Below are 46,588 nucleotides of genomic sequence, written 5' to 3'. Positions count from 1 at the left end.
TGCCGCGCCGGGGCCGCCCCCCCCCCGCCCCGCGACGCGTTCCCGGCGGCGGCTGTCCCGCCGGAGCGGGACGGAAGGCGCCCGGGGGCGCCGTCGAACGCCGGGGCAGCGCCCCGGGGGCGATAGGCTCGGCGAATGTGAGTAGCGCATCCCCGGAGGGCGGCCGGATCCCGATCACGGTCCACCGCCTCGACCCCGGCCTTCCCCTGCCCGAGTACGCGCATCCCCAGGATGCGGGAGCCGACCTGTACACGGCCGTGGACGTCGTCCTCGCGCCCGGGGAGCGGGCCACCGTCCCCACCGGCCTGGCCATCGCCCTGCCGGACGGGTACGCGGCCTTCGTGCACCCCCGGTCGGGCCTGGCGGCGCGCTGCGGGCTCACGATCGTCAACGCCCCGGGCACCGTGGACGCCGGATACCGGGGCGAGATCAAGGTGACCCTGCTCAACACCGACTCCGCGGACCCCGTGAAACTCACCCGGGGCGACCGGATCGCGCAGTTGGTGGTCCAGCGCGTGGAGCGGGCCGTGTTCGTCGAGGCGGACACGCTGCCCGGATCGGCGCGCGGAGCGGGCGGTTTCGGTTCGACCGGGGGCAGCGCCGCACTGCGGTGACGTACGTCCCCGACCCGGTGCGACCCCGGGACCAACGGAGAACGAAGAGGTGAGGGCGTGTTTGGACGCCGCCGCAAGAAGCGGAAAGAAGAGGACGGCAGAGCCGGTGCTCCCCGTCAGGGCGCGGCCGGTGCCGTCTCCTTCGACAACGAGGTGCACCCCGGGGCCGCGGCCGATCCCGGCGGCGAACCCGTCAAGGAGGCCGACCGGTACCGGTCCAACGGGCCGTGGGACGCCGCCGAGGAGGCGCCCGAGCTGAAGCGCATGGACCTGGGCGGGATCCGGGTGCCCCAGGAGCAGGGCACCGAGATCCAGGTCAACGTGGCCCAGGACGCCCAGGGCAAGCAGAAGGCCATCGGCGTGACCCTGGTGCGCGGCAAGAGCGCCGTCCAGGTGCAGGCCTTCGCGGCCCCCAAGTCGTCGGGCCTGTGGGACGAGATGCGCGAGGAGCTGCGCGAACAGGTCCAGAAGCAGGGCGGCAAGGTCGAGGACCACGACGGCACCTTCGGCCCCGAGCTCAAGGCCCTGGTCCCGGTGCCCGGCCGGACCACCGAGGACGGCCGCCAGCTGGCCCAGCGGGTCCGGTTCATCGGCGTGGACGGGCCGCGCTGGGTGCTGCGCGGTGTGATCCGCGGTGAGGGCGCCGCCAAGCCGGAGGTGATGGCGGAGGTGGAGAAGCTGTTCTCCGACGTCGTCGTGGTGCGCGGCGACCAGCCCGTCCCGCCCGGAGAGCTGCTGCCGATCACCGTGCCCAAGCAGGTCCAGGAGCAGATGGCCAAGGTCGCCCAGGCGCGCGCCGCCCAGCAGGCCCAGGCCCGCCGGGCCGCCGGGCAGGGGACGCCGGGGACCACGCCCAACGGGACGCGGCCCGACGCCCCGGGCGCCTCGCCCAACGGCTCCGGGCAGGCCTGACGGGCACCACGGAACCGCCCCGGAGCCCCGGCTCCGGGGCGTTCCCGTGTCCGGGGCCGCGCCGCCGTAGGGTGGGGTCATGACGAACGACAGCGCACCCGTGCCCCTGCCGGAGGACTGGACCCGGGCCCTGGCCGTGGTCGCCCACCCCGACGACCTGGAATTCGGCTGCTCCTCGGCGATCGCCCGCTGGACCCGCCAGGGCAAGGAGGTCACCGAACTCATGGTCACCCGCGGGGAGGCGGGCATCGACAGCCTGGCGCCCCGGGAGTGCGCCCCGCTGAGGATGGCCGAGCAGCGCGCCTCGGCGGCCGTGGTGGGGGCCGAGGTGGAGTTCCTCGACTTCCCCGACGGCCTGCTGGAGTACGGGCTCCCGCTGCGCCGCGCCCTGGCCGAGGCGATCCGCAGGCACCGGCCCGAGGTGATCGTCTCGATCAACTTCCGCGAGCACTTCGCCGGGGGGAGCGGCTTCAACCACGCCGACCACCGGGTGCTGGGCCCCGCCCTGCTCGACGCCGTCCGCGACGCCGCCAACCGGTGGGTCTTCACCGAGCAGCTCACCGACGGGCTGGAGCCCTGGTCCGGGGTGCGGTTCGTCGCCTTCGGCGCCTCGCCGCGGGCCGGGCACTTCGTCGAACTGAGCGAGGACGACCTGGCGGCCGGGGTGGCCTCCCTGGACGCCCACGAGGTCTACCTCGCCAACCTGGACGGCTTCGACCAGAAGTCGTTCCTGCCGCAGGCCGCCGCGATGGCGGGGGAGTGGGCGGGTGTGCCGCTCGCCACCGGGTTCGAGGTGTTCGAGGCCTGAGGCGGGTCCGGCCCGCGCCGTGCGGGCCGGACCGCGTTCACAGGGAGGGGTCCGGCGTCCGCGCCGGCCCGGGGTCCTCGGGGTCGGTGATCCGGCCCAGGAAGAGCGCGGCGGATCCGCGGCGCAGGACGAACGCGAACGGCCGGTCCACGTGGAACTCCCGGGGCCGCTGCGGCATCGCCCCCAGGACCATCATCACGGCGGTCGCCGCGGCGCCCTCCGCGCCGACCTCGTCCACGTTGAGCACCGCCCGGTGGATGATCGCGTCCACCTGGAGCGGGTCGCCGGTGATCCCGCTCAGATCGCCGCCGGGGCCGCCCGCGACGGCCGCCAGACCGGGCAGTAGCGGCAGCAGCTCGAAACCGCTCTCCACCCGGAAGCGCGGCAGGGTGACCTCCACCCGTTCGGGGCGCCGTGCCTCCAGCAGCGCCCGGTACGTTCCGGCGGTCAGCACCGGGGCCGCGACGGCGCCGTCACCGGACAGGACGATGTCCAGGTGCAGGCCGTGGTGCCCGGACAGGGTGAGCATGCGCAGCCCCGCGGCCTCCGCCACCGGGAAGTGCTCCGTCTGCCGCATGGTGGGCACCCGCCGGTCGCCGCCGGGGGTGTGGAACACCCGCTCCGCGGTGTTCTCCGGGTCGAACGGGGAGATCCACACCAGCCGCGCCCACAGGGCGTTGAGCAGCACGGACCGGGTTCCCGCGGTGACGGACCCGGCCGGGAGCAGGTCGGGGATCATCCCCCGGGTGATCTCGGCGACGGAGGCGTTGATCTCCTGGCGCACCTTCTCCGGCGCGCCGGCGAAGTCCGCGTGGCGCACCGCCGAGGAGGGGCGCTCGGCCAGCGCCGCGGCGAACCCGGGCAGGACGGTCTGCCCGGCCCGCACGTACAGGTCGTTCACCGACACCAGCTCCAGCGGCGGGACCTCCTGCCCGGGAGGGGTCCACCCGTCCGGCGGACCCTCGCCGGCGGCCTCGGCCGACACCGCCGCGTCCAGGGCGGCGGTGTGCGTTCCCAGGGAGCCGCCGGCCCCCGCCAGCAGGCGGGTCAGTGCCGCGAGCACCTCCCCGGAGGCCCCGGCGGCGAGCAGGGAGAGCGCCGTGGCCGCCGAGTGCGGGGACCACACGTGCGAGGCGGCCGGTTCGGCCAGGGAGTCCTCCAGGGACAGCGCGAAACGGAGGTGGTCGGGGTCGAGCTCCGGTGTCATGGCGGGCCTTCTCGTGGGGAGGGACGGGGTCGGGCGGCGGGCGGGGTCAGGCGGCGGGTCCGGGGTCGACGGGGTCGGTGACCCGGCCCATGAAGAGGATCGAGGCGCCGCGGCGCAGGGCGAACACGAAGGGCCGATCCACGGTGAACTCCACCGGCCGGGAGGGCAGGCCCGCGCGCATCATGATCACGCCGGTGGCGGCGGCCCCCTCGGCGCCCTTCTCGTCCACGCGCAGCACGGCCTGGTGCAGGATCTCGCTCACCGCCAGCGGCTCGGGGCTGATGGCGTCGAACCGTGCCCGGCCGCCGACCATCTCCTCCAGGCCCAGCCGCGTCAGGGGGCCCAGCAGGGACACGCTGGTGCGCACGGTGAACCGGGGCAGGGCCAGCTTCGTCATCGTCGGGGCCTGGGCCCGGTACAGGGCGGACAGCAGCTCCGGGGCCAGCGGCGGCGGTGTGGGGGCGGCGGTGTCGGGCAGCAGCACGTCCAGGTACAGGCCGTGCCCCCCGGCGAGGCTGACCAGGCTCCACCCGTGCGCGCGGGCCAGCGGCAGCCTGGCGGTGCGGTGCATGGTGGCCACCGGTCTGCTCCCGCCCGGCGCCCGGAACGGCACGGGCTTGGTACGGGAGGGCTTGAACGACTCCTGCCAGACCATCTTCACCCACAGGGCGTTGACCAGCAGCAGGCGGACGTCGGGGGGCGGCAGTCCCGGCGGCAGCAGCTGGTCTATGAGGCCGCGGGTCACCTGGGCGACCCGGCCGTTGATGTACCGGCGCACCCCCTCGGTGTCGCCCCGGAAGTCGACGTTGGCGATCTCCGCGCCGCCCCGGGCGCGCACGTGGTCCACGAACGTCCGGCGCAGCGGTAAGTCCCGGGGGACGTACAGGCCGTTGAGCACGGCCAGGTCCAGGCCCGACTCGGGGGCCACCGAGGAGTCCAGGTCGAGCAGCTGCCCGGCGAAGTCGCGGCCGATCAGGGAGACGATCTGGGCCAGGGTCCGGTGGGACGAACCCGAGGCCAGCAGGGCCAACACGGTGCCGACCGAGTGGGGCGACCACACGTGGGAGGTGCCGGGATGGATCAGTTCCCGGTCCATGGCGGCGGCGAACTCCAGGTGGTCCCTCCGGGGGAGGGGGATGGGCGACATCGGGCTCCTCGGATCGGTGGTTCTCCGGGGCCAGCGTACGGAGTACCGACGCCGCAGGCCAGGGTCGCCCGTCCGGGCCGGGCGGAGGGGCCGCCCCCGGCCGGTGAGAAATCGGTGAGAAGCCCCGCGGACCAAACGCCGCTCACACGGACGAACCGGCCGATAGCCGCCCCGCCGGGGCCGGGGGAGCGGACGGGCGTCGCGTAGTCTGGGGCATCATGACCGTGCGTCCCCCGCCCGGGGGCGGCACCGACGACGCGGAGCGGACCGGGAGCAGATGACTGAGCAGCAGCGCGCCGATGGGGACACCGGACGGGAGCCCGAGGAGCAGCGGCCCCCGGCGGTGACCGAGGAGACGGTCGAGGCGCTGGTCCGCTCCCAGCTGGCCAAGGCGCTGGGCGGCAAGCGGGGGATGGTCGAGGCGGCCGTCCCGACCCTGACCTTCACCGTCTCCTACATCATCGGCTCGGACCTGCGCCTCTCGATCGGCCTGGGGGTGGTCGCGGCCCTGCTGCTGGGCGTGCTGCGGCTGGTCCAGCGCTCCTCGGTGCAGTACGTCGTCACCAGCCTGTTCGGCATCGGCATCGCCGCGGTCTTCGCGATGCGCAGCGGCAACGCCGCCGACGCCTTCCTGCCCGGCATCATCTACAACGCCGTCTACGCGCTGGTGCTGAGCCTGTCGGTACTGGTGCGCTGGCCCGCCATCGGCCTGATGATCGGCCCGTTCATCGGGCACAAGGAGGACTTCACCTCCTGGCGGGAGAACCCCGCGGTGGTCTCACTGGCCTCCAAGCTCACCTGGCTCCTGGTCCTGCCCTGCGTCCTGCGCGTGGCCGTGCAGTACCCCCTGTGGGCGGCCGCCACCTACGGCGGGGCGAACACCTTCGCGGCGCTGGGCCTGTCCAAGGTCGCCATGGGCTGGCCGCTCCAGGTCGCGGCGTTCGCCGCGATGGTGTGGGTGCTCGCCCGCGGCCGCACCCCGCTGTCCGGGCGGCCCGCCGACCGGGACTGACCGGGCCGGGCCGACACGGGCCCAGGTCGGCGCGGGCACAGGGGCGCGCCCGCCGGGCGCGCCCCGGCTCAGGTCCCGGACCCCTCGCCCGCCGGGTCCAGGAGCTCCTCCAGCGGTCCCAGCGCGTCGGGCTCGGCCAGGAACACCACGGTGTCGCCCACCGACAGCACCCGCTCGGGCTCGGGCGCGCGCACCCCGCCCGGACCCACCACCGCGACCAGCGCCACGCCCTCGGGCAGCACCGCGGCCAGCTCGCTCTCGGACCGGCCCGCGAACGGGCTGCGCGCGTGCAGCACCGACTCGGCGATCTCCGCGCCCGGCAGCGGCGGCAGGGCGTCCTCGTCGAAGGACTCCTCCTGCGGGTCGTCCTCGACCAGGTCCGCGATCAGCCGCGGCGGCGACACCGCCAGGTCCACCCCCCACGAGTCGTTGAACAGCCACTCGTTGACGGGGTCGTTGATCCGGGCGATCACCCGGCCCACCCCGAACTCGGTCTTGGCCAGCAGGGACACGACCAGGTTCACCTTGTCGTCGCTGCTGGCCGCGACCACCACGTCGAAGTCGCCCAGCCGGGCGTCCTCCAGCGTGGACAGCTCACAGGCGTCCGCCAGCAGCCACTCCACCTGCGGCAGGTCGTCCACCCCGATCGCCCGGGTGTCCCGGTCGATGAGCAGGACGTCGTGCCCGTTGCCCGCCAGCTCCGTGGCGATGGAGCGCCCCACGCTCCCGGCACCCGCGATCGCGACGCGCATCGCTACACCTCCCCGTCGCCGTGCAGCCGCGCTGCCAGGCCGTCCAGATCCCGGGTGTCGGCCACGGCGTGCAGCACGTCGCCCTCCTCCAGGACCACCTCCGCGCCGGCCAGTACGATCCGTCCGCTGCGGGCCAGGTACACCACCCGCAGCGGCGCCCTCCGCTCCACCTCGGCGACCGGCCGCCCCGCCCACCCGTCGGGCAGGGCGACCTCGGTCATCGCCAGCGTCCCCGAGGCGTCCTGCCACTCCGGGCCCGCGGTCAGGCGGTCGTCCCCCGGCACCATCCGGCGCAGGATCGCGTCCGCCGTCCACCGCACCGTCGCCACGGTGGGGATGCCCAGCCGCTGGTACACCTCCGCGCGGCGCGGGTCGTAGATCCGCGCCACCACGTGCTCCACCCCGAACGTCTCGCGCGCCACCCGGGCCGCGATGATGTTGGAGTTGTCCCCGTTGCTCACCGCGGCGAACGCCCGGGCCCGGTCGATACCGGCGGCCAACAGCACCTCCCGGTCGTGCCCGAGCCCCCGGACCGCGTGCTTGGCGGTGTCCCCGCGCAGTCTCCGGAACGCCTCGGGGTCCTGGTCGATCACCGCCACCGTGTGCCCCAGGTCCACCAGTGTGTGCGCCAGCGTGGACCCCACGCGGCCGCACCCCATGATCACGATGTGCACCTCGCCCGCACTCCCGTCGAAACAGCGCCGCCCGGGCCCGGGGGTCGCCCGTGCCCTCTCAGTGACACCTTGGCACATCGGGCCACCGTCCCGTGCGCTCGGGCCGACACCGGCGGGGCCGGCCGGGCCCCCGCGCGCCCGGCGTGACCGGATCCGGCCCGCGGTGGCGGTAGATTGGGGCGGTCGGTGGCCGTGCGCGCAGGTCACCCGCGGGACGTGCGCCGACGCGCACCCCGGGGCGCCCCGCAGCGCCCCGCCTCAGCCTCCTCCCGCGACGGGCGACGCCCCGTGGACGCAGCCGCACCACATCCGCGATCCCCGGAGGAACTCCGCCATGACCCGTGCCGGTACCGAGTTCGAGCTGACCGTCGACGACGTCGCCCACGGCGGGTGGTGCGTGGGCCGGCACAACGGGCAGGTGGTGTTCGTCCGCCACGCCCTGCCCGGCGAGCGGGTGCGGGTGCGCGTCACCGAACGCACCAGCAACCTGCTGCGCGCCGAGGCGGTCGAGGTCCTCACCGCCTCCCCCGACCGCGTCGAGGCCCCCTGCCGGTTCGCCGGCCCGGGCGCCTGCGGCGGCTGCGACTGGCAGCACGCCACCCCCGAGGCCCAGCGGCTGCTCAAGGCCCGGGTGGTCGCCGACCAGCTGCGCCGGATCGCCGGGATCGACCGCGAGGTCGTCGTCGAGGAGCTGCCCGGCACCCCCGACAACCTGGGCTGGCGCACCCGGGTGCGGTTCGCGGTGGACGCCGACGGCGTCCCCGGCCTGCGCCGCCACCGCTCCCACGACATCGAGCCGGTGGACCGCTGCCTCATCGCCCACCCCGGCGTCACCGAGCTGGGCGTCACCGAGCTGCCCTGGCCGGGTGTGCGCGAGGTCGAGGCCGTGGCCGCCGCCGAGCGCGCCGACCGGGCGGTCGTGGTCACCCCCACCGGGGCCAAGCTGGGCACCCTGCCCGAGCTGAAGGCGTCCAGCGCCGTGCTGCGCCGCTTCAAGGGCGGACGCGTCCAGCAGGTGCGCGGCCGCCGCGGGGTGCGCGAGATCGTCGGCGAACGCGAGTTCCGGGTGGGCGCGGGCGGCTTCTGGCAGGTCCACCCGGCCGCCGCCCGGGTGTTCACCGAGGCGATCCTGGCCGCGCTGGCCCCCAAGCCGGGGGAGACCGCGCTGGACCTGTACTGCGGCGCCGGACTGTTCACCGCCGCCCTGGCCGAGGCCGTCGGCCCCGAGGGGCGCGCCCTGGGCGTGGAGAGCGGCGCCGAGTCGGTGCGCGACGCCCGGTACAACCTGCGCGACCTGGAGCAGGCGCGCATCGAGCAGCACGACGTGGCCGCGCAGATGCGCGAGTGGGCCGACGTGCGCGCCGACGTGGTCGCCCTGGACCCGCCCCGCGCGGGGGCCGGCGCCGAGGTGGTCCGCTCCATCGCCGGGACCCGGCCGCGGGCGGTGGCCTACCTGTCGTGCGACCCGGCCACCCTGGCCCGCGACCTCGCCGAGTTCGACCGGTCCGGGTACCGGCTGGTCGACCTGCGGGCCTTCGACGCCTTCCCGATGACCCACCACGTCGAGTGCCTGGCGGTGCTGGAGCCGGTCAACCCGGCCCGCCGCCACCGCGAGGCCCGCGAGCAGTGACCGCGGCCGGGGGCGGGACCGCGCGGTCCCGCCCCCGGCCGTTCCGGCGCGGGCGCCGGAGGACGGGTGTCACAGGTCGGCGCACTGCCCCGAGGCGGAGCCGGCGACCGTGTTGTCCGCCCCGAAGTCCCCGACCGCCGGGGTGTTCCCCGAGCAGGACAGGGAGCCGCGGACCTCGTTGCCCGCCAGGACCGGGCCGTAGCCCTCCGCGCCGCCGGTCCAGGTGTCGGACGGGACCTGGGTGTTGCCGGTGAGCGACACCGAGCCCGTCAGCACGGAGCCCAGGACGGCCACCTCGTTCGAGGTCCGTGTGACGGACACCGAACCGCGCACCTCCGTGCCGGTGAGCCGCACGGTGTGCGCCCCCGAGGAGGCCAGCCCGCCGCGCAGGGTGCCGCCGGAGACCACCAGGGAGGCGCCCGAGGCGACGGTGACCCGGCCCCGCACGTCGGCGCCGTCGAGGCAGACCACGCCCTCCTCGACCCGCAGGCCGCCGGTGACGGTGCCGGTCACCGTCTCGGTGCACTCCAGGTCGGCGCCGGGCACGACGGTGGCCCGGAAGGACTCGGGCTCGCCGATGTTCCCGGCCGCGTCGATCGCCCGGTGCTCCACCTCGTGCGTGCCCCAGCCGGGCTCGTGGCCGTCCACCTCGAACACCGCCATGGACAGGCCGCCGCTGCCCAGGCTGCCGTAGACCAGGTCGTCGACGTTGGTGCCGTCGGGGGTGAACAGGAACGGCGCCCGCGAGTCCGAGGGCCAGCCGTAGTAGTGGTGCCAGCCGTCGCCGTCCACGCGGAACTCGCCGACCACGTGCCCCTCGCCGTCGTCCTGGGGGGACAGGCGCATGGAGAACTCGTTGAAGTACAGGTGGTGCTCCTGACCCGGAACCCGGGCCGCGGGGGCGGACAGCTCGCGCGGCGCGGTCGGGTCGGCGGCGTCCACCGTCCAGGTGAGGGTCTCGGAGTCCCCGCCGGGGTCGGCCGGGTCGGTGACCGTCGCCGACAGCACACGGGTCCCCGGCGCCGGGTCGAGCGCGCCCAGGTCCAGGGTGCGCCCGTCGGCCGAGGTGGACACGGGCTCGCCGTCCAGCGTCCAGGACACCTGCGGCACCCGGTCGGTGGGGTGGGTGGTCTCCACGTACACGACCTCGTCGGCGCCGACGGCGCGTCCGGTGTCGCGGAACCGGGTGAAGCCGGCGCCGGGGTCGTCGGGCTCCAGGGCCTCGCCGACGGTCCACTCCAGGGTCCGCGTCATCGCGGAGGAGGCGCGGATCTCGGGGTCGCGCACGAACTCCGTGGGGTCCTGGATCCGCAGGCCGACCTCGGTCCCGGCGGGCAGGTCGAGCCCGGCCAGCTCCAGGGCGCGCGCCCCGGCGGCCTCCTCCAGCTCCTCGCCGTCGACCGACCAGGTGTACTCCAGCTCGTGGTACGCGGGGTGCGGGCCCTCGGCCCACAGCACGTCCCGCGGGCCGACCTCGCCCTCGGGGGTGGACGTCACCGGCAGGGTCCGCTGGTCGCGCAGCCCGGAGATGCGGTGCGTCATCACCTCCCGGCCGACCTGGTCGAAGTAGTAGCCCAGGGTCTTGAGCATCGAATGGCGGCTGGGCCGCCACACGCCCTCGGAGTAGTACAGGCCGCCCTCGTTGCCGCCGGGGTCGGCGGCGCCGATCACGCCCCCGGACTCGCTCTCCTCGCCGAGCCAGCGCCACCACTTGGCCTCGGCCGCGGTCATCTCCTCGGCGGTCATCAGCGTGTGGTGCACCGAGGAGGGCTCGCGGCCGGGGTAGCGGCCCAGGCTGGTGTCGCGGAAGTAGTACGGGTACTCGTCCTGGAGCTGCCCCAGCGAATGCGCCAGCTCGTGCGGGCTGATCAGCGCCGAGAGCGCGTTGCCCGAGGACGCGGTGGCGGTGCGCCCGCCGCGCCCGCCGTAGGTGGTGCTGTTGGCCAGCGCCAGGATCTGCCGGTTGTCCGCGGTGACCCCGGGCACGAGGTCGGCGGCGGTGTTCGCCGCGGCCTCGTCCACGGTGAGCAGGCGCTCCAGCGAGGTGTCGTCGCAGCCGTTGAAGAAGCCCATGCCCAGGGCGGTGTCGCGGGTCCCGCCGTCCAGTGCGGGGTCGCAGTCGACGCCGGACTCGGCCGAGGGCGTCTCCACGGCGTAGACGTTGAAGTAGTTGCGGTAGGAGCGGAACGGCTCGATGCTCCACTGGACGTTCAGGTGCGCGGCCAGCTGCTCGCGGAACAGGGGCATCTCCTCCGCGGTGTAGCCGTCGCCGAGGATGACGAGGTTGAACCGTTCGGAGGGGTCGCCGGTCACCTGGATCGGGACGACGGTGCCGTCCTCGGCGAGCGGGGAGGCCTGGGCGGGGGCGGGGACCGCGATCGCCGCGGCCAGCAGGGGGAGTACGGCGAGTCGGGCGGCTCGGGCCGCCGGGGTACTGCGCAAGGGGAGGGCCCTTCCGGGTCGGGGGAGCGGGGGTGCCCGGCAGCGTACTGACGTCCGCACCGGACGATCCAGAGGTAGGACCATAGGTGGTTCGATAACCCCGCAGTCCGCCGGGGCCGCGGGGTAGTCTCGGCGGCGAGAGGGAGGACGCACATGACCGGACGGATGCGGGTCCCCGGACCCGACCACCCCATCACCATCGAGCCCACCGGCGCGCGCGTGGTCGCGCGGGTCGGCGGCCGGGTCGTCGCCGACACCGCGGCCGCGCTGACGCTCAGGGAGGCCTCCTACCCGCCGGTGCAGTACATCCCGCTGGCCGACGTGGACCCCGCGCTGCTGAGCCCCACCCCGACCACCACCTACTGCCCCTACAAGGGCACCGCCACCTACCGCGCCCTCACGGTCGACGGGGTGGAGCTGGCCGACGCCCTGTGGGTCTACGAGGAGCCCTACCCGGCGGTCGCGCGGATCGCCGGCCACGCCGCCTTCTACCCGGACAAGGTCGACGTCACCGTCGGGGACCGATCCGGCGAGGACTGACGCGGGCACCCGGACGGCGGGCCGCCCCGCCGTCCGGGTGCCGCGGGTGCGCCGGGCGTCAGGGACGGCGCGGGGAGGGGGCGCGCAGCACCGCCAGGCCCAGCACCAGGACGGCCAGGCCGGTCCAGGAGGCCGGGGCCAGGCGCTCGTGCAGCACCAGGACGCCCAGCAGGGCCGCCACCGCCGGTTCGGCCAGGGTCAAGGTGGTGGCCACCACCGCCGGGGTGTGCCGCAGTCCCTGCCCGAACAGCCGGTAGGCGAGGAACACGGTGAACACCGCCAGGTACAGGGCGACCGCCGCGCCGCTCCCGGTGGCCAGCCAGCCCGCGCCCAGGGCGGCGACCACCGGCAGCGCCAGCAGCCCGCCGCCCAGGAACAGGGCGCCCATCACCGCGGACGACCCGTGGCCGCGCCGGATGAGGCGTTCGGCGATGAGGGCGTACGCGGAGTAGGAGAACCCGGCCGCCAGCGCGGCGAGCACGCCCAGCGGGCGCACCGGGTCGGTGCCCCCGTCCTCAGAACCCAGGACCAGCACCGCGCAGCCGGCCACGGCCGCGGCGGTGGCGACGGTCCAGCGCGGGTCGGGCCGCCGCCGGTCGGCCCACCAGGCGAGCAGCCCGGAGAACACCGGCGAGGAGCCCAGGGTGATCACGGTGGCGACCGCCACCCCGGCCTCGGACACGGCCGGGTAGAACGTCAGCGGGTATCCGGCCACCGCCACCGCGCCCAGGGCCAGCGTGCGGCGGGTGGACCGGTCCCCGCGGGCGAGGAGCGCCCAGGCGCCCCGGCCGGTCAGGAACAGCAGGAACCCGCCCAGGACGAGCCCGGCGGAGCCCACCGCGGCGGCGGGCGCGTGGGAGGCGCCCAGGGTGGCGGCGGTGCCGGTGGTGCCCCACAGGACGGCCGCCGCCAGGATCGGCAGCGGGCCCCGGAGCAGGGTGAGGGCGGGGGTCGGTGAAGAAAGGTCGTGCGACACGGTCGTGTTTCTCTCCGTCATCGTGCGTCTGGGGACGTCCGGTGCGGGCGCACGACGGCGGCCGACCGCGGTGCGGTCGGGACTCGCTCAGCTCGGGAGTGCGGTGCGCCCGGTCAGGCGCACGGGGGTGGCAGCACGACGTGCCAGTGCGTGTTCTTCACGGGGGCAGCCTAGTACACCTCCGGTCATCGGACTCTTTCCGGGGCGGCGGACGGGACGCTAGTCTCACCGGATGACCACCACCTGGAACCCCGGAGCCGCGGGCGTTCTGCGCCTGCCCTCGGGCCGCCTGGTCCGGGGCCGCCCGCTCGCCCGTCCCCTGCCGGAGGGCCCCGTGCCCGACCTGGGCGTGTACCTCTTCCACAAGGCCCCGCCGCCGGTCCCCTGGGAGTCCCGCTGGGTGCGCTGGCCCGACTTCCGGCTGCCCGCCGACCCCGAGGCCCTGACCCGGGAGCTGGCCGGGGCCCTGGAGCGCGCCGCCGACGAGCGGGTGGAGTTCGCCTGCCTGGGCGGCCGCGGCCGCACCGGGACCGCCCTGGCCTGCCTGGCCGTCCTCGACGGGGTCCCGGCCGCCGACGCCGTCGCCTACGTGCGCGAGCACTACTCCCCGCACGCCGTCGAGACCCGCCGCCAGAAGCGCTTCGTCGAGTCCTACGGCTCCTCCGACGGGGGCCGGGTGTCCCGGTCGCCGTGGCCGTGGGAACGGTGGCGGGCCAGGTAGACCGCGGCCGCGCCGCCGCCGACCGCCAGCACGCCGGCGGTGACCAGCCCGGCCAGGGCGGCGCCGGTGATCGGCAGGCCCCCCGGGCCGGCGCCCCCGTCGTCGGCCGCCGGGGCGGAGGTCGGAGTGGGACCGTCCGTCCCGGGGCCGGTGCCCTCGTCGGGGGCGTCGGCGCCGGGGGTCCCGCCCTCCGGGGAGGGGCTTTCGGTGTCCGGGTCCGGGGACGCCTCCTCCTGGGGGGACGCCTCCTCCGACGGGTCCCCGCCGCCCCGCTCCCCGGAGGCCGGGGCGTCCTCGGCCCCGCCGTCGGTGGGGCACTCCACCGACACGGCCGCCATCGTCAGGTCGAACAGCTCGGCGCCGTCGACGGTCGCCGTGACGCCGGTGTACATCCGGCCCTCGCCGGTGTCCCCCTCGGCCGGGGCGTGGTCGGTCACCGTCACCTCGGCGGTCCTCCCGTCGGCCAGTTCGACCTCGGCGGAGGCCTCGCCGCCGGACGGGGTGAGCGCGGTCCCGAACACCGTGACGACCCGTTCGGGGTCCGGCCCGCTCTCCCACTCCAGGTTCCCGGAGAAGTCGCAGGTGATCGAGTTGCGCAGCGGCCCGACCTCGACCGCGGGCGTGTCGGTGCCGGACAGGGTCAGGGTGAGCCCGCCCAGCTCGGCCACGGCCTCGGCCCGCCCCCCGTCCCGCGCGGTGGTGTTGACCGTCGCCTCGGCGGGCCCCACCACCGACACCGGTTCGAGCAGCCCGCTCGGGTCGCTGGCGGTGTCGGCGGCGAGCCGTTCCCCGCCGACCTCGGAGCTGACGTAGACGGTGCCCCACAGCCCCTCGGCGCCGCCCGCCTCGGGTGCCACGGACAGGCCGACCAGAGTGGCGCCCGCCGTCGCCGGGAACACCGGCGCGGCGAGGGCGGGTACGGCCGCCGCCGGGGCGGCGGCGACGCCCAGGGCGATCGCGCAGGAGACGGTACGGCGAAGACTCAACGGGTGCCCACCTCGCGAAGGAGCCGGCGCGCGGCCGGGAAGCCAGGGATGATCGCGAGTCTAGGCATCGGCGGGCAAAGCGACGGGAAAGGGCGCACCCGCCCGGGGAACGGTGTCCCCCGGGTCCGCGGGGCGCCGGCCGGTCAGCCGCCCGCGGGGCACAGCGGGGCGTGCAGGTTCCAGGGCTCGTACAGGTTGGGCTCCACGTCGGAGAACGCGGTGTTCCACTCGGCGGTCTCGGCGGGCCGGTCCTGCTCCTGGGCTATGGGGATCTCCAGCAGCGCGGCCAGCTCCAGGGTGCTCATCTCGCCGGAGGAGATCCGCTCCCAGTGCTCCTCCAGCAGCGCGTGCATCCGTTCCGGGGGCACCGAGACGACCCGCCGCCCCAGGACCAGGTCGGCGGGGGAGGGTGCCAGGTCGGTCAGGGTGATCGCCATCGTGTCGATCCGCAGGTAGAGGTCGTCGGGGCGGTGGGAGGCGACGGCGCGGTCCACGACCCAGGCGACCACGACGGTCCGGGCCTGCCCGGTGCCCCGGCAGTCGTCCAGCCCGTAGGGGGAGGGCGGGTCGAGCGACATCCCGAGCGTCTTTCGGGCGAACGCCGAGTACAGGTACGACTGCCACGGCTGTATCTCCGGGTCCATGTACTCGTGGACGGTCACGGCCGGCCTGGGGACGTCGAACTCGCGGGTGTACCAGCCGGCGTCCTGCCACACCACCGGGGCGTCGGCCCGCGCCTCCTCGGGCAGCTCGTCCAGGACCGGCTCCAGGGTGTCGTGCCAGGAGGCGACCCAGGAGTCGTAGCCGGGCAGCGGGCAGTAGGTGACGCCCTCGACCTCCCGGCAGGGCCAGGGGCCCTCCACCCCGTACACCTCGTCGTCGGCGTACCCCTGCGGGTCCGGCATCCCGTCGCGCCACACCGTCGCGTTGCCGTGGACGGCCACCCCCAGGGCCCCGGCCGCCAGCAGGGCCGCGGTGACCGACGTGGCGACCACGACCCGGACGCGGTGCCGGGCGCCCAGTGTCAGCACCACCAGCGCGGCCGTCAGCAGGCAGGTGTAGGCCAGCGAGTAGAGGGTCACCAGGGACAGGGACACCGAGAAGCCGGGGAAGGGGCTGACGACCTGCTGCAGGGCCATGGTCGCGCGCGACACGGCGCTGTTGAGCCGCTCCGAGAGCAGGATGCCGTTGTAGACCAGGTACAGCGGCAGGCAGAGCGCGAGGAGGACCAGCGGCAGGTACGACCGGGTCCACAGGACCAGGAGCAGCGCCCCGAACGGTCCGGCGGCCGTCACCAGGAAGGGCACCGGGAGCGCGAGCGGGCTCATGATCCCGGCGGGCGGCAGGGGTTCGGCGGCCAGCCACAGCCACAGCCCCAGCCCGGCCAGGATCGCCCACAGCAGGAGCACGGCGGACAGCGCCAGGGACATGAGCCTGCCGGTACGGCCCAGCGGGGTCGCGGAGACGACCGGGTGGCGGGCCTCGCGCACGGCGGAGGGGGTCACGGCGCCGAACCCGATCGCGGCGATGAACAGGGCCGACGTGGACATGTCGCCGTACCAGGAGTCCACCGACTGGCCGGGGTAGGAGCCCGACCACACGAAGTACGCGAGGAACAGCGCCGAGGCGGGCAGCAGGAACGGCCCGCGCAGCAGCCGCGCGGCGTTGAACAGGGTCAGCCGGACGAAGGTGGCGGTGCGCCTCACCGCGCGGCCCCGGCGGGCTCGGTCCCCGAAACGCCGACGAGCAGCAGGTAGGCGTCCTCCAGGGTGGGCTCCACCGCGCCGAAGGCGTCCCCGGGCGGCAGCGGCGAACCCGGGGTCAGGACCCGGTGGCGCCCGTCGGGCAGCCGCCAGGAGGTCAGGCCGCTACCCGGGTCGCCGGGGCCCTCCCACACGTGCCCGCGGGCGCGGTCCAGCAGGGCGCCGGGGGCGCCGTCGAAGACGACCCGCCCCCTGTCCAGGCACACGATGTGCCCGCACAGCGCGGCCACGTCCTCGATCTGGTGGGTGGACAGCACGACGGTGCTGTCCACGGCCAGGCGGGACACCAGGTTGCGGAACCGGATGCGCTGCTCGGGGTCCAGCCCCACCGTCGGCTCGTCCAGCAGCAGCAGGTCGGGGTCGCCCATCAGGGCCGAGGCCAGGGCCAGGCGCTGGCGCATGCCGCCCGACAGGCGGCGCACCCGGCTGTGCCGCCGGTCGTACAGCCCGACCTGGCGCAGCACCCGGCGCACCTCGTCGTGCCGGGCCCGGCGGCCGCCCAGCTCCTTGAGCACGGCCATGTAGTCGAGCAGGGCGAACGCGGTGAAGTGCGGGTAGAAGTCGGGGTTCTGCGGCAGGTAGCCCAGCCGCCGCCGGATGTCGGTGCGCTCGGGCGCCCGGGACGGGTCCAGGCCGAGCAGGCGCACCTCCCCGGAGCCGGCGTCCAGGTCGGTGGCCAGGCAGCGCATCAGGGTGGTCTTGCCGGCGCCGTTGCGGCCCAGCAGGCCGGTCACCCCCGGACCCAGGTCCAGGTCCACCCCGTCCAGGGCGGTCCGGGTGCCGTACCTGCGGGTCACCCCGCGCAGGACCACCCGGCCGTCGGGGACCGCGGTCATGCCATCCTCACCCGGAGCAGCAGCAGGCCGACCAGGGCGGCCAGGGCCGCGCCCCAGCACGCCTGGGCCTGGGGGGCGAACACCCCGACGGGGACCGTCTGCCCGGACAGGGACACCAGGCCCAGGACCGCCAGCCACAGGACGCCCACGATCCCCGAGGCCGCGCTCAGGTGGATCCAGTGGCCCAGCAGGAGCGAGCCCGCGACCAGGGTCAGGGAGGGCAGCAGCCAGAAGACCGCGTCCCAGGCGGTGGTGGTGTGCGGCAGCATCAGCGCCGCGCCGGTGCACAGCAGCAGGGCCGGGACCAGGACCGCGCAGGTGCGCAGGAACAGCAGCCGCTGCCCGGCCATGGGCGTGACCGAGGCCAGGGTGTGCGCGGGGTCGACCCCCCGCCCGTAGGCCAGGGCCACGCCGACCAGCGGGACCACCGGCGCCAGGAAGAAGAACATCAGCGAGCCGCGCGGCAGCAGGTGCGCGGCCAGCAGGGCGGCCCCCAGGACCACCACGGTGGAGACGAGCCAGGCCTGGTAGAGCCGCGGGGTCGCGGCGAGGAGTTTGGCGGTCTCCGCGCGCAGGCCGACGGAGGCCAGCAGGGTCTCGACCGGGCCGCGCCGGGGCCGGTCGACGACGTCGCGCAGCGACGCCCAGCTGTCGGCCAGCCACGACTCGTCCGCTGGCAGCAGGGACCGGCAGGGCGCGCAGTGCATCAGATGGGCCTCCACCGACATCGCGGTGATCTCGTCGCTTCTCCGGGCCGCGTAGTCGTGGGCCTGGGCCGGGGTCAGGTGCCAACCGCTCATGACGTCAATGCCTCCCGCAGGCGCGCCTTGGCGCGCATCACCCGTGTCTTCACGGTGCCTTCGGGGATCTGGAGAATCTGTGCGGCCTCGCGCACCGTGAGCCCGTCCAGCACGGTCGCCTGTATGGCGGCCCGCAGCTCGGGGGACAGGGTGTGCAGGGCCGCGCCCAGGGGGCCGTGCTCGATGTTGAGCAGCACGGTGTCCTCGGCCGAGGCGTCCCCGATGGTCTCGTAGGGCTCGGCCTCGATGTCGGAGATCCACCGGTTGGCCCGCCGGCGCAGCTGCGAGATGAGCTGGCGGATGGCGATGGTCCACAGCCAGGCCCCGGCGTCGGTGTCGCCGGGGCGGGGGGTGAAGGAGCCCGCGTTCCTCCATACGGCCAGGAAGGTCTCCTGGAGCGCGGCGTCGACCTGGTCGGCGTCGGAACAGCGGTAGTTCAGACGCGCCCGCAGCCAGGGCGCGTGCCTGCGGTGCAGGATCTCCAGGGCCTCGGCCTCGCCCGCCGCGACGGCGGTCAGCAGCACCGGGTCGGCGCTCTCGGGGCCGTAGGAGGGTGCGCGGCGGTGCGCGCGTCGGAACAGCTTCACGGTCGGTCTATCGCTCGGGGCCCGAAGGGCGGTTCATCGGTGTGCGGCCTTTTCGAAGCTACCCGCGCGCCGGGGGGAGATCGCCCCCGCGGGTGGGCGAAAATGGGGTTTATGCGCCTGAGGATCTTCCTTGAGCCCCAGCAGGGGGCCACATACGAGGACCAGCTCGCCGTGGCCAAGGCCACCGAGGAGCTCGGGTTCGACGCACTCTTCCGCTCGGACCACTACCTGCACATGGGGGAGGGCACCAGCGGCCTGCCCGGGCCGACCGACGCCTGGATCACCCTGGCGGGTCTGGCCCGGGAGACGTCGCGCATCCGGCTGGGCACGCTGATGACGGCGGCGACCTTCCGCTACCCGGGGCCGCTGGCGATCGCGGTCGCGCAGGTGGACCGGATGAGCGGCGGCCGGGTGGAGTTCGGGTTCGGCGCGGGCTGGTACGAGGAGGAGCACGCCGCGTACGGCATCCCCTTCCCGACCACGGCCCGGGAGCGCTTCGACCGCTACGAGGAGCAGCTCGACATCATCACCGGCCTGTGGTCCACGCCGGTCGGCGGCACGTTCCGCTACGAGGGCAAGTACTACCGGCTGGCGGAGGGGCCCGCGCTGCCCAAGCCGGAGCAGAGCCCGCGCCCGCCGGTGCTCATCGGCGGTACCGGCCTGCGCCGCACCCCGCGGCTGGCCGCGACGTTCGCCGACGAGTACAACGTGCCGTTCTCGTCGGTGGCCGACACCGGGGCCGCGTTCGACCGGACGCGGGCGGCCGCGGCGGCGGTGGGCCGCACCGACGGGATCGTCTACTCGGCGGCGCAGGTGCTGTGCGTGGGCCGCGACGAGGCCGAGATCGCCCGCCGGGCGGAGCGCATCGGCCGCCGGGTGGACGAGCTGCGGCTGAACGGCCTGGCCGGGACGCCCGCCGAGGTGGTCGACAAGATCGGCCGGTTCGCGGAGCTGGGCGCCGAGCGCATGTACCTCCAGCTGCTGGACATGGCGGACCTGGAGCACCTGGAGCTGGTGGCCGCGGAGGTGGCCCGGCAGCTGGACTGAGGATGCGCGAAGCGCCGGCGGGGTTCTGGAGGCCCGGAGGAGACGTCCGAGGAACGAGGATGTCGATGTAGGGGCGAAGGTTCCCGCCCTCAAAGGGCGCTGAGCACGGACCGAAGCGAAGCGGAGGTTCAGAACAACACGGGGCCGCGGCCCGGGGCGCGGCGCCCCCGCGATAACTTGATATCGAGATACAAGTGGGATAGCTTGATGTCAAGATAAAAGAGGGTTCCCCCCGACCCGGGCCGGGCCCGGGAGTGTGACGTCGACCTCTCGGCGTCCCCGGCCCCGAGTATCACGGGCGTCCGCGCGCAGCGGACCGCCTGGCCTGTGGCGAGTGGTGTCGTCGCAGGCCATGGCCGCTTCCGAGAGGTCGGATACGGTCGGAGGGCGCCCCCGCGGCCCTCCGTCCACCCGGCGACCGGTTAGGGCGGCCTCAGTGGGTCCCGCATCCACCCGATGGGGCAGGATGCCAGGGACAAAGTGGCGAGATCAGGAGGCAGACACCGTGTCCGCGAACAGCTTCGGCGCCCGTGACACGTTGCGCGTTGGCGACGAGTCGTACGAGATCTTCCGGTTGGACGCCGTGGAGGGCTCCAACCGACTTCCCTACAGCCTGAAGGTCCTCCTGGAGAACCTTCTGCGCACCGAGGACGGCGCGAACGTCACCGCCGACCACATCCGCGCCCTGGGCGGCTGGGACGCCAAGGCCCAGCCCAGCCAGGAGATCCAGTTCACCCCCGCCCGGGTGATCATGCAGGACTTCACCGGCGTCCCCTGCGTCGTCGACCTCGCCACCATGCGCGAGGCCGTCCGCGACATGGGCGGCGACCCGGACAAGATCAACCCGCTCGCCCCCGCCGAGCTGGTGATCGACCACTCCGTGATCGTCGACCTCTTCGGCCGCCCCGACGCCTTCGAGCGCAACGTCGAGATCGAGTACGAGCGCAACCAGGAGCGCTACAAGTTCCTGCGCTGGGGCCAGACCGCGTTCGACGAGTTCAAGGTCGTCCCGCCCGGCACCGGCATCGTGCACCAGGCCAACATCGAGCACCTGGCCCGCGTCACCATGAGCCGCAACGGCCAGGCCTACCCCGACACCTGCGTCGGCACCGACTCGCACACCACCATGCAGAACGGCCTGGGCATCCTGGGCTGGGGCGTCGGCGGCATCGAGGCCGAGGCCGCCATGCTCGGCCAGCCGATCTCCATGCTCATCCCGCGCGTGGTCGGCTTCAAGCTCACCGGCCAGCTCAAGCCGGGCACCACCGCCACCGACCTGGTGCTCACCATCACCGAGCTGCTGCGCCGGCACGGTGTGGTCGGCAAGTTCGTCGAGTTCTACGGCGAGGGCGTCACCTCCGTGCCGCTGGCCAACCGCGCCACCATCGGCAACATGAGCCCCGAGTTCGGCTCCACCGCCGCGATCTTCCCGATCGATGACGAGACCATCCGCTACATGCGCCTGACCGGCCGCTCCGAGCAGCAGGTCGCCCTGACCGAGGCCTACGCCAAGGCCAACGGCTTCTGGCACGACCCGGCCAACGAGCCCGAGTTCTCCGAGTACCTGGAGCTCGACCTGGGCGACGTCGTCCCGTCGATCGCCGGCCCCAAGCGCCCGCAGGACCGCATCGTCCTGGCCCAGGCCAAGCAGACCTGGCGCCACGACGTCCGCAACTACGTCGAGGACGGCGTCGACGAGGCCGTCGAGGAGTCCTTCCCGGCCTCCGACGCCCCCGCGCAGACCGCCAACGGCGCGCGCCCGCACAAGCCCGTCAAGGTCACCATGGCCGACGGCACCGAGACCGAGATCGACCACGGCGCCGTCGTGATCGCCGCGATCACCTCCTGCACCAACACCTCCAACCCCTCGGTCATGCTGGGCGCCGCCCTGCTGGCCAAGAAGGCGGTGGAGAAGGGCCTGTCCCGCAAGCCGTGGGTCAAGACCTCCATGGCCCCGGGCTCCAAGGTCGTCACCGACTACTACGAGCGCTCCGGCCTGACCCCGTACCTGGACAAGCTGGGCTTCAACCTGGTCGGCTACGGCTGCACCACCTGCATCGGCAACTCCGGCCCGCTGCCGGAGGAGATCTCCAAGGCCGTCCAGGACAACGACCTGGCCGTCACCGCGGTGCTGTCCGGCAACCGCAACTTCGAGGGCCGGATCAACCCGGACGTCAAGATGAACTACCTGGCCTCGCCGCCGCTGGTGGTCGCCTACGCCCTGGCCGGGTCCCTGGACGTGGACATCACCACCGAGCCCCTGGGCATCGGCAAGGACGGCGAGCCGGTCTACCTGGCCGACATCTGGCCGACCGCCGAGGAGATCCAGGAGGTCATGGACTCCGCGATCGCCGCCGACATGTACGAGGCCGCTTACGCGGACGTCTTCGCCGGCGACGAGCGCTGGCGCTCGCTGCCCACCCCGACCGGCAACACCTTCGAGTGGGAGGGCGAGTCGACCTACGTCCGCAAGCCCCCGTACTTCGAGGGCATGGCGCAGGAGCCGTCCCCGGTCACCGACATCACCGGCGCCCGCGTCCTGGCCAAGCTGGGCGACTCGGTCACCACCGACCACATCTCCCCGGCCGGCGCCATCAAGCCGGGCACCCCGGCGGCCGAGTACCTCAAGGCCCACGGTGTGGAGCGCCGCGACTTCAACTCCTACGGTTCCCGCCGCGGCAACCACGAGGTGATGATCCGCGGTACGTTCGCCAACATCCGCCTGCGCAACCAGATCGCGCCGGGCACCGAGGGCGGCTACACCCGCGACTTCACCCAGCCCGACGCCCCGGTGTCGTTCATCTACGACGCCGCGCAGAACTACGCGGCGCAGGGCACCCCGCTGGTCGTCCTGGGCGGCAAGGAGTACGGCTCCGGCTCGTCCCGCGACTGGGCCGCCAAGGGCACCAGCCTGCTGGGCGTGCGCGCCGTCATCACCGAGTCCTACGAGCGCATCCACCGCTCCAACCTCATCGGCATGGGCGTCCTGCCCCTGCAGTTCCCCGAGGGCCAGAGCGCGGACTCCCTCGGCCTGACCGGCGAGGAGACCTTCTCCATCACCGGCGTGACCGAGCTGAACGAGGGCCGCATCCCCGCCACGGTGAAGGTGAGCACCGACACCGGCGTCGAGTTCGACGCCGTGGTGCGCATCGACACCCCCGGTGAGGCGGACTACTACCGCAACGGCGGCATCCTGCAGTACGTGCTGCGCCAGCTGATCGCCGGGTAGCCATCCGGACTCCGCTGCCGCGCCCGACCGGCGCGGCGCGCGGTTCACGGGGCCTCCGACGTCCGACCGACGGCGGAGGCCCCCTCCGTGTTCCCGGGGAGGAGCCGCCCCGGGCGCGACGGCCGCCGAAGAAGCAGGTGGAACCGGGTCGAAGGCGCCCGCAGCGGGGTACTATGCTCTGCCCATGCCCAACCCTCACCGTGCCCGCGGCCCGCTCCGCGCCCTGCTCCTCACGGTGGCCCCGGCCCTGCTGCTCCTGACCGCCCCCGCCCCCGGCGGCGCCGACACGGTGGACGGCGCCGACACCCCGGCGGTCGCCCCCCAGGCGACCTACGCCGAACACTTCGCCGGACTGCTCGCCGCCGAGCCCGAGGGCTCCGCGGTCGTGGTGGACGGCGCGATCGGCGGCCCGGTCCCGCCCGAGGAGATGGAACGCGGGATCCACGAGGCGTTCGCGCCCCTCGGGGTGCCCTACCACGTCGTGGTCACACCCTTCCTGGGCGCCGGCAGCGACGCCGGGATGGACGAGATCATGCCCGCCGTGCACGACCGGCTCGGCACCGACGGCGTCTACGCCGTCCTCCCGGCCTCGGGCGGGGTCACCGAACTGCGCGTCTACGGGGCCGACCTGTCGGTGGACGGCGGCCGGGACGCCGTCTACGACGCCGAGCTCTACGACGTCCCCGCCCACGAGGTGGCCCGGGTCCTGGTCGCCGGGCTGACCGGCGCCGAGCCCCCGGCGGAGTACGCCGAGGCGGAGGCCGGAGCGGGGGAGGGCTTCCTCGCCGAGTTCCGCGACGACACCGACCCCACCCGTTTCAACGGCCCCGAGAACCTCGGTTTCCTGGTGGGCACGGTGGCCGGCGCCCTGCTGTGCTGCGCCGGGTGGGTCACCTGGCGCGCCGGCCGGCGCGGCCACCGGTTCCTGCCCGTCGCGGCCGTGCTGGCGGCGGCCTCGGCGACCGGCCTCCTCGTCGCCACCACCTACACCTACACGGTGAACGCCCCCGTGGGCGGGCACGAGGTCCCCGACCCCGAGGAGCTGGTCCGGCTGGAGCCGCCGTACGTGGTCTCCACCGGCCGGGTCGAGCACGTCGCCGCCGCCCTGGCGGAGGACCCGCTCTACGTCGACCCGATCATGCCGCTGAGCCGCGAGGGCCTGGAGGACGCCCCCGGCCTGCTCGCCGGCTCGCCCGTCCCCGTCTTCGCGGCGGTGGTCCCGCTGCACCACGAGGACGAGGCCGAGGGGGACCCCGATATCCTGGCCGCGGCGCTGGCCTCCGTCGCCCGCGAGGACGGCGTCTACATCGTCGTCGGCTCCGGCAACGGCGTCCCCGAGCTCGGGGCGGCCGCCCGCGGGCTGGAGATCGACGCCTACGAGCTGTGGTCCCCCCTGGCCTACGACGAGTCGCAGACCCCGGCCGCCGCCCTGGAGGCCGCGGTGGCCGCCGTGTCGGAGATGGAGTTCACCCCCGGCGACGGGTACCGGCCGCTGTTCGCCGACGACGAGGTGAACCTGCCCGGGCCCCGCGCGGAGCGCTACTGGTCGGGCGGGTTCTTCGGCGGCCTGCTGCTGGTGGGCCCCTTCGCGGCCGCCGCCGTGGTCGGCGCCTGCTACCTCGCCGTCTTCCTGTTCCGGCTCTCCCGGGGACGGGTCCGGGGCGTCCCCCTCAACGACCGGGTCCTGCGGCGCCTGGCCGTGGAGGAGACCGACCGGGTGCGGGCCCTGGTGGAGGGGGAGCCCGGCCGGATCCCCGCCGAGTTCATGCCCCAGGCCGAGGCCGCACTCATGGTCATGGGCCGCGACCCGCAGGGGCTCGACCTGCTCGGGGCCGCGGTGCTGTCGCGCCGGGTGCTGGCGGCGGTGGCCGACCCCGGCGCGGACACCACGCCCTGCGCCGTCGATCCGCTGCACCCCTTCGCCGCCGAACAGGTTCAGTCCCGGCTCCTGGGCGGCCGGGTCCCCCTGTGCGAGGAGTGCGCGCGGCTCGGCGACGCCGCCCGGTCCGAGCGCGTCCTGCGGCTGCGCACCGATGGCACGGTCCGCTCCTACCGGGCGAAACCGGAGGACCCGTGGATCCGTCATTCCTTCGGGGCGCACCTGCCCCGCCGCCTGGTCGACCTGCTGCTCGAGGAGAACCGTGTCCACTGACCCCCGCACCCCCGCACGCCGGCGGGCCCGCGTGACGGTCGCGGCCCTGGCCCTGCCCGCGGTCCTGTCCGCGGCCCTGGCCGGCGCACCGGCCCTGGCGGACACCGCACCTCCGGCGGACACCGCGTCCCCGGCCGACACCGCACCTCCGGCCGACACCGCGTCCCCGGCGGCGGGGGAGACCGCGGCGGAGGAGACCGCCAGCCCGGCCCAGGTGATCGCCGACGCCCTGGCCGAGTCGCCCGTCTACGTCGACTCCTCCTACGAGGGCGCCTACTCGGCCGAGGCCCGCGAGCGCGTCGTGACGGTGCTCGAACAGCACGACCTGGACCTGTACGTCATCGTCGTCCCGCTGGTCGAGGGCGACGAGTGGAGCGGGGAGGGCGAGGCGCTGGCCTCGGCCGTGCACGACCGCATGGGCGGCGGCGAGCGCCACTTCCTGGTCTACGACCGCCGCGGCGACCTGGAGGGCCACGACCTGGGCTCGGCCCCCGACGACTGGTCCCAGCCCGCCTTCTACGGCGCCCTGGCCGCGAGCTACAAGACCATGGACGGGCAGAAGACCCTGCCGACCCTCGTGGAGGCCGCGGTCGAGGCCGCCCTGTCCGACGACCCCGAGGCCGCCTATGAGACGGCGCAGCAGGCCTACTACGACCGGACGGGCCAGCCCCCGAGCGGGGCGCTCATGCCCGCGCGGTGGTGGAACCCCTGGGTCATCGGCGCGCTGGTGCTCGCCCTGCTGGCCGGGATCGGCGTCCCGCTGTACCGGCGCCTGGGCCGGTCCCGTCCCGGTGGGCTGCTGCGCCGCCGCCCGGCGGCGCCGATCGCCCAGCACGCGGCGTTCGACAACGCCGACCGCGCCCAGCTGGAGTCGCTGGTCGAACGCGGCGAGCGCGACCTCATCGAACTGGGGGAGCGGCTCAGCGAGGACGCCGGGGTGGCCCCGCAGAACCTGTCCCGGGCCCTGGACGCCCGCGACGCCGCCGCCCGCGTCCACGACCGGATGGCCCGGGAGGGCGCCACACTGGCCGACGCGGTCGGCGTGCTCGTCCTGCTGGACCTGGCAGAGGACGCGCTGGCCGGACTGCGCACCCCGCGCCGCCCCTGCTACGCCAACCCGCTGCACGGCAACGACACCCGGCAGACCCAGTGGCGCGAGTTCGGCGGCCTGCGCACCATCCGCGTGCCGCTGTGCCCCGAGTGCGCCCGCGCCGTGCGCGACCGGCTGCGGCCCACCGTGCTGCCCGCCGAGCACGAGGGCCGCTCGGTCCCCTACTACGAGGTGCCCGCCGAGCACAGCGTGTGGGCGGCCACCGGCTACGGGACGCTCACCGACGACCTGGTCGAGCGGGTCCTGAGCGGCGGGCACCGGGCGGCCCGCTGACCGCCGCGGGGACGCGGACCGGGGGCGGGCCGGGCGGCCGCCGTTGCGACGGGGGAGGTGTTCCGTCGTAAGGTGGTCCTGGAGAAGCGGTCGATTCGGGCGGGGCGGAACCCCCCTCGCCCCTCGGCCCCGGGCCGTCGCCGCACCGCGATGACCGCACACGCGCGTCACCGATGCCCCTGCCCCGCGCATCACGCCGACGGTCCCGCCCCGTCACCCCGGCGCACCGCCGCCGACCCGTGAGATCCGTGAAAGGCATGACCTTGGACGACCCCGCAGAGGCATCCGCCCCGCGTACCGTGGGCGGCTACCGCCTGGTGCGTTCGCTCGGCCGCGGCGGTTTCGGTGAGGTGTTCCTCGGAGAGGCCGGGGACGGGAGCCGGGCCGCGGTGAAGGTGCTGCACGCCTCCTGGTCCGGTGACGCGGACATGCGCCGCCGGTTCGCGGCGGAGGTGGAGCAGGCGCGGCGGGTGAGCGGTTTCTGTATCGCGGCGATCCTGGACGCCGATCCGGAGGCGGAGCAGCCGTGGATCGCCACCGAGTTCATCGACGGCCCCACCCTGCAGCGCGCGGTCGCCGAGGAGGGTCCGCGCCGCGGGATGGAGCTGCAGCGGCTGGCGGTCAACACCGCCACGGCGCTGGCCGCGATCCACGCGGCGGGGGTGGTCCACCGCGACCTCAAGCCGGACAACATCATGCTGGCGGCGGACGGGCCGCGGGTGATCGACTTCGGCATCGCCCGCGCGGTCGAGACCACCTCGGTGACCGCCAGCGGGGTCGTGGGCACCATCGGGTACATGGCGCCCGAACAGCTGGAGGGCGCCCGTCTCACCTCGGCCGTGGACGTGTTCTCCTGGGGCGCGGTCATGGTCTACGCCGCCACCGGGCGCGAGGCCTTCCAGGCGCCCACCCAGGCGTCGCGCATCGCCCGCATCCTCAGCGGAGGCCCCGATCTGGGGGACATCGACGAACCCCTGCGGAGCGTGGTCGAACGCTGCCTGGACAAGGACCCGGACCGGCGCCCGGACGCCTCCTCCCTGCTCAACCTGCTCATCGCGGGCCCCCAGGGCGGAGGCCCGGCCCCGGACGGCGCCGTGCACCCGGCGCCGGCTCCCGTCTCCGGAGTGGATCCCACCCGGGTGGCCCCGCCCCATGGCGTCGACCCCACGCGGGTGGCCCCGCCCCATGGTGTGGACCCCACGCGGGTTGCTCCGGCGCACGGTGTGGACCCCACGCGGGTTGCTCCGGCGCACGGTGTGGACCCCACGCGAGTGGCCCCGCCCCATGGCGTGGACCCCACCCGCTCCTACACCGGCCTGGCCCCGGCCGGGCCCGCCGCGCCCGCGGCCGCCGGGACGGCCACCCCGCCGCCGGGACCGGTGTCCGCCCCGCGGCCCGCCCCCGGCAACACCGGCGCCTCCGGATACCACACCGGTGTCGGCGGAGTCCCCCCGTACCACTTCGCCGGTGTCCGCTTCACCGACCCCGGCGCCCTGGCCGAGGCCATGCAGGGCAACTGGGCGGCGGCCGTCCGCGTGTTCGGCGACGCCACCGAGCGCGCCGCCCTGGGCGCCTGGCTCATGGACGACCTCGGCGACACCCTCGTCGACCGCTCCCTGTTCCGCCGCCACGCCGACGACGCCAACCTGGCCCTGGCCTCCTTCATCGCCCAGACCCGCCCCGACCTGCCGCCGGTCTTCCGCGGCCGCGGCGCCACCATGGCCGACCTCGGCGGGCTGTTCTCCGACCCGCGACCCGTCATCACCGGGGCGCCGATGTCCAACGAGATGGCCCTGCTGGCCCGCCCCGAGGTGCTGCGGACCATGGGCCTGCACCACGCTCCCGACCCGGCGGCGCACCAGCGCCTGGCCGACTCCCTCGACGCCGCCGAGCACGCCGGGAACACCTTCCACCAGGAGCTGTCCGGCCGGCTCGCCGGATGGCGTTCGGCGAGCCCCAACGTGAACCCGGCGCTCATCCTCACCTTCCTGCTGCACCCCGAGCTGATGGTCCCGCCCCACGACGGCGGCGACTCCGGGGTGGGGGAGTGGATCGACATCCTCTGGCGCCGGGTGGACGCCTCCCCCGGCCCGGCCGGGGTGGGGCACGCCGCGGCGATCTACGGCGCCGTCCCCACCCTCCAGGCGCTCTCCCGCCAGCGCCGCTACTGGGAGGAGCGCTACACCAAGGTCGCCACGGAGCACGAGTCGCTGCACGGCAAGGTCGTGCAGCAGCAGCGCTACTTCCAGATCCGCCGCTACTGCAACTACGCGCTCTTCGGCTTCCCGATCGGGATCGTCATCGGCATGTCCGGCCAGGCCGAGTGGCTGGGCGACCTGTTGGTGACGCTGTCGGTCCTGGCCCTGGCCGCCTCGGTCGTGCTCTCGGTGGTCCTGCGCGTCGGCTACGGCGACGTGGTGCGCCGCGGGCAGCGGGTGATGGAGCTGAACAACGCCGCGGCCCAGCTGCCGGAGCTGACCTCGGGCGTGGAGCGCATCCGCGCCGACCTGGTCCACGCGCGCCGCATCACCGGGGGCTGACCGGACGCCCCCGACCCCCGACGGCAGACCAGGAAGGTACGGCGTGCACGAGACCTGGGAGACGGACGGTTCCACCGTGGGCGGCTACCGCCTGGTGCGCTCGCTCGGCCGCGGCGGTTTCGGCGAGGTGTTCCTCGGAGAGGCCCGGGACGGGAGCCGGGCCGCGGTGAAGGTGCTGCACGCCTCCTGGGCGGGCGACGCCGAGATGCGCCGCCGGTTCGCGGCGGAGGTGGAGCAGGCGCGGCGGGTGAGCGGGTTCTGTATCGCGGCGATCCTGGACGCCGACCCCGGGGCGGAGCAGCCGTGGATCGCCACCGAGTTCATCGACGGCCCCACCCTCCACAGGGCGGTCGCCGAGGAGGGGCCGCGCCGAGGGGCGGAGCTGCAGCGGCTGGCGGTCAACACCGCCACGGCGCTGGCCGCGATCCACGCCGCCGGTGTGGTGCACCGGGACCTGAAGCCGGAGAACATCATGCTGGCGGCGGACGGGCCGCGGGTGATCGACTTCGGCATCGCCCGCGCGGTGGAGGCGACCTCGGTGACCGCCAGCGGCATCATCGGGACCGTCGGGTACATGGCCCCGGAGCAGTTGGAGGGCGCCCGTCTCACCTCGGCCGTGGACGTGTTCTCCTGGGGCGCGGTCATGGTCCACGCGGCCACCGGGCGCGAGGCGTTCCCCGGCCCCACCCGGGCCTCCCGCATCGCGCGGGTCCTGTCGGGCGAGCCCGACCTGGACGGCGTGCCCGAGGAGCTGCGCGGGACGGTGCGGACCTGCCTGGACAGGGACCCCCGCCGCCGCCCGGACGCGCGCACCCTGGTGGACCACCTCATCACCGGCGCGCCCCTGGTGGAGGCGCCCGAGCCCACGGTGGTCGACCCGGGGGAGGGGCCCCTGCCGCCCACCCTGGCCTACACCGCGGCGGCCCCGGCGCCCGCTCCGGTCCCGCACACCCCGCCGCCCCCGGGGGAGGCGCCGCCGTACCACTTCGCGGGCGTCCGGTACACCCGGCCCGGCGACCTGGCCGCCGCGATGCAGGAGCAGTGGGCGCAGGCGGCGGCGGTCTTCGAGGACCCGGACGCCAGGGCGGCCCTGGGCACCTGGATCACGGACGACCTGCGGGACACGACCGTGGACCGCGCGCTGTTCCGCACCCGGCGGACCGACGCCGACCTGGCCGTGGCGACCTTCGTGGCCCAGACCCGCCCGGACCTGCCCCCGCGCTTCCGCGGCCACGACGTCTCACCCGACACCCTGCGGTCCTTCTTCGCCGGCGCGTCGCCCGCCGCGCCCGCGGAGGCCGGCGGCCTGGCCCGCCCGGGGATACTGCGCCAGCTGTCGCTGCACCACGGCGAGGCGGCGCGCGGCCTGGCCGCGCCGGCCGCCGAACTCGAGGCGGCGGCGCGCGCCGCCGCCGCGTTCGGGGAGGAGCTGGCCGAACAGCTCGACGGCTGGAAGGACGGGCGGCACGCGGCAGCGGACCCGGCCCTGCTGCTGGCGTTCGTGCTCGACCCCGGGCGCGTGCGCCGCCCGGCCGCGCCCCCGGGCACCGCGGCCGCGCAGTGGATCGACGCGCTGTGGAAGCGGGTGGACGCCTCCGAGGGGGCGGCGCGGGCCGGGTGCGCGGCCGTGGTCCACGGCGCGCTGCCCCTGATCGGCGAGCTGGTCCGGCGGCGGGAGCAACGGGAACGGCACGGGGCGGAGCGGGAACAGGAGCTGCGGACCCTCCGGGGCGACCTGGCGTTCTACGACAAGACGTCCAGCCGCCTGGTCCGGCTGGGCGGGACGGCGCTCGCCTGCCTGGTGCTCGCCTTCGTGGTGCTGCCGGGGATGACGGAGGGGAGCGGCTCCGGGTGGGCCGGGTTCGTCGGGCTCTGCCTCATGGTCGGCCTGCTCTCCCCCCTGTTCGTGGTGTTCGCCCACATCCAGGCCCGCGTCCGCGTCGGGAACGGCGAGCGGCGCCGAAGGCTCCGGGAACGGCTGCGGGGGCTGGAGGAGGACCAGGCCGCCCTGGTGCGGGAACTGCACACCATGCGCGCCGACCTGGAGAAGGCCGGGGCGCTGGCCGCGGCCCCGCCCCGGCGGTGAGGGGCGCTCAGTCCTCGGCTTCCCAGGGGCGGGGGGCGTCCGGCGCGGCCAGGGCCGACAGGCGGGCGACGACGGCGGCGCGCGCCAGCCTGTAGGGGCGCTCCAGGTCGTCCTCCAGCAGGGAGTCGGAGTTGGCGGTCTCCAGGAACGAGGCCAGCTCGAACACCAGCAGCTCCACGTCGGTGCCGGGGGACAGCTCGCCCAGCTGCACGGCGTCGGCGGCGCTGCGGGTGAGCAGGTCGCGCCACTCGCGGCGGGTCGCCACCAGGGCGTCGCGCACCCGGCCGGGACGCGACTCGAACTCGGCGTTGACGGTGTAGAAGAAGCAGCCGCCCGGGAACACCCGCCCCTGCGAGTAGACGGCCCAGTTCTCGAACAGGCGCCACAGGCGGGACAGCCCGGGCCGGACCTCCAGGGCTCCGTCCACCACGTGGTCGGCGAAGATGCGGCGACCGGCGCGGATCGCGGCCAGTTGGAGCTCCTCCTTGGAGCCGAAGTGGGCGAACACCCCGCTCTTGCTGACCTGGAGCTCCTTGGCCAGGCGGCCCAGGGAGAGCCCCTCCAGCCCCTCCACCGAGGCGATGTCCACCGCGCGGCGCAGCACGGCGCGCCGGGTCTGGTCGCCCCGCTGCACGCGGCCGTCGGTCCGGGTCGTCATGCGCACCTCCCGCACCACCCCCGCCGGGTGGCCCTCGTCCGAACGACAGGTCGGTCGTCAGGACACCATAGCCGCTACTTGACGCCTGACCTCTCGCAAACAAATAATACGATCGTTCGTATAGTTTGTGAAGAAGGAGACCCATGGGCGCGTTCGAACCGCTTCCCCTGCTCGGTGCCGCCGTCAACGCACTGGCGCTGCCCGCCCCGCGCCTGGCCGGGTCGCTGTCCAGACGGCTGTGGGCCTCCCCGCCCCCGCCCCGGGCCGTCCCCGACCGGGACCGGGACCTGCACGAGGCGGCCGACACCGCGACGGTCCGCGTCGGCCGCTGGGACGTGGCCGCCTACGCCTGGGGCGACACCGCCCGCCCGGTGCTGCTCGTCCACGGCTGGCGCTCGCGCGCCGCACGCTTCGCCCCCCTCGTCCGCCGCCTGGTCGACCTCGGCTACGGCCCGGTGTCCTGGGACGCCCCCGGCCACGGGGCGACCGGCGGACCGGTGGGCACCATCCTCGACGCGCTGCGGATCCAGCGCCTCCTCCAGGAGCGGTACGGCCGCTTCCACGCCGTCGTCGCCCACTCCATGGGAGCGCCCTTCGCCGTCCACGCCCTGCGCGAGGGCGTCGAGGCCGACCGGGCGGTCCTCCTCGCCGGGGTGTCGGACTTCGGCTTCCTCCTCACCGCGTTCACCGACGCCCTGGGGATGGGGCCCCGCGCCCTGGCCGCACTGCGCGCGGACGTGGAGCGCCACTACTTCGACGCCGACCCGACGGTGTGGGAACGCTTCTCCACCACCCACCGGATCGACACCCTGGAGCAGCCGTTCCTCCTGCTGCACGACGACACCGACGAGGTCGTGCCCTTCGCGCACTCCCTGCGCACCCTCGAACACCTCGGCGGGCGGGGGCGGATGATCGCCACCACCGGCCTGGGCCACAGCGGAGCCCTCTTCGAACGGGAGCACCTGGACGCCATCACCTCCTTCGTCCAAGGCGCCGACCTGCCCGTGCCCGCCCCCGGGGACCGGACCGGCACCGCATGACCCCCGGCGAACCCGAGAAGGAGACCACCGTGACCACCGCCCCCCATCCGATCGACCTGGAGGTCCTGGCCGTCACCGCGCCGCGTGTGGCCGGCCGGCGGGCCCTGCGCCTGTGGACCGACCCGGGCGACACCTCCGCGGTCGACCGCGACCGCGACGTGCACGAACGCGCCCGCGTCGACCACCTCGGCCACCGGGGGTGGCGGGTCGCCGCCTACACGTGGGGCGAGGGCGCGCGCCCCGTCCTGCTGGTCCACGGCTGGGGCTCGCGCGCCGCCCGCCTCGCCCCGCTGGTGCGCGCCCTCACCGCCCGCGGGCACACCGTCGTCTCCTGGGACGCCCCCGGGCACGGCGCCACCGGCGGCCCCGCCGGGACCGTCCTGGACGCGCTGGCCGTCGCACGCCTGCTCCAGGAGCGGCACGGCGACTTCGCGGCCGTGATCGGCCACTCCCTGGGCGCGCTGTTCGCCACCCACCTGGTGCGCGAGGGGATCCGGACCGACCGGCTGGCCCTGCTGTCGGCGATGGCCGACTTCGAGGGCACCGTCGACGGCTTCGTGGCCGCCCACGGCTGGGGCCCGCGGGTGAACCGGGCACTGCGCCGCGCCATCGAGGACGACCTCTTCGACGGGGACCGGGACCTGTGGAAGCGCTACGCCACCGTCCGCGACGCCGACGCCCTGGACGTGCCGGTGCTGCTGTTCCACGACGTCGACGACCCGCTGATCCCCCACGCCGAGTCCGTGCGGATCCTCGCTGCGATGGGGGCGGGGGCCAGGATGGTCGGCACGGTCGGCCTCGGGCACAACCGCATCCTGGCCGACCCCGACGTGCTGGAGCGGCTCACCGCGTTCGTCGCCCCGGTCAGGGCCGAGGTGTGGTGAGGTCCGTCCCCCGCGTGTTGCCGACGACGGCGTCGGCGTGCTCCCGGGGGCGCTCGGCCGCGTAGAACACCGCCTCCTGATCGGCCCAGACCCGCCGGAAGGGGGCGTACAGCCCGGCGTCCCCGCGCGCGTCCAGCCGCCGGGCGCGCACCGCGTCGGGCGCGTCCACCCACACCGACAGGTCCACACGGGGGCGCACGATCCGAGCCCCGGAGCCGCACCCCTCCACCACCAGGACCCCGCCCGCCGCCACCGGCCCCGGCAGCGAGTACTCCTCCCGGGAGAACCGGCCGCGCGCCCAGTCGTAGCGCCGCCAGCGCGCCGCGCCCCCGCGGGCCAGCGGCTCCAGCACCCACTCCACCAGCAGCTCCGGTGCCCGCGCGAGTCCGTGCCACCCCGGGTACAGGTCGTCCATCGGCAGCACGGCGACCGCGGTGTCCCGTGCCGCCAGCGCCGCACGCAGCCGCTCCGCCACCGTGCTCTTGCCCGACCCGGAGCGCCCCTCCACGGTGACGACGCGCACGCGCCCGCGGTCGCCGGGGACGGCCGCGGCCAGCCGGTCGTCCCAGCCGGCCCGGTCGGTCTCCACATACAGAGCGGTCACGTTCGGACCCTAACGTGCGCGGGTGGGCGGTTTCCGCTTGCGTTCAATCCTTGTAGCATTCGACACAGAAGGCACGGTCGGACCGTGCCGCGACCGACCGGAAGGGACGCCCGGTGACCGACACCGCAGTGACGCCGGGGTCCCAGTCCGCCCTCCGGCAGGCCAACGAGCAGCGGGTCGTGGACGTCCTGCGCCGCGAGGGCACCCGCACCCAGGCCGAGCTGGCCCGGGCCACCGGCCTGTCCGCCGCGAGCGTCTCCAACATCGTGCGCGGCCTGCGCGCCGCGGGCACGGTCGCGGTCCACGACACCTCCTCCAACGGCCGCCGGGCCCGCGCGGTCACCCTGGTGCGCCCGCCGGGGACGGTGGTGGCGGTCGACTTCGCCCCCGAGCGGGTCACGGTCGCCGTCGGCGACAGCGAGGGCAACATGCTGGCCCGCGAGGAGATCGACTACGACGTGGCCGCCGACCCCGACCGCGGGGTGCGCCGGGCCTCGTGGCTGGCCGAGACCACCCTGCTGCGGGCCCGCATCGACCTGTCCACGGTGGGCTCGGTGGTGGCGTCGGTGCCGGGGCCGATCGACCCGCACGGCGGCGAGGTCGGCGGCATCTCCTGCCTGCCCCGCTGGGCGGGCTTCCGGCCGGCCGAGGCGCTGGGCGAGCGGCTGGGCGTCCCGGTCATCGCGGAGAACGACGCCAACCTCGCGGTCCTGGCCGAGCTCCACCGGGGCGCGGGCCAGGGCGCCGAGCACCTCATCCACCTGGTCATCGGCGACGGGGTGGGCGCGGGCATCATCGTCTCGGGCGGACTGTTCCGCGGGGCGGGCGGTACCGCGGGCGAGGTCGGGCACATCGCGCTGGACCCGCGCGGCCAGGTGTGCCGCTGCGGCAACCGGGGGTGCCTGGAGACGTTCGTGGGGGCCGGGTACCTGCTGGACATGCTGCCGCAGAACACCTATGTCTCCCACGGCCCCGGACCGGCGGCGGTGGAGGACCTGGTGGGCGCCGCCCGCTCGGGCGACCCGGGGTGCCGGCGCATCCTCGCGGAGGCGGGCACGGCGCTGGGCCAGGGCGTGGCGATCATGGCCAACCTGTTCAACCCCGACCGGGTGATCGTCGGCGGCGACCTGGCCGAGGCCGGCGAGCTGCTGCTCGACCCGATGCGGCGGGCCATGGAACTGGGGGCGCTGGGCAGCGCCCTGTCCCGGCTGGAGCTGCTGCCCAGCGCGCTGGGACGCGACGCCTCCCTGTACGGGGCCCTGCGCATGGCGGCGCAGAGCATCCACTGAGCCACGCAGAGTGCCCACGGGCCTCTCCTTGACCTTTCCGTGGTGAAGCTTTGTGTTGCCCGTACGTGGTCGTCCGTGTTCCTTCCGCGCATGCTGGAGGGGCGCCCTTCTTCACGAATACGCCCTGACCTGCGGTTTCTTTGATTTTAACTGCTGAACGCAAAGTCCGTGATGTTTCAGTTATGTGTTCAGGAGTTGACGACAAGCCTGCGGAGGGGTCTACTTCACAACATCACTCGCGAGTTCACATCCGTCCCCCGCACGTCAGAAAGGTGCAGCGTTGAGTACACGCACCGCACACCAGCGCAAGGTCGCCGGAGGCTTCGCCGCCGCCGGCGCCGCCCTCACCCTTCTCGTCTCCGGTTGTGGTTCGCTCACCACCTCGGGCGAGGACGCCGAGAGGGAGACCCACAGCATCGAGGAGGGCTTCCACGTCGGCCTCCTCCTGCCCGAGCTCCAGACCGCCCGCTACGAGGCGTTCGACAAGCCCTTCTTCGAAGAAGCGCTCGCCGAGCTGTGCCCCAACTGCGAGCTGTCCTACGCCAACGCCGACCAGGACGTCGACGAGCAGCAGACCCAGGCCCAGGCCATGCTCACCGAAGGGGTGGACGTCCTGGTCCTGGACGCGGTCGACTCCGCGGCCGCGGCCGGCACCGTCAGCGAGGCCCAGGCCCAGGGGGTCCCCGTGGTCGCCTACGACCGCCTCGCCCAGGGCGGCGTGGACATGTACGTCTCCTTCGACAACCACCGCGTCGGCCAGGTCCAGGCCGAGGCCCTGATCGAGGCCCTGGAGGAGCGCGGCACCGCCGGCGAGGGCCAGATCGTCATGATCAACGGCTCGCCCACCGACCCCAACGCCGCCGACTTCAAGGCCGGCGCCCACGAGATCTTCGACGGACAGGTCGAGATCGGCCAGGAGTTCGACACCCCGGACTGGTCCCCGGACCAGGCCAACAGCCAGATGGAGGGCGCCATCACCGCCCTGGGCGTCGATGAGATCGTCGGCGTCTACTCCGCCAACGACGGCATGGCCTCGGGCATCATCGCCGCGCTGCGCAGCGCCGGCGTGGACGTCGACGACCTGCCGCCGGTCACCGGCCAGGACGCCGAACTCGCCGGCATCCAGCGCATCATCGCCGGCGAGCAGTACATGACGGTCTACAAGGCCATCCAGCCCGAGGCGCAGGTCGCCGCCGCCATGGCCGTCGCCCTGGCCACCGGCACCGACCCCGAGCTCGGCGAGTACAACCTCGTCGACGTCGAGGACGCCAACGGCGAGACGGTCCCCTCCGTCCTGCTCGAGCCGATCGCGGTCACCGAGGAGAACGTCGGTGACACCGTGGTCTCGGACGGGATCTACTCCATCGAGGAGATCTGCACCGACGACTACGCCGACACCGACTTCTGCCAGGAAGCCCTCTAGGCACGGTGCGACGCCCCGACGGTGCGGGCGGGCCCCCGCCGCCCGCCCGCACCGGCCCGGGACGAGAGAAGAGATAACGAACGCATGAGTACACCAGTCCTGGAACTGTCCGGGATCTCCAAGACCTTCGGGGCGGTCCGCGCGCTCAGCGACGTGGACTTCCACGTCGCCGAGGGCGAGGTCGTCGCCCTCCTGGGGGACAACGGCGCCGGTAAATCCACGCTGGTCAAGGTCATCTCCGGAGCCCACCCCGCCGACAGCGGCGGCGTGATCCGCTGGGACGGCCGACCGGTCTCCATCGGGGCCCCCGCCGACTCCCAGCGCCTGGGCATCGCGACCATCTACCAGGACCTCGCCTTGTGCGACAACCTGGACATCGTCGCCAACCTCTTCCTGGGCAACGAGAAGCTCCACTTCCCCGGCACCCTCGACGAGGTCGAGATGGAGAGCCGGGCCCGGGAGCTCCTCGACTCCCTGTCGGTGCGCATCCCCAGCCTGCGCGTGCCGGTGGCCTCCCTCTCCGGCGGCCAGCGCCAGATCATCGCCATCGCCCGCTCCCTGCTGGGCCAGCCCCGCGTGGTGATGCTCGACGAGCCCACCGCCGCCCTGGGCGTCGCCCAGACCGCCCAGGTCCTCGACCTCATCGAGCGCCTGCGCGACCAGGGCCACGGCGTCGTCCTGATCAGCCACAACATGGCCGACGTCCGCGCGGTCGCCGACCGCGCCGTGGTGCTGCGGCTGGGCCGCAACGCCGGCGACTTCCCCATCGCGGAGACCAGCTACGAGGAGATCGTGGCCGCCATCACCGGTGCAGCCGACAACCCGGTGAGCCGCCGCACGCAGCGCACCGGTTCCTCGGCCCTGGCCACGGAGGACAAGTGATGACCCAGCAGACCCCGGTTTCCAAGGCACCCGGAGAGGGTGCGGCCGCCTCGGGCGAGCCCGCACGCGACCCCCGGCTGCTGACCACGGTCGCCTCGCCCAAGGGCTGGCTCCAGGCCCTGCGCCGCAACCTGCGCAGCGGTGAACTGGGACCCATCCCCGTCATCGTGGGGCTGCTGCTGATCGCCGTCGTCTTCCAGTCGATGAACGATCGCTTCCTGTCGCCGCAGAACCTGTCCAACCTGACCCTGCAGATCGCCGCCATCGGCCTGATGACCACGGGCGTCATCATGGTCCTGCTGCTGGGCGAGATCGACCTGTCCATCGGCTCGGTGGCCGGCCTGTCCGCGGCCGTCCTGGCGGTCCTGGCGGTCAAACAGGGCGTCCCCGAATGGGGGGCCATCGCCGCCGCGGTCGGCGTCGGCCTGGTCATCGGGCTGATCCACGGCACGGTCTTCGCCAAGGTCGGGGTGCCGGCGTTCGTGGTCACCCTGGCGGGCCTGCTGGGCTGGCAGGGCGTGCACCTGTACCTGATGGGCGCCGACGGCACCATCAACATCAGCCCCAACGGGGCGATCGCGATGCTCACCCAGACCTACTTCGTGCCGTTCGTGGGCTGGGCCATCGCGGCCATCGCGGTGGGCCTGTACGTCGTGTCGGTGGCCGTGGTCGAGCGGCGGCGCCGCCTGGCCGGCCTGCCCTACAAGCCGATGAGCGAGATCGCGTTCCGCGCCGCACTGCTGGCCCTGCCGATCCTGGGCGGGGTGTGGGTGCTCAACCAGTACAAGGGCGTGCCGCTGGCCTTCCTGATCTTCGTGGGCTTCGTGGTCGTCCTGGACCTGGTCCTGCGCAAGACCCGCTACGGCCGCATGGTGTACGCGGTCGGCGGCAACGCCGAGGCGGCCCGCCGCGCCGGCATCAACGTCGACCTGATCCGCATCTCGGTGTTCGGCATCGCCTCCACCCTGGCGGCGCTGGGCGGCATCATGCTGGTCTCCCGCAACTTCGCGGCGAGCGTGTCCACCGGCAGCGGCGCCGAGCTCATGATGGCGATCGCCGCCGCGGTCATCGGCGGCACCAGCCTCTTCGGCGGCCGCGGCAACGCCTACTCGGCGCTGCTGGGCGGCCTGGTCCTGGGCGCCATCACCTCCGGCCTGCTGCTGCTCCAGATGGACACCTCGGTGCGCTTCATGATCACCGCGGCCGTCCTGCTCATCGCGGTCATCATCGACGCCGTCTCCCGCAACGGTCGCAAGACCAACGCCAGGGGAGGCGCCTGACACCCGCGGTACCCAGACCCTCTCCCGGGAAGGAGGCGGCGCTCACTCCCCGCCGCCTCCGAGCCCCGGTCCGGCCCCGGTAGCCGGACCGGGGCCCTTCGCGTGCCCGACCCGGCCGTCCCGGGGAGGAGGCCGCGGGCCGGCCCGCCTGTGATGTGCGTCGCTTCGGGCGGAGGGTGCGCGGGGCGGCCCGGCGGGCGCGGGGGCGGAGCCGGCGTGGAGGCGGGCGGAGGGCGTGCCGGTCCGGCGGCGGACGGGGCGGGAGCGGTGCGCCACGGCGGTGAGCTGCGCGGACGCCCGTCCGGGGCCGCCGGCGCGGGACCGCGGACGCCTTCCGGCCCCCCGGAGGCCCGGCACGGCCGGAGGTCCCGGGCGCGCAGGGGCGAAGGTCCCGGTCGGCGGGGGTGCCCGACGGGCCCGCGGGCGCGCTGCTAGGTTCGCCGCGAAACCACCGCCCGCCCGGGGTCGCACACGGACCGCCACGTGTACGCCCCCTCCTCGTCGTGCCCCGGAACCGTCCGGGCCCCGCGCGGGCCCGAACCACGGAGCAAGGCACATGCGCAGAATCCTCGTCGTCGGCACCGGGCAGTCCGGCCTGCAGCTCGCCCTCGGCCTGCTGGCCGAGGACTACGACGTCACCCTGGTCGGCCCCGACGGCCCCGGGGAGATCCGCGCGGGCCGCATCACCTCGACCCAGTGCCTCTTCGGGCCCGCCCTGCGCCGCGAGCGGCGGCACGGCCTCTCCCTCTGGGAGGACCGGGCCCCGCGGATCCTCGGCGTCGGCCTGCGCGTCGCCCCCCAGGAGGGAGGCGTGCCGGGGCCGTCCTGGCTCGGGCGCCTGGACGAGCCCGCCCGCTCCGTCGACCAGCGCCTCAAGCTCTCCGCCTGGCTGGACCTCTTCGTCCAGGGCGGCGGCCGCCTGGTCCGCCACCGGGTGCACCCGACCGAGCTGTCCGCGCTCGCCGCCGAGTACGAGCTGGTCGTGGTGGCCACGGGCCGCGGCGGCCTCGCCGAGGTCTTCCCCCGGGACACCGCCCGCTCCCCGCACGACGCCCCCCAGCGTTCGCTGGCCCTGGTCTACGCCTCGGGGGCCGCCCCCCACCCCGACGGCCCGGCGCTCTCCCGCACCGCCGTCCCGGGCGCGGGCGAGGTGTTCAGCCTGCCCGTGCTGTCCCTGAACGGCCCCTGTGACGCGCTCATGGTCGAGGCGGTGCCCGGGGGTCCCCTGGACCGCCCGCTGCCCGCCACCGCCCACGCCGGGGACGTCCTGGAGCACCTGCTGCGCGTGGTGCGCCGCCACGCGCCCTGGGAGTACGAGCGGTTCGCCGGGGCCCGCCCGGCCGACCCCATGGCCGCCCTCACCGGCGGGTACGCGCCCGCGGTCCGCGAGCCCGTCGCCCGCCCCGGAGGGGGCGCGCCGGTCCTGGGCATGGCCGACACCGTGGTCGCCAACGACCCCATCACCTCCCAGGGCGCCAACATGGCCTCGCTGGCCGCCGACGTCTACCGGCGCGCCATCGTCGACCACGGGACGCGCCCCTTCGACGAGCACTTCATGCGCGGGGCGTTCGCCGAGTACTGGCGGCGGGCGCGCCAGGTCACCGCGTGGAGCCGGGTGATGCTCTCGGGGCCGCCGCACGTGTGGGAGCTGTACCGGCTGGCGGCCCGCCACCAGGAGACCGCCGACCGGTTCGCGAACTCCTTCGCCGACCCGACCGGGCTCATCGAGTGGTTCCTGCACCCGGAGCGGGCCCTGGAGTACATCGACGGGGTGTCCCGGCCCGCGTTCGCGGGCGGCCGCCCCCGCTGACCCCGCCGCCCCCGCGGGCGCGGTGTCCGCGGGGGCCCGCGGGAGGCGGACCGCGTCGGCGGCCCCGTACAGGCGGGCCGGGGGAGGGGTACATCCCATGTCCCTACCTCCCGAACCCGACCGGGAAGGTGCGGATGTAACGTCGCACCCCGTGCTCTCGGAATTCTTCTCGCCCTCCGGACACGGGGTGCTCCCGGCGGGCGACATCTGGACCTTCGCCGTCGTCGCCGCGCTCGCCATCGTCGTCGGGGCCGTGGTGCAGAGCACCGTCGGCCTGGGCCTGGGGCTGGTCGGCGCCCCCGTCCTGTCCCTGCTCGACCCCACCCTCGTGCCGGGGGCGCTCCTGGTCGCCGTCATCGTCCTGCCGGCCCTGACCCTGATCCAGGAGCGCGAGCACGTCGACTGGCGGGGCATCGCCTGGGGCCTGCCCGCCCGCCTGCCGGGAACGGTCCTGGGGGTGTGGGTGGTCGCGGCCCTGCCGCCCCGGGCGCTGGCCGGGGCGGTCGGCGCCATGGTGCTCATCGCCGTCGCCCTGTCCCTGCGGTCCTTCCGGGTGCGCATCACCCCGGTCTCCCTGGTCGCCGCGGGGGCCCTGTCCGGGTTCGCGGGCACCGCCACGTCCATCGGCGGGCCGCCCATGGCCCTGCTCTACCAGTACGAGGAGCCCGCCCGGGTGCGCGCCACCCTGGCCGCGTTCTTCCTGTTCGGCGGCGCCCTCTCCCTGACAGCGCTGGGGATCGGCGGGCAGCTCGACACCCGCACGGTGGTGGTCGGGGCGGCGGGGATCCCGCTGGTCGCCCTGGGCTTCGCCGCAGGCGTCGCCCTGCGCAGCCGGGTCGAGCCCGGGCCCCTGCGCCTGGGCATGCTCGCCGTGGTCGCGGCCTCGGCCGTCGCCCTGCTGGTCCAGGCGGTCCTCGGATAACCTCGGCGGGGCGGCGGAACGGCAAAGACTTCCCCGAGAACGGGTAATCTACCCCGAAAACCGTGCCGGGGGGCGGTGTCCCCGCGGTTCGAGGCCCGCCCCACCGGGGACGCGCGACCCGTGCACCCCGCCGCACCGGCACGCCCGGTGCCGGGCGGGACCCGTGGACGCCGCACCATAAACTCGGGTATGTATACCTGCCGGTAGCCAAACCCGGCCCATGTCAGGGGCCCGGTGCGGCAAACTCAACCGACACGCTGGACGAGGGGACTGACGAGACAGTGACACTGTTCGAGTCGATGCACAATCCGGAAGCTCTCAAGCGGCTTCCGGCCGATCAGCTCCCGGTCCTGGCCCAGGAGGTCCGGGACTTCCTGGTCGAGTCCTGCTCGCAGACCGGCGGGCACCTCGGCCCGAGCCTCGGCGTCGTCGAGCTCACGATCGCGCTGCACCGGGTCTTCGAGTCCCCCAAGGACCCCATCCTGTTCGACACGGGCCACCAGGCCTACGCGCACAAGGTCCTCACCGGCCGGCACGACTTCAGCAACCTCAAGTCCGAGGGCGGCCTGTCCGGCTACCCCTCCCGGGCCGAGTCCGAGCACGACTTCATCGAGAACTCCCACGCCTCCACCGCGCTGTCCTACGCCGACGGCATGGCCAAGGCCAACGAGGTCCGCGGCGTGCGCGACCGCACCGTCGTCGCCGTCATCGGCGACGGCGCCCTCACCGGCGGCATGGCCTGGGAGGCGCTCAACAACATCGCGGAGAAGAAGGACCGCCGCCTGGTCATCGTCGTCAACGACAACGGGCGCTCCTACTCCCCGACCCGGGGCGGCCTCGCCGACCACCTCGCCTCCCTGCGCATGGCCCCCGGCTACGAGCAGGCGCTGGACCTGGCCAAGACCACCCTCAACCGCACCCCCGTGGTCGGCCAGCCCCTCTACGAGGCCCTGCACGGCCTCAAGAAGGGCATCAAGGACGCCATCCAGCCCCAGATGATGTTCGAGGACCTGGGCCTGAAGTACCTCGGTCCCATCGACGGCCACGACGAGCCCGCGCTGGAGAAGGCGCTGCGCCGCGCCCGCGACTTCGGCGGCCCGGTGATCGTCCACGTCATCACCCAGAAGGGCAAGGGGTACGCCCCGGCCGAGAACCACGACGAGGACCAGTTCCACGCCCCCGGCCCCTTCGACGTCGCCACCGGCCGGGCCAAGCCCGGCTCCAAGGCCCTCAAGTGGACGTCGGTGTTCGCCGACGCCATGGTCGAGATCGGCGCCGAGCGCGAGGACGTGGTGGCCATCACCGCCGCCATGCTCCACCCCACAGGCCTGAACAGGTTCGCCGACGCCTACCCCGACCGCATCTTCGACGTCGGCATCGCCGAGCAGCACGCCGCCACCGCCGCCACCGGCATGGCCATGAACGGGCTGCACCCGGTCGTCGCCGTGTACGCGACCTTCCTCAACCGCTGCTTCGACCAGGTGCTCATGGACGCCGCCCTGCACCGCCAGGGCGTCACCTTCTGCCTGGACCGGGCCGGCGTCACCGGCAACGACGGCGCCAGCCACAACGGCATGTGGGACATGTCCATCCTCCAGGTGGTCCCCGGCCTGCGCCTGGCCGCGCCCCGCGACGCCGAGCGCCTGCGCACCCTGCTGCGCGAGGCCGTGGCCGTCGAGGACGCCCCCACCGTCGTCCGCTACCCCAAGGGCGCCGTCGCCGAGGAGCTGCCCGCCCTGGGCAAGGTCGGCTCCATGGACCTGCTGCGCCGCGCCGCCGACGGCGGCCACTCCGAGGACCTGCTCATCGTGGGCGTGGGCACCATGGCCCAGGTGGCCTGCGAGGTCGCCGACCGGATGGCCGACCAGGGCATCGGCGTCACCGTCATCGACCCGCTGTGGGTCAAGCCGCTGGACGAGGCGCTCATCGCCGAGGCCGCCCGGCACAGCGTCGTCGCCGTGGTCGAGGACAACGGCCGCACCGGCGCCGTCGGCGACGCCGTGGCCCGCCTGCTGCGCGACAACGACGTGGACGTGCCGGTGCGCACCTTCGGCATCGCCCAGGAGTTCCTGGACCACGCCAAGCGCGACACCATCCTCCAGGAGCAGGGCCTGACCCCGCAGGAGCTCTCGCGCAGGCTCACCGAGACGGTCTCGCGCCGCACCGAGGGCGCCGCCGACCCGGCGCTGGCCGACAAGTCGGCCTGACCGTCCCGGACGGGAGGGGTCCTGCTGCCAGAATGGGGGCATGACCTCTCCCGACGATCCCCGCGCCGGGGAACGACCCGCACCGCTCAAGGTGGCCGTCATCGGCTCCGGACCGGCCGGACTGTACACGGCCGACTCCCTGACGCGGCAGCGCAGGGTGCCGGTCCGCGTCGACGTCATCGACCGCCTGCACACCCCGTACGGGCTGGTGCGGCACGGCGTGGCCCCCGACCACACCAAGATCAAGGGCGTGGCCCGCTCCCTGCGGCGCATCCTGGAGCACCCCGACGTGCGGTTCACGGGAGGTGTGGAGTTCGGCGCCGACGTCACCCGGGACGACCTGGCCCGCACCCACCACGCCGTCGTGTACGCCACCGGGGCCGCCACGGACCGGCGCATGGGCGTGCCGGGGGAGGACCTGCCCGGCAGCGTCGCCGCCACCGACTTCGTCAACTGGTACTGCGGGCACCCCGACAGCGAGATGCTCCGGTTCGTCCTGGACAGCGAAGAGGTCGTGGTGGTGGGCGCGGGGAACGTCGCCCTGGACGTGGCCCGCATCCTCGTCAAGACCGCCGACGAGCTGCGGCACACCGACATCCCCCAGCCCGTCCTGGAGGTACTGGCGGCCAGCCGGGTGCGCACGGTCCACCTGCTGGCCCGGCGCGGCCCGCTCCAGGCCAGGTTCACCGCGCCCGAGCTGCGGGACCTGCTCGAACTGCCCGAGGTCGACGTCGTGGTGGACCCCGCCCAGGTCGACATCGACCCGACGGGGATCCGCGGCGAGGTCGCCCGCGCCGCCCGCACCAACCTGCGCCTGCTGAGCGAGCGCGCCGCCCTGCCGCCCAAGGGGCACCCGCGCGCCGTCCGCCTGCACTTCTGGTCCCGGCCCCTGGAGGTCCTGGGCGCGGACCGGGTGACCGGCGTGCGGGTGGAGCGCACCCGCGAGGACGGCGGGCGCCTGGTCGGCACGGGGGAGACCGCCGACCTGCCCGCGGGCATGGTGCTGCGCTCCGTCGGCTACGCGGGCGTGCCGATCCCGGGCGTGCCCTTCGACGAGGCGGCCCGCACCGTGCCCCACCGCGACGGCCGGGTGCTCGACGCCCGGGGCCGCGTCGTGCCGGGGGACTACGTGGCGGGCTGGGCCAAACGGGGCGCCACGGGCGTGATCGGCACCAACAAGTCCGATGCCGCGGCGACGGTGCGCTCCCTGCTCGACGACGCGCCCGCCCTGCTGACGGCCGCCCCCGACCTGGTGGACCTCGCGGAGGTGGTCGAGGGCAGCGACTACGGCGCCTGGCTGCGCATCGACGCCGCCGAGGCCCGCCGCGCAGCGGAGCTGGACCGCGGCGAACGGGTCAAACTCCACGGCTGGGCGGCCTACCGGGACGCCATCAGGTGACCTCGCCGGGGGCCGCGTCGTAGGTGTTGCAGCCGCCCACGGTGGCGTCGCTCCAGCCCTGCTCCAGCCAGTGGGCGCGGTTGGTCGCGGTGCCGTGGGTCGGCAGGTCGCCGCCGCCGTTGAAGTTCTCGTTGACCCACCGCAGGGACCGCTCGTCGGAGCCGGTGATGGCGCGCAGGCCGATCCCGGCCATGCACTCGGCCTGGAGCTCGGTGCGGCGCAGCGTGTCCAGCTCCTCCTCCTCGCTGGAGGACTTGCGGCGCAGGTCGTGGGAGATGTCGAGGATGCCGGTCACGTACTGCACGTGGTGGCCGTACTCGTGGCCCATGAGGGCGATCCACACGTCCTCGTGGGCCTGCGCGGGGATCTGCTCGCCGAGCGTGCGGACGTTGGGCAGGACCACGGTGATGCGCTCGAAGTCGCTCTCGTAGTAGGCCAGGGTGTACCCCTCCTCGTCGCCGGAGTCGGGGGACTCCCGGGTGACGGTGATCTCGGGGGTGTCCGCGCTCAGGCCGAGGTCGTCGAAGACGGGGGCCCACAGCTCGTCAAGGCAGTGGCCGGTGGCGGTGGCGAACTCCTGCCAGGAGTCGTCGGAGGCCGTGTCCAGCTCGGGGACGTCGCAGGCGACGTCCTGGGGGGTGGCGGCGTCGTACAGGGGGTGGTCGGCGATGTCGATCACGACCTGGGCGGGCGGCTCGGACAGCCGGTCGTCGTAGTGGGCGGCGAGGTTCTCGCCGGTGGGCGTCGGCTCGGGCCGCGGCGTCGTGGTCACGATGACCACGCTGGCCGCCAGCGCCGCCAGCGCGACGGTCGCCGCCACCGCGGACGCCGCCAGCACCCCGAGCCCGCGCCGCCTCGGCGGCGGGGGCGCGGGCGGCCCCCACTGCGGGGGCCCGGCGTACACCGGCGCGTACGGCGGCACGCCCCCGCCGTGCCACGGCCCGCCGTGGACCGGAGCCCCGGCGTACGGCGGCACGCCCGGCACCGCAACGCCCTGCGTCCCCGCGCCGTACGGCGGCACGTGCCCCGTGGTGTGCCCGTACGCCGGCGCCCCCTGCGGCCCGCCCGCGGCCCCGGTGTGCAGCGGGCCTCCCGGTGCCGGTGTGCCCTGCGGTGTTCCCGTGTTGCCCGGGTTCACGGCGTACGGCGGCACGTGGGGGTTCTGGTGGGTTGCCGGGGCTCCTGGGGTGTGCCCGGAGGAAGGTGTGCCTTGGGGGCCGTCTGAGGCCGTGGGGTGCGGCGGGCTGCCCGGTGCCGGTGTGCCCTGCGGTGTTCCCGTGTTGCCCGGGTTCACGGCGTACGGCGGCACGTGGGGGTTCTGGTGGGTTGCCGGGGCTCCTGGGGT

37 protein-coding genes are annotated in these 46,588 nt (G+C 74.7%); 23 read left to right on the top strand and 14 right to left on the bottom strand.

What is annotated here, in order from left to right; all coding sequences use genetic code 11:
* Positions 1–137: 137 nt before the first annotated feature.
* The 3 genes from dut to ACFVNO_RS28960 all read left to right on the top strand — a co-directional run bounded on the left by dut (position 138) and on the right by ACFVNO_RS28960 (position 2,334).
* Positions 138–614 (top strand): dUTP diphosphatase, encoded by a 477-nt coding sequence (gene dut / locus ACFVNO_RS28970; protein WP_220560175.1) that lies wholly within the window; start codon positions 138–140, stop codon positions 612–614.
* A gap of 57 nt (positions 615–671) precedes the next feature.
* The gene (locus tag ACFVNO_RS28965; protein ID WP_355266190.1) at positions 672–1,526 is read left to right on the top strand and encodes a DUF3710 domain-containing protein; all 855 of its coding nucleotides are present in this window, start codon (positions 672–674) and stop codon (positions 1,524–1,526) included.
* 79 nt (positions 1,527–1,605) lie between these two features.
* On the top strand, positions 1,606–2,334 hold the full coding sequence (locus tag ACFVNO_RS28960; RefSeq protein ID WP_378897306.1) for a PIG-L deacetylase family protein: 729 nt from the start codon (positions 1,606–1,608) through the stop codon (positions 2,332–2,334).
* A 37-nt stretch (positions 2,335–2,371) separates the two neighbouring features.
* Here the strand turns inward: ACFVNO_RS28960 and ACFVNO_RS28955 are convergent, their stop codons facing one another.
* Together ACFVNO_RS28955 and ACFVNO_RS28950 are read right to left on the bottom strand one after the other, a co-directional pair.
* Positions 2,372–3,541, bottom strand: coding sequence for a serpin family protein (locus tag ACFVNO_RS28955; RefSeq protein WP_378897303.1), 1,170 nt, complete (start codon positions 3,539–3,541; stop codon positions 2,372–2,374).
* A 46-nt stretch (positions 3,542–3,587) separates the two neighbouring features.
* Positions 3,588–4,688, bottom strand: a complete 1,101-nt coding sequence (locus tag ACFVNO_RS28950) for a serpin family protein (protein ID WP_378897300.1) — start codon at positions 4,686–4,688, stop codon at positions 3,588–3,590.
* 277 nt (positions 4,689–4,965) lie between these two features.
* Here ACFVNO_RS28950 and ACFVNO_RS28945 point away from each other — a divergent pair, with 277 nt between their 5' ends.
* Entirely contained in the window at positions 4,966–5,700 is a 735-nt protein-coding gene (locus ACFVNO_RS28945) for a DUF3159 domain-containing protein (protein ID WP_355266179.1), read from the top strand.
* 68 nt (positions 5,701–5,768) lie between these two features.
* On the opposite strand, the gene ACFVNO_RS28940 is transcribed toward ACFVNO_RS28945, so the two are convergent.
* Both ACFVNO_RS28940 and ACFVNO_RS28935 read right to left on the bottom strand, forming a co-directional pair.
* Positions 5,769–6,452 carry a TrkA family potassium uptake protein gene (locus ACFVNO_RS28940; protein WP_355266176.1) on the bottom strand — a complete coding sequence of 228 codons (684 nt, stop codon included), beginning with the start codon at positions 6,450–6,452 and terminating at the stop codon, positions 5,769–5,771.
* Between the two features lie 2 nt (positions 6,453–6,454).
* On the bottom strand, positions 6,455–7,126 hold the full coding sequence (locus ACFVNO_RS28935; protein WP_220560181.1) for a TrkA family potassium uptake protein: 672 nt from the start codon (positions 7,124–7,126) through the stop codon (positions 6,455–6,457).
* A gap of 334 nt (positions 7,127–7,460) precedes the next feature.
* On the opposite strand from ACFVNO_RS28935, the gene ACFVNO_RS28930 reads away from it, so the two are divergent.
* The gene (locus tag ACFVNO_RS28930; RefSeq protein ID WP_355266173.1) at positions 7,461–8,756 is read left to right on the top strand and encodes a class I SAM-dependent RNA methyltransferase; all 1,296 of its coding nucleotides are present in this window, start codon (positions 7,461–7,463) and stop codon (positions 8,754–8,756) included.
* 69 nt (positions 8,757–8,825) lie between these two features.
* On the opposite strand, the gene ACFVNO_RS28925 is transcribed toward ACFVNO_RS28930, so the two are convergent.
* Positions 8,826–11,198, bottom strand: coding sequence for a M64 family metallopeptidase (locus ACFVNO_RS28925; protein ID WP_378897295.1), 2,373 nt, complete (start codon positions 11,196–11,198; stop codon positions 8,826–8,828).
* A gap of 153 nt (positions 11,199–11,351) precedes the next feature.
* Between ACFVNO_RS28925 and ACFVNO_RS28920 the strand changes: the two genes are divergently transcribed.
* The gene (locus ACFVNO_RS28920) at positions 11,352–11,738 is read left to right on the top strand and encodes a DUF427 domain-containing protein (protein ID WP_355266167.1); all 387 of its coding nucleotides are present in this window, start codon (positions 11,352–11,354) and stop codon (positions 11,736–11,738) included.
* A gap of 58 nt (positions 11,739–11,796) precedes the next feature.
* Here the strand turns inward: ACFVNO_RS28920 and ACFVNO_RS28915 are convergent, their stop codons facing one another.
* Complete coding sequence (locus ACFVNO_RS28915; RefSeq protein ID WP_355266164.1) at positions 11,797–12,735, bottom strand: EamA family transporter; 939 nt, start codon at positions 12,733–12,735, stop codon at positions 11,797–11,799.
* A gap of 211 nt (positions 12,736–12,946) precedes the next feature.
* Here ACFVNO_RS28915 and ACFVNO_RS28910 point away from each other — a divergent pair, with 211 nt between their 5' ends.
* Positions 12,947–13,435 (top strand): protein phosphatase, encoded by a 489-nt coding sequence (locus tag ACFVNO_RS28910; RefSeq protein ID WP_355266161.1) that lies wholly within the window; start codon positions 12,947–12,949, stop codon positions 13,433–13,435.
* On the opposite strand, the gene ACFVNO_RS28905 is transcribed toward ACFVNO_RS28910, so the two are convergent.
* The 5 genes from ACFVNO_RS28905 to ACFVNO_RS28885 form a co-directional block, all read right to left on the bottom strand.
* Positions 13,366–14,421 carry a hypothetical protein gene (locus tag ACFVNO_RS28905; protein ID WP_378897290.1) on the bottom strand — a complete coding sequence of 352 codons (1,056 nt, stop codon included), beginning with the start codon at positions 14,419–14,421 and terminating at the stop codon, positions 13,366–13,368. The genes ACFVNO_RS28910 and ACFVNO_RS28905 overlap by 70 nt on opposite strands.
* A gap of 143 nt (positions 14,422–14,564) precedes the next feature.
* On the bottom strand, positions 14,565–16,127 hold the full coding sequence (locus ACFVNO_RS28900) for a hypothetical protein (RefSeq protein WP_355266155.1): 1,563 nt from the start codon (positions 16,125–16,127) through the stop codon (positions 14,565–14,567).
* Complete coding sequence (locus ACFVNO_RS28895; RefSeq protein WP_355266152.1) at positions 16,124–17,020, bottom strand: ATP-binding cassette domain-containing protein; 897 nt, start codon at positions 17,018–17,020, stop codon at positions 16,124–16,126. Before ACFVNO_RS28895 ends, ACFVNO_RS28900 begins: the two co-directional genes overlap by 4 nt.
* The gene (locus tag ACFVNO_RS28890) at positions 17,017–17,820 is read right to left on the bottom strand and encodes a zf-HC2 domain-containing protein (RefSeq protein ID WP_220560192.1); all 804 of its coding nucleotides are present in this window, start codon (positions 17,818–17,820) and stop codon (positions 17,017–17,019) included. The genes ACFVNO_RS28895 and ACFVNO_RS28890 overlap by 4 nt, the downstream gene beginning before the upstream one ends.
* A complete protein-coding gene (locus tag ACFVNO_RS28885; RefSeq protein ID WP_355266148.1) occupies positions 17,817–18,407 on the bottom strand; it encodes an RNA polymerase sigma factor in 591 nt (196 codons plus the stop codon). Before ACFVNO_RS28885 ends, ACFVNO_RS28890 begins: the two co-directional genes overlap by 4 nt.
* Positions 18,408–18,518: 111 nt before the next feature.
* Here ACFVNO_RS28885 and ACFVNO_RS28880 point away from each other — a divergent pair, with 111 nt between their 5' ends.
* From ACFVNO_RS28880 to ACFVNO_RS28855, 6 genes are all read left to right on the top strand, one after another.
* Positions 18,519–19,454, top strand: a complete 936-nt coding sequence (locus ACFVNO_RS28880; RefSeq protein ID WP_355266146.1) for an LLM class F420-dependent oxidoreductase — start codon at positions 18,519–18,521, stop codon at positions 19,452–19,454.
* Between the two features lie 505 nt (positions 19,455–19,959).
* Positions 19,960–22,683, top strand: coding sequence for an aconitate hydratase AcnA (acnA, locus tag ACFVNO_RS28875; protein ID WP_378897284.1), 2,724 nt, complete (start codon positions 19,960–19,962; stop codon positions 22,681–22,683).
* A gap of 184 nt (positions 22,684–22,867) precedes the next feature.
* Positions 22,868–24,835 carry a hypothetical protein gene (locus ACFVNO_RS28870; RefSeq protein WP_355266140.1) on the top strand — a complete coding sequence of 656 codons (1,968 nt, stop codon included), beginning with the start codon at positions 22,868–22,870 and terminating at the stop codon, positions 24,833–24,835.
* On the top strand, positions 24,825–26,219 hold the full coding sequence (locus tag ACFVNO_RS28865; RefSeq protein WP_378897280.1) for a hypothetical protein: 1,395 nt from the start codon (positions 24,825–24,827) through the stop codon (positions 26,217–26,219). Before ACFVNO_RS28870 ends, ACFVNO_RS28865 begins: the two co-directional genes overlap by 11 nt.
* Before the next feature lie 263 nt (positions 26,220–26,482).
* On the top strand, positions 26,483–28,759 hold the full coding sequence (locus ACFVNO_RS28860; RefSeq protein WP_378897277.1) for a serine/threonine protein kinase: 2,277 nt from the start codon (positions 26,483–26,485) through the stop codon (positions 28,757–28,759).
* 43 nt (positions 28,760–28,802) lie between these two features.
* A complete protein-coding gene (locus ACFVNO_RS28855) occupies positions 28,803–30,845 on the top strand; it encodes a serine/threonine-protein kinase (RefSeq protein WP_378897274.1) in 2,043 nt (680 codons plus the stop codon).
* A 7-nt stretch (positions 30,846–30,852) separates the two neighbouring features.
* Here the strand turns inward: ACFVNO_RS28855 and ACFVNO_RS28850 are convergent, their stop codons facing one another.
* The gene (locus tag ACFVNO_RS28850) at positions 30,853–31,503 is read right to left on the bottom strand and encodes a TetR/AcrR family transcriptional regulator (RefSeq protein ID WP_355266128.1); all 651 of its coding nucleotides are present in this window, start codon (positions 31,501–31,503) and stop codon (positions 30,853–30,855) included.
* Positions 31,504–31,646: 143 nt separating this feature from the next.
* On the opposite strand from ACFVNO_RS28850, the gene ACFVNO_RS28845 reads away from it, so the two are divergent.
* A complete protein-coding gene (locus tag ACFVNO_RS28845) occupies positions 31,647–32,543 on the top strand; it encodes an alpha/beta fold hydrolase (RefSeq protein WP_355266125.1) in 897 nt (298 codons plus the stop codon).
* Positions 32,544–32,572: 29 nt separating this feature from the next.
* Positions 32,573–33,427 carry an alpha/beta fold hydrolase gene (locus tag ACFVNO_RS28840; protein ID WP_355266122.1) on the top strand — a complete coding sequence of 285 codons (855 nt, stop codon included), beginning with the start codon at positions 32,573–32,575 and terminating at the stop codon, positions 33,425–33,427.
* Here ACFVNO_RS28840 and ACFVNO_RS28835 read toward each other — a convergent pair.
* Positions 33,408–34,031, bottom strand: coding sequence for an AAA family ATPase (locus ACFVNO_RS28835; RefSeq protein WP_378897269.1), 624 nt, complete (start codon positions 34,029–34,031; stop codon positions 33,408–33,410). The genes ACFVNO_RS28840 and ACFVNO_RS28835 overlap by 20 nt on opposite strands.
* Positions 34,032–34,144: 113 nt before the next feature.
* Between ACFVNO_RS28835 and ACFVNO_RS28830 the strand changes: the two genes are divergently transcribed.
* The 8 genes from ACFVNO_RS28830 (at position 34,145) to ACFVNO_RS28795 (ending at position 45,243) form a co-directional block, all read left to right on the top strand.
* Positions 34,145–35,320: an ROK family transcriptional regulator gene (locus ACFVNO_RS28830; protein ID WP_220560205.1), complete on the top strand. Its 1,176-nt coding sequence runs from the start codon at positions 34,145–34,147 to the stop codon at positions 35,318–35,320.
* A 280-nt stretch (positions 35,321–35,600) separates the two neighbouring features.
* A complete protein-coding gene (locus tag ACFVNO_RS28825; RefSeq protein WP_355266118.1) occupies positions 35,601–36,743 on the top strand; it encodes a sugar ABC transporter substrate-binding protein in 1,143 nt (380 codons plus the stop codon).
* 84 nt (positions 36,744–36,827) lie between these two features.
* On the top strand, positions 36,828–37,625 hold the full coding sequence (locus tag ACFVNO_RS28820; RefSeq protein WP_220560207.1) for an ATP-binding cassette domain-containing protein: 798 nt from the start codon (positions 36,828–36,830) through the stop codon (positions 37,623–37,625).
* Positions 37,625–38,905 carry a sugar ABC transporter permease gene (locus ACFVNO_RS28815; RefSeq protein WP_378897264.1) on the top strand — a complete coding sequence of 427 codons (1,281 nt, stop codon included), beginning with the start codon at positions 37,625–37,627 and terminating at the stop codon, positions 38,903–38,905. Before ACFVNO_RS28820 ends, ACFVNO_RS28815 begins: the two co-directional genes overlap by 1 nt.
* Before the next feature lie 556 nt (positions 38,906–39,461).
* Complete coding sequence (locus ACFVNO_RS28810) at positions 39,462–40,715, top strand: styrene monooxygenase/indole monooxygenase family protein (RefSeq protein WP_378897261.1); 1,254 nt, start codon at positions 39,462–39,464, stop codon at positions 40,713–40,715.
* A 151-nt stretch (positions 40,716–40,866) separates the two neighbouring features.
* Entirely contained in the window at positions 40,867–41,637 is a 771-nt protein-coding gene (locus ACFVNO_RS28805) for a TSUP family transporter (RefSeq protein ID WP_370634468.1), read from the top strand.
* A 281-nt stretch (positions 41,638–41,918) separates the two neighbouring features.
* A complete protein-coding gene (gene dxs, locus ACFVNO_RS28800) occupies positions 41,919–43,844 on the top strand; it encodes a 1-deoxy-D-xylulose-5-phosphate synthase (RefSeq protein ID WP_355266106.1) in 1,926 nt (641 codons plus the stop codon).
* A 40-nt stretch (positions 43,845–43,884) separates the two neighbouring features.
* Positions 43,885–45,243, top strand: coding sequence for an FAD-dependent oxidoreductase (locus tag ACFVNO_RS28795; RefSeq protein ID WP_378897258.1), 1,359 nt, complete (start codon positions 43,885–43,887; stop codon positions 45,241–45,243).
* On the opposite strand, the gene ACFVNO_RS28790 is transcribed toward ACFVNO_RS28795, so the two are convergent.
* Complete coding sequence (locus ACFVNO_RS28790; RefSeq protein ID WP_378897255.1) at positions 45,236–46,396, bottom strand: neutral zinc metallopeptidase; 1,161 nt, start codon at positions 46,394–46,396, stop codon at positions 45,236–45,238. The two genes, ACFVNO_RS28795 and ACFVNO_RS28790, sit on opposite strands and share 8 nt — an antisense overlap.
* Positions 46,397–46,588: the final 192 nt, after the last annotated feature.

Origin of the sequence: Nocardiopsis sp. NPDC057823 (genome assembly GCF_042797335.1) — a bacterium.
Lineage (GTDB): Bacteria > Actinomycetota > Actinomycetes > Streptosporangiales > Streptosporangiaceae > Nocardiopsis > Nocardiopsis changdeensis.
Note: the sequence above shows the minus strand (reverse complement) of the source record. Positions and strands in the feature narration are given on the sequence as shown.

Excerpts from the sequence above, each read along its gene's own strand:
- ACFVNO_RS28960 (WP_378897306.1), top strand. The coding sequence starts at position 1,606 with ATGACGAACGACAGCGCACCCGTGCCCCTGCCGGAGGACTGGACCCGG.
- ACFVNO_RS28955 (WP_378897303.1), bottom strand. The coding sequence starts at position 3,541 with ATGACACCGGAGCTCGACCCCGACCACCTCCGTTTCGCGCTGTCCCTG.
- ACFVNO_RS28950 (WP_378897300.1), bottom strand. The coding sequence starts at position 4,688 with ATGTCGCCCATCCCCCTCCCCCGGAGGGACCACCTGGAGTTCGCCGCC.
- ACFVNO_RS28945 (WP_355266179.1), top strand. The coding sequence starts at position 4,966 with ATGACTGAGCAGCAGCGCGCCGATGGGGACACCGGACGGGAGCCCGAG.
- ACFVNO_RS28940 (WP_355266176.1), bottom strand. The coding sequence starts at position 6,452 with ATGCGCGTCGCGATCGCGGGTGCCGGGAGCGTGGGGCGCTCCATCGCC.
- ACFVNO_RS28930 (WP_355266173.1), top strand. The coding sequence starts at position 7,461 with ATGACCCGTGCCGGTACCGAGTTCGAGCTGACCGTCGACGACGTCGCC.
- ACFVNO_RS28920 (WP_355266167.1), top strand. The coding sequence starts at position 11,352 with ATGACCGGACGGATGCGGGTCCCCGGACCCGACCACCCCATCACCATC.
- ACFVNO_RS28915 (WP_355266164.1), bottom strand. The coding sequence starts at position 12,735 with ATGACGGAGAGAAACACGACCGTGTCGCACGACCTTTCTTCACCGACC.
- ACFVNO_RS28910 (WP_355266161.1), top strand. The coding sequence starts at position 12,947 with ATGACCACCACCTGGAACCCCGGAGCCGCGGGCGTTCTGCGCCTGCCC.
- ACFVNO_RS28895 (WP_355266152.1), bottom strand. The coding sequence starts at position 17,020 with ATGACCGCGGTCCCCGACGGCCGGGTGGTCCTGCGCGGGGTGACCCGC.
- ACFVNO_RS28890 (WP_220560192.1), bottom strand. The coding sequence starts at position 17,820 with ATGAGCGGTTGGCACCTGACCCCGGCCCAGGCCCACGACTACGCGGCC.
- ACFVNO_RS28880 (WP_355266146.1), top strand. The coding sequence starts at position 18,519 with ATGCGCCTGAGGATCTTCCTTGAGCCCCAGCAGGGGGCCACATACGAG.
- ACFVNO_RS28870 (WP_355266140.1), top strand. The coding sequence starts at position 22,868 with ATGCCCAACCCTCACCGTGCCCGCGGCCCGCTCCGCGCCCTGCTCCTC.
- ACFVNO_RS28850 (WP_355266128.1), bottom strand. The coding sequence starts at position 31,503 with ATGACGACCCGGACCGACGGCCGCGTGCAGCGGGGCGACCAGACCCGG.
- ACFVNO_RS28845 (WP_355266125.1), top strand. The coding sequence starts at position 31,647 with ATGGGCGCGTTCGAACCGCTTCCCCTGCTCGGTGCCGCCGTCAACGCA.
- ACFVNO_RS28820 (WP_220560207.1), top strand. The coding sequence starts at position 36,828 with ATGAGTACACCAGTCCTGGAACTGTCCGGGATCTCCAAGACCTTCGGG.
- ACFVNO_RS28815 (WP_378897264.1), top strand. The coding sequence starts at position 37,625 with ATGACCCAGCAGACCCCGGTTTCCAAGGCACCCGGAGAGGGTGCGGCC.
- ACFVNO_RS28810 (WP_378897261.1), top strand. The coding sequence starts at position 39,462 with ATGCGCAGAATCCTCGTCGTCGGCACCGGGCAGTCCGGCCTGCAGCTC.
- ACFVNO_RS28795 (WP_378897258.1), top strand. The coding sequence starts at position 43,885 with ATGACCTCTCCCGACGATCCCCGCGCCGGGGAACGACCCGCACCGCTC.